The organism is Streptomyces sp. NPDC025618 (assembly GCF_055558795.1).
In genome coordinates this window covers 1-41,273 of the sequence record NZ_JBVHLW010000049.1, presented here as the reverse complement: position 1 = coordinate 41,273, position 41,273 = coordinate 1, and the positions used below count along the sequence as shown (strand labels likewise).

Here is a 41,273-nt window from a genome sequence, read left to right as displayed (position 1 = left end):
GGGGTTGTGGTGGGTGCCGGGGGCGGGTCTTCCGGGCTGAGGACCTGGAACGCGGTGCGCTGCGGGTCTCCCGCACTGAGTGCCCCGAAAACGCACCGCGTTCCAGAACCCCACCCTCCAGCCCCACCCCCTCCCACCGGAGGGCACGTGCGGGACGTGTCCGCTTCAGGTTCGCCTTCAGCCCGTTGGGGGCACCTCTGGGGGCACCCCCGGACGGAGTCTGGGGGAGGTAGCTGGGGGAGCTTGAGGACAACGCGCGAAGCGTGTTGCGGGGTCTGGGGCGCAGCCCCCCACGCGGCGGAGCCGCATATCAGACGCAGCCGGGAAGGGGCGGGGCTGGGGAACAAACAGCCCGTCCGGCCTCTGAGGACGCGGCCGCAGGACGCTCCCGCCGCAGGCGGCAACGACACCCGCACGCCGACGGCTGAGGCACGCCCCCAGCGCAGGCAGAGCAGGGACCACAGCCCCCGCCCCCACCTGACGACTCATCACAGCCCCATCACGATCAGCCACTTGACGCGCGACACGCTATTGCGGGAGCCCCCCACCCGGCGTAGACCTGTCGCACGGGAGACGGGCAAGCCCGGCCGTCTACGGGGAGCTCGTACGGGAGGGGCGGCAATGCGGCGGCGCAGCACACGTACGGCGCGCGGGACGCGCAGGGCACTGGCACTGTTCGCGGTGGGGGCGCTGGGCCTGACCGCCGCCTGCGGGAGCGATGACAAGGGCGACGACAAGCCCTCGGCGAGCACCGACGGCGGGGCGGTCCCGCAGACCGTGCAACTCCCCAAGCTCAGCGGGCAGAAGCTCAAGGTGACCGCCGTCTGGACGGGTGACGAGCAGAAGAACTTCACCAAGGTGCTGGACGAGTTCTCCAAGCGCACGGGCGCCGAGGTGTCGTTCGTGCCCAGCGGTGACGACATGGCGTCCTTCGTCGGTTCGAAGGTCGCGGGCGGCGACCCGCCGGACGTGGCGATGCTCCAACAGCCGGGCGTGCTGAACGAGTTCGCGGAGAAGGGCTGGCTGAAGCCGCTCAGCGGTGAGGTCACCGCGCAGCTGGCCAAGAACTTCGCCAAGGGCTGGCAGGAGCTCGGCTCGCACGGCGGCAAGCAGTACGGCGTCTATTTCAAGGCGGCCGACAAGTCCCTGGTCTGGTACAACACCAAGATCTTCGACGCGGCGGGCGCGAAGGAGCCGAGGACGTGGGCCGACTTCCTGCACACCGCGCAGGTGATCGCCGACTTCGGCGTCTCCCCGGTGTCGGTCGCCGGCGCGGACGGCTGGACGCTCACCGACTGGTTCGAGAACATCTATCTCTCCCAGGCGGGCCAGGAGAAGTACGACCAGCTCACCAAGCACGCCATCAAGTGGACGGACCCGTCCGTGAAGGACGCGCTGACCACGTTCGGGCAGCTCCTGGGCAAGAAGGAGCTGCTGGCGGGCGGCAACGGCGGGGCGATCGGGACGCAGTTCCCCGACTCCGTCACCCAGACCTTCCTCGGCGGTGACAAGGCGAAGGCCGCCATGGTCTTCGAGGGCGACTTCGCGGCCGTGAACATCGCCGGGGCCAAGGCGCGGCTCGGCAAGGACGCCAAGGTCTTCCCGTTCCCGGCCGTCGGCACCAAGCCGCCGGTGGTGACCGGCGGCGACGTCGGCGTGGCCCTGAAGGACGGCCAGGCCGCCCAGGCCCTGCTGACCTTCCTCGCCTCCCCCGACGCGGCCGCGATCTGGGCGCACCAGGGCGGCTTCCTGTCCGCGAACAAGAACCTCGACCCCGCCGCGTACCCCGACGAGGTGTTCCGGGGCATCGCGAAGTCCCTCGTCGCCGCGGGCGACGACTTCCGCTTCGACATGTCCGACCAGGCCCCCGCCTCCTTCGGCGCCAAGCCGGGGCAGGGTGAGTGGAAGGACCTCCAGGACTTCCTGAAGAACCCGGGTGACGTGGCGGGCACCCAGGCGAAGCTGGAGTCCGACGCGGCCAAGGCGTTCAAGAACTGAACGGACGGGAGCCCCATGTCGACCGCGACAGCGGGCGGCGCCGCGGCCCCGGCGGCCGTACCGCCCCCGAAGAAGTCCCGCAGCGTGCTGGGCACCCGGACGTGGGTGGCGGCCTGTTTCCTGCTGCCCGCGCTGGCCCTGCTCGGCGCCCTCGTCCTCTATCCCATCGGCTATTCCGTCTACCGCAGCTTGTTCGACGCCTCGGGCCACGGCTTCGTGGGGGTCGACAACTACCACGAGGTGTTCACGGACGACCGGATCCGTACGGCGCTGAAGAACAACGTCATCTGGGTGATCGTCGCGCCGTCCGTCGCCACCGCGCTCGGGCTGATCTTCGCGGTGCTCACCGAACGGGTGCGCTGGGGAACGGCGTTCAAGCTGGTCGTCTTCATGCCGATGGCGATCTCGATGCTCGCCGCGGGCATCATCTTCCGGCTGGTCTACGAGCAGAACCCGGACCGCGGCGTCGCGAACGCCGTGTGGGTGGGCATCCACGACACGTTCACGAAGCCGGCGCCCTTCCCCGGCGCGCACCCCGTGAACGACAAGCTGCTCACGGCGAGCGGCGGTTCCTTCACCACCCGGTCGGTGGTGAAGGCGGGCACGCCCGCCGCCCTGCCGCTGGTGGGCGTGAAGCCCGGGGACCTGGGCGGCGCGAAGGACGCCATCCCCGCGCGGGGCGTGGCCGGGAAGGTCACCGGCACCGTGTGGATGGACTTCACGCGGGGCGGCGGCGGGACGCCCGGCATGATCGACGCGGGTGAGAAGGCCCTGGGCGGGGTGAAGGTCGAGGCCGTCAAGGACGGCGCGGCCGTCGCCTCGGCCACGACGGAGTCCGACGGCACCTTCACCCTGCCCGCCGCCGCGGACGGCGCGCGGCTGCGGCTGCCCGCCGCCAACTTCGCCTCGCACTACAACGGCATCGACTGGCTCGGCCCGTCCCTCGTCACCCCGTCGATCATCGGGGCGTACGTGTGGATGTGGGCGGGCTTCGCGATGGTGCTCATCGCGGCGGGGCTCGCGAGCGTGCCCCGTGAACTGCTGGAGGCGGCGCGGGTGGACGGCGCGAACGAGTGGCAGGTCTTCCGCCGGGTGACCGTGCCGCTGCTGGCGCCGGTGCTGGCGGTCGTCCTCATCACGCTCATGATCAATGTGCTGAAGATCTTCGACCTCGTCTACATCATCGCGCCGGGCGCGAGCCTCGACAAGGCGAACGTCCTGGCCCTCCAGCTGTATCAGTCGTCGTTCGGCACGGACGTCAACCAGGGGGTGGGCAGCGCCATCGCGGTCTTCCTGCTGGTGCTCGTGCTCCCGGTGATGCTGGTCAATATTCGGCGGATCCGGAAGGAGCGGCAGCGATGACCACGGTGGACACGGCCGTACGGGCCAAGCAGTCGCTGCCCGCGCGGATCGCGGCCCGGCTGGGCGGGGGCGCCATGCGCTTCTTCCTGATCGCCGTCGGGCTGTTCTGGCTGACGCCCACGGTGGGGCTGCTGCTCTCGTCGCTGCGGGACAAGTCCGATATCGCGGGCTCCGGCTGGTGGAAGGTCTTCGCCCACCCGGCGCAGCTCACCACCTCCAGCTACAGCGACCTCTTCCACAACGACACGGTGATGCGGTCCCTGCTGACCACCGCGCTGATCACGGTGCCCGCGACGGCGCTGGTCATCCTGATCGGCGCGCTCGCCGGATACGCCTTCGCCTGGCTCGACTTCCCGGGCCGCGACTGGTGGTTCATGGCAGTGGTGGGACTGCTGGTGGTGCCGGTGCAGGTGGCGCTGATCCCGGTGGCCAAGCTCTTCGACAAGCTGGGCATCTTCGAGAGCACGCCGGGCGTGGTGCTCTTCCACACGGCCTTCGGGCTGCCCTTCGCGGTCTTCCTGCTGCGCAACTTCTTCGCGGAGATCCCCCGCGAGCTGCTGGAGGCGGCGCGGCTGGACGGGGCGGGCGAACTGCGGCTGTTCACCCGGGTCGTGCTGCCGCTGGGCGGGCCGGCCATCGCCTCGCTGGGGATCTTCCAGTTCCTGTGGGTGTGGAACGACATGCTGATCGCCCTGATCTTCGCGGACAGCGGGCACCCGCCGATCACGGTGGCGCTCCAGCAGCAGGTGCGCCAGTTCGGCGACAACATCGACGTGCTCGCGTCGGGCGCGTTCCTGTCGATGGTGGTGCCGCTGGCGGTCTTCTTCGCGTTCCAGCGGCAGTTCGTGAGCGGGGTGATGGCGGGGGCCGTGAAGTAGGGCCTCAGCCGCGGCGTACGTACAGCGACACCGCTCCCCCGCGTACGAAGACCGAGGACCTCTCGGCGCAGAACTCCCGGAGGCCGTCCCACTTGGCGGACTCCGGGCGCTGGGCCCTGAACCACGGCGTGCCCACCGTGGTGGTGTCCGCCACCACCCACACCCGCGCGCCCGGGCGCAGGCGCGCCAGCCGGGTGCGCAGCTCCCCCGCCGGGACCTCCTCGCCGAAGAGCGTGCCGGAGGCGGCGGGCGACCTCTGGAGGGTGAGGTCGTGGAGCCCGGTGAAGTCGCGGGGGTAGGCGAGCGCGACGCGGCGCTCGTGGAGGGGGAGGAAGAGCACCGCGTCTCCCGGCCGGGCCTGACGGCCGACCAGGCGTGCCACGGGGGCCAGTTCGTCGCCGCGGCTGACGGGGAGCCGTTCGCGCTCCTGCTGCGGCAGCTGCCACAGGAAGGCCGCCGCGACGGCGAGGACCCCGGCCGCCGCCACGGCCCGCCGCCACGGGAGCGCCCCGAGGATCCGGTCGGCCCCGGCGGCGGCGAGCAGCGGCACTCCGGCGAGGCAGAACAGCAGATAGCGGTCGAGGAAGAGCGGCTGGAACTGCGCGGCCGCGTAGAGGAGCACGGGCGGGAGGACCGCCAGGGGGAGTGCGACGGCGTTCAGGTGGAGGCGGCCCCCGCGCGGGGCGGGGGCGGCGAGGGCCACGGTCATCAGCAGCAGTGTGGCGAGGAGGACGAGGTCCCGGGGGCCCGCGAAGGAGCGCAGCAGCGCTTCCGCCTCGGCGGGGCCGGGCGTCCTGATCCAGGAGACCTGGGCGCTCTGCCCGCGCGAGAGGACCGCCAGCGGGGCGAGCGCGACGCACGCGGCGGCGGCCGCGCAGCCCCAGGCGCGCCGGATCCGCGCGGGTGTCCGGGAGACGAGGAGGGTCAGCGCGTGCGCGGCGAGGAGCAGGATCGCGAACTCGTGCAGCAGCGCGGTGACCGCGACCACCACGCCGTAGCAGGCCCACCGCCCGCGCCCGCCGTCCTCGACGGCGCGCACGAGCAGCCAGGTCGCGAGCGCGGCCCCGGCGGCGACCAGGGCGTACGAGCGGCCCTCCTGGGCGTAGTGGCTGACGAAGGGGGTGGCGGCGTAGAGCAGCCCGGCCCACAGGCCGACGCGGGGGCGGGCAAGGCGGCTGCCGAGCGCGCCGACGAGCGCGGCGGTGGCCGCCGAGGCGACGACGGAGGGCAGCCGCAGCGCGATCTCGTCGGCGCGCAGGGCGAGCACCCAGTGCATCAGCAGGTAGTAGAGGCCGTGGACGGCGTCCACACTGCCGAGCAGGTGCCACATCTGTGGCACCGAGCGGCGGGCCACCTGGAAGGTGGCGCTCTCGTCCCGCCACATCGTGCCCCGGTCCAGCCCCCACAGGCCGATGCCGAGCATCACGGCCGCGGGGGCGAGCACGGCGGCGCGCCGCCCGCCGCGCCGCGCGGGCTCCGGCCCCGGCACCGGCCCGCGGGCGGCCGGCTCCCCTTCGGCCGCACGGGCCCGCCTCACCAGCACTGTCCGCATCCCGGCCCCTCCGTGTCCCGCCCGGCCACGCCCGGGCCGCGAATATCCCCGTTGGTGACGTTTCGTAGGTAAAAATGGCTTTCGTGGAGGCAGACGACAGCGAGTCCCGGAAACCGCCCGCCGCCCCGCGGGTCTGCGTGATCGTCATCGGCTTCGACGACGCGGCCCACATCGGTGACGCCGTGCGCTCGGCCCTCGCCCAGGGCCCGGCGGTGGCCGAGGTGATCGCCGTGGACGACGCGTCCACCGACGGCACCGGCCCGCTGCTCGACGCGCTGGCCGCCGGGGAGCCCCGCCTGCGGGTCATCCATCGCGCCGTCAACAGCGGCGGCTGCGGCGCCCCGCGCAACGACGGCGTACGGGCCGCGACCGCGCCGTACGTGATGTTCCTGGACAGCGACGACACGCTGCCCGACGGCGCCGTCCAGGCCCTGCTGCGGGCCGCGCTGCGGCACCGGGCGCCGGTCGCGGCCGGCCTGTGCGTACGCCGCGAGCTGCCCCAGGGCCGCGAGACCCGCTGGCAGCCCGGCCTCTACCGGCGGGCCGGCGCCCGCCCGCCCGAGGAGCGCCCCGCGCTCCTGCACGACACCCTCTGCGTCAACAAGCTCTATTCGCGCGCCTTCCTCGCCGAGCACGCCATCGCCTTCCCCGAAGGGCCGTTCATCTACGAGGACTTCGTCTTCACCGCGCGGGTGCTGGCCGCGGCGCCGCGCATCGCGACCGTGCCCGACACCGTCTACATCTGGCACGTGCGCCGCGGCGCCGCCGCGCCCTCGATCTCCCTGGACCGCGAGCGCGTCGCCAACTGGCAGGCCCGCGTCCGCGCCCACCGGCGCAGCGTGGACGTCTTCCGCGACGCGGGCAGCAAACCGCTGGCCCGAGCCGCGCGGGTGAAGTTCCTCGACCACGACCTGCGGATGTACGTCCGCGAACTGCCCGTGCGCGGCCTCGGCTACCGGCACGCGTGGTGGCGGATCACCCGCGGCTATCTCGCCACGTACGAGGAGGCGGAGCTGGTCGCGGCCCGCGCCCCGGCCCGCTGGATCGCCCGCGTGATCCTGGCCTCGGACGCGCCGCGCGACCTCGGCCGCCTCGCCCAGCTCGCCGCCCGCCCGGCCCGGCTGCCGCCGCCCTACGCGGAGCGGGGCGGCGACCCGGTGTGGGCGGCGGACCTCCCCGGCGCGCCCCTGGACGGCCTCACCGACCCGGCGGCCGTGCCCCTCGCGCAGCTCCCCGTGAACGTGGACGCCGAACTGCGGCTCCTGCGCGGCGAACTGCGGCTGAGCGTCCACGATCTGCACGGGCGGCTCGCCGCCGACCCGCCCCGCACCATCGATGTCGAACTGCGCCACCGGAACGGCACGGCGACCCTCCGCCGCACCGTCCCCCTGACCGGCACCCCGGCCGGCACCCTGGCAGGCGGCAGTCCGCTCTGGACCGTGCGGCTGCCGCTCCGCCTCACCCGGCTCGCCCGGCTGGGGATCCGTGACGGCGCGGGCGCGGCCCCGCAGTCCTGGGACATCCGCGTGCGGCCGCACCTGGCGTCGGGCGGCTCCTTCCGCACGTCCGTCCGCGCCACGGGCCGCACACCGCGCCGGACCGCCCTGCCCAGCCGCCGCTTCGGCCTCCTGCTGGCCCGGCCCTACGCCACGGCCACGGGCTCCCTCGCCCTGCGCGTGGCGGCGGGCCCCCGAGCGCTGGCCACTGCCGCGGCCCGGCTGCTCCGGGGCCGGGCATGGACGGGGCCCGCGTTCCTGGCCCTGGACCGCGCTGACGCGCGGTGCCCTCAAGCTCCCCCAGCTACCGCTGGGGGAGCTTGAGGACGCGCCCGCAGGACGCCCCCGCCGCAGGCGGCACAACCACCCCCCACCCATAGCCGCCCCCTACCGGTCGATCTCCGCGAACAGCGCCTCCCAGCGCTCCAGCACGTCCTCCAGCCGCAGTGACGCGACGTGCGCGCGGGCCGCCCGCCCGTACCGGCGGCGCAGGGCCGCGTCGGCCATCAGCTGCCGGAGCGCCTCGGCGAAGGCCGCCGTGTCACCGGGAGGAACGAGCGAGCCCGTGCGGCCGTGGGCGACCAACTCCCGCACGCCGCCGGACAAGTCGAAGCTGACGCACGGCACTCCCACGGCGGACGCCTCCGCCAGTGCCATCGGGCGGCCTTCGCGCTCGCTGGTGAGGGCCACGACCGACAGCTCGCGGTACGCGGCGGCCATGTCGCGCACGCTGCCCCGGAACCGCACCCGGTCCCCGATGCCCAGCCGCTCGGCGCGGGCGCGCAGTTCGGGCTCCAGCGGGCCGTCGCCGAAGCAGTGCAGCTCCCAGCCGGGCTCCGCCGCGCCCGCGACAGCGAACGCGTCCAGCAGCCGGTCCAGCCGCTTGACCTCCTCCAGGCGGCCCACCGCGCCGATCCGCCGGGTGTCCAGGGGCGCGGGCGGGCCGGGGTCGAAGGGCAGCGGGTTGGGCAGGACCGTCGCGTTGGGCAGCCTTCTGCGGCGGAACTCCGCGGCGTCCGCCTCGCTCAGGAACACCGACTTCTCCAGCGCCGGATAGTGCCGCAGGATCAGCTGGAGGTTCTCCGAGGCGCACGCCTGGAGGAAGGACTCGTGATACTGCCCGATGCCCTTGAGGTGGCGCCACGGGACCTCGTCCAGCCAGTCCGCCGCCCAGGGGGAGCCGATGATCACCAGCCCGTCCGGCACCCGCGCGAAGCGGGCGGCCAGGTGCCTGCGGGCCTGGTCCCGCTCCCGCCGCTCGGCGCGGGCGGCGAGCGTCCGGGCGGGGCTCAGCCGCTCGGCGAAGGAGCCGGCCCGCCAGGGGGGCGCCGCCGGTGCGGAGTAGAGGGTGGTGTGCCCGTAGGCGGGGTCGGGCGTATAGACGTGGGGGTCGGGGCTCGGCCGGATCCCGATGAGCTCCACGCGGTGCCCGCGCTCCGCGAAGCCCTGGGCGAGGGTGTGCAGGACCCGCTGGGAGCCGCCCATGGAGTCGACGTCGATGCCGACGAGGAACAGATCGCGCGCCGTCATCGCCCGCCGCCTCCCGCCCGGCCGCCCTCGAAGAACAGCTTGACCACACCCTCGGCGGCCCGGCCGTCCGCATAGGGGTTGAAGCGGGTCCGGAAGCGTTCGTACGCCCCCGCCCACTCCTCCCGGACCGCGTCCAGGTCCGTGAGCGCCGCCGCCAGCTCGTCCGCCGTGCCGAGCAGCGGGCCGGGGGCGATCTCGGCCAGGTCGTAGTACGTGCCGCGCGTCAGGGAGCGGTAGCGGTCGTAGTCGTCGGCGTAGAAGAGGAGGGGCCGCCCCAGGTTCGCGTAGTCGAACATCACCGAGGAGTAGTCCGTGAGCAGGGCGTCGGAGGCGAGCAGCAGGTCGTTCACGTCGAGGAACTCCCGTCCGTCGCGCACCGCGTGGCCCAGCTCGCGGGGCACCGTGAAGCGGTCGTAGTAGTGCGGGCGGACGATGATCATCCACTCCTCGCCGGTGCGCCGCACCAGTCCGTCCAGGTCGACCCGGATCGACTCGCCGCCGCCGCGCGTCCCGTCGCGGAAGGTCGGGGCGTAGAGCAGCACCTTGCGGCCGGGCGGGATCTGGAGCCGCTCGCGGGTGGCGGCGGCGCGCTCGCGCTGCTCGGGTTCGTGCCCGCGCACGAGCGGGTCGTTGCGGGGCAGGCCGGTGCGCAGCAGCTCGCCGGTGTAGCCGTTGGCGCGGACGAAGGTCTTCTCGAACTCTTCACTGGGCGCGATGAGGGCGTCCCAGCGGGCCACCGTCTCGCGGTGCAGGCGCCGCCGCTCGGCACTCGCCAGGCGCAGTTCGGGGACGTCGAAGCCCATGTGCTTGAACGCCTGCCCGTGCCAGGTCTGGAGATAGCGGGTGCCGGGGCGCTTTCCGTAGGGCACGGGGAAGCCGTGCGAATCGACCCAGTAGCGCGCGCGGGCGACGGTGCGGACGTACTCCCAGCTGCCCCGTCTGATCAGGGGGGTGCCCTCGGGGTAGGAGGAGCGGCTGCCCGTGTACGACCAGACGGCGCGCAGCGGGAGGCCGCGGCGCAGGAGTTCCTCGTGGAGATAGCGGGGGCTGTCGGTGTAGCCGCGGCCCTCCATGGCCTCGAAGACGACCAGTTCGTCGTCGATGGGGAGCCTTTGCAGCTCGTGGTAGGTGAGGACCTTGGTGCGGGGGCCGGTGACGCGGCGGGTGAGCCGGTGGAGCCCGCGGTGGACGGTGCGCAGGCGCGGCGCCGCGGCCTCGGCGTGGCCGAGGAATCCCGCGCGCTCCCAGGTCAGTTCGAGCCGCCCGGCGTCCCGCTCCTCGCGGCCGACGCGCAGCCGGTGGCGTGCCAGGTGCAGGGTGAGGGAGGTGAGGTCGCCGGGGACCAGCAGGGGGTCGGTGCGGGTGAGGCCCATCCGGCCGAGGACGACCACGGGGTGGCGGCGGCCCCGGAATCCCTTGACGCCGAGGGGGATGCGCCGGGGGTCGAGGTCGATGGTGGCGGTGCGGGGCGCGGGCAGGCCGTCCGCGCCGGTGCGGGGCGGGTCGTAGCGGAAGGGCACGGTCAGGGGCTCCGCGGTGGTGGCGACGCGCAGCTCGGCGGTGTCGGGGCCCGCGTCGGGGAGGAGGCGGGCGGGGTCGTGGGTGTGCAGGAGGACCCGCAGCAGGGGTCCGGCGGGGCCGATGTGCGCCAGCTCGTGCCGCAGGGGCCCGCCGGTGAACGGCTGCTCGTCCAGGTGCCATCCGGTGATGTCGAGGCCGGCGGCGGCCTCGGGGCCGGCCGGGGGGAGCGGCCCCCAGTACGTCCGCCCGGCCGCGCGGACGACGTGGCGGGGGGCGAGGTGCGGGCGGTCGAGCGTGCGCGCGCACTCGGCGGCCTCGGCGAACCGCCCGGCGCTCAGCAGGTAGTGGCAGATCTGCTGTTCGCGGGGCAGCGCGGCGTGGGCCTCGGGGGCGATGGTGCGCAGGTGGGGCGTGACGACGGCGGCGAACTCCGCGGTCCAGCGGTGGTCGCGGAAGGGCAGGTCGCCCAGATAGAGGCGCAGGTCGTGGCGGAGGAACTTCTCGTCCGCGGCCGCCTTGAGGTCGGCGTTGCCCGTCTCCTCGAGGAAGGCGTCGACGAGCCCGGCCACGGCGACGCGGTCCCGCACGCTCTCGATCCGGTGCCGGCCCGCGGTGATGGAGGGGGTGGCGGGGTCGGCGGCGAGCCACCAGGTGTAGACGGGCCAGGGGACGACGGCGAAGCGGCGCGCGTGGGTGAGGGCCTGGGCGCTGAAGAGGGAGTCCTCGTAGTGCACGCCTTCGGGGAAGCGCAGGCCGTGCCGGGCGAGGAAGTCGGCGCGGTAGAGCTTGTTGGTGGACAGGGCGTCCAGGAAGTACCGGGGCGCGGCGCGGATGCCGTCGAAGACATGGGCGTCGTCGAAGAGTTCGGGATACCACAGGCCGGTGCTGCCGGTCTCCTCGAAGAAGCGGGTGACCTCGCCGGTGACGAGGTCGGCGCCGGTCTCCTCGGCGGTGAGCAGCAGGGATTTGCAGGCGTGGTAGGGCAGTTCGTCGTCGCTGTCGAGGAACATCACGTGGGGCGCGCGGGCCGCCTCGATGCCGGCGTTGCGCGGGGCGCCGCAGCCACCGCTGTTGGCGGGCAACCGCAGGGCGCGCACCCGGGGGTCGGCCTCGGCCAGCTCGCACGCGGCGGCGAAGGTGCCGTCGGCCGAGCAGTCGTCGACGATGATCACTTCGAGGGCGCGCAGCGACTGGCCGAGCACGGACCGCACGGCGCGCGGGAGCCGTTCGGCGTCGTTGTAGGCGATCACCACGACAGTGACGTCAGGGCCCTGGCGGGCGGGCCGTCGCACAGTGCTCACACTTCACCCCGTTTCCGAGCGGTCCAGGTGATCACCGGCTTCGGGATCACTACCGAAAGAGTAGACGCGACCACTGACAGTGACCTCGGGGGCTGGCCCGGCCCGGCCGCGCCAGGTCCGTACGGCCAGGACCGCGGTCACGCCCGTGATCATGACGATGTCGCGGAAGGCGTGCCTCCGCGCCCCGTCCAGATACGGCCAGCGCACCGCGGCGAGCTCCGGGAGCAGCGGGAGCCAGCACCAGGCCGAGCGCGCCGCCGTACCGCGCACCACCGCGGAGGCGGCCAGCGACGGCAGGACGACGAGCATGTAGTGCTGGAATGACGGTCGGGAGATGAGGAACGCCGCGAGCATCAGCAGGGACGCGCACTCCACGAGCCGCGCCCGCTCGTCTCCCCCGGCACGCCAGCGCAGCCGGGCCAGGGCGAGCACGGTCAGCGCCGCCGCCCCGGCGAGCGCGAAGGCCACCGGTGACGGCACCCCGAGCCGTGGCAGCACGGTCGTCCAGGAGGCGTCGAACGGCCGGGCGTACGCGTCCTGTCCGTGCAGCAGGAACGGCAGCGTCCGGGTGAGGAACCGGCCCGGCCGGGGCATCGCCGACGCCGCCGCGAGCGACACCGCGGCGGGCACGCCGACGGCCCAGGCCAGCGCCCGCCACCGGCGGGCGAGGACGAACAGGAGCAGCAGCGGCACGAGCATCGGCTTCAGGGCGATGGCCGCGCCGGTGACCACTGCGGCCGCGCGCCAGCGCCCGCGGAGGGCCAGGAGCAGGGTGGCGGGGAAGGCGATGACGGAGAGGACCGTCCAGTTGCCGAGGCTGACCAGGCCGTGGAACGGTTCGAAGACGCCGAGCCCGGCGACCATCGCCGCCGCGAGCCGGCTGTCGGCCCGCACGCCGAAGAGCCGCAACGAGACGAGCACGCCCCCCAGTGCGAGCAGCGCGGTGGCGACCGGCACCGCGTAGAACAGCGCGCGCTCACCGGCCAGGGTCTGCGGCAGTGCCGCGAAGACCGCGCCCGGCAGATAGAGGAAGCGCTTGTCCGCGTACGGCGAGCCGCCGTCCAGCAGGGTGCGCGCCGCGCGCACCACGACGGCGTTGTCGAGGCCGGTCCGGGTGCCGGACAGCACCCGCGCGACGTCCAGCGCGAGCACCAGCAGCGAGGCGGCGAGCAGCGGCCGGGGCGCGCGCCCGCGCAGCCAGCGGGCGGGGGCGTCGGCGGAGCCGGGCCACCGGGAGTGGACGACGCCGGGCGCGCCCCAAGAGCCGCTCACGGCGCGACCACTTCCGACAGGACGAAGCCGCCGGGCCCGCGCGCCGCCCTCCTGAGCGCGGGGTCGTCCGGCGGCAGGCCCGGCCCGCCGTTCCGCTGGAGCACCCAGCGCGCGCCGAACTCCTTGAGGATGCCGAGCCGTTCGGCCCGGGAGGCGGCCGGGGAGAAGTAGCGGCGGGTGGCGTCCCGGCGGCGCTGTTCGTCGCGGAGGAAGACGTCGGGGTAGGCGGGGGCGACGGTGTACGGGCCGTAGGCGGGGAGGGTGCGCAGCGCGTAGTAGTTGTCGGTCATCACCGTGGCGCCCCGGGGCATCGCGCGCGCCGCCCAGTCGAAGCGCGGCCAGAGCGCGATCGTGTGCACCCGGCGCAGCGGCGGGGGGAGGGCGGCGGGCCGCAGGACGTACGACAGCGCTCCGGCCTGGGTCCACGCGCCCGCCAGCAGGGCGGCCGCCGTCAGGGGCACGAGGGCGGCGCGGAGCCGCCGGTGGGCGCCGCCTGCGATCTCGACGGCGAGGGCGAGCTGGGCGGGCAGGAGCGCGGCGGGCAGGATCCGCCCCCACGCCTGGTGACCGGCGAGCCCGCCCGCCGCGAAGACCAGCAGGCCGAGCCCGCAGAGGAGCACCAGGGGGTCGCGGCGGTCTCGCCACCAGCGTGCCGCGAGGGCCGGCACGCCGAGGGCCGCCAGGCCGAATTTCGTCGCGAGGTGGTCGTAGAGCGGCCGGTGGATGTCGTCGAGGCCGGCCGCGCCGGGCAGCGAGAAGAAGGAGTAGTACGGCCAGCAGGCGAGCACCGCGACGGTCAGCGCGGCCGCGGCGCCCACCCGCAGCCACACCGCGGCGGGGGACCATGGCCGGGTGCCCAGGAGGGCCGCGGCGGCGCCCAGCACGGCGACCGCGCCCGTGAATTGGTGGACGAGCAGGACGCACGCCAGCAGCAGCCCGAGCGCGAGGAAGCGGCCTGGGCCCCGGCCCGCGGCGAGCGCGCCGCGCAGCAGCGCCCACAGGTGGAAGGCGAGGCCGAGGGCGAGGGTGCTGGGGTAGGCGAGGGTGAGCGACAGCGAGACCAGGCCGGGGAAGCCGCTCCACGCGAACAGCCGCACGCCGTGGAGGAAGAGGACGCACAGCAGCGCCAGCGGGACCGCCGCCCACGCGCGCGTGAAGGTGCGGACGAAGGCGGCGATGCCGGTGCCCAGCAGCGCGAGCCCGGCGAGGCCGCCCAGGCGCAGCACGGTGAAGGTGCCCCAGCCGGTCACGGAGGCGGCCAGGGCCAGCAGGAGTGCCCACGGGGAGTAGTAGGGGCTGGAGGTGTCCGCGCGCACCAGGGGGTTGCCTGGGTGGAGCGGGTCGGCGCGCAGCCGTTCCAGGACGGCGGCGTGCATCCCCAGATCGCCGGCCCAGGGCAGGCGTACGACCATGAGCAGCAGCAGGGCGGCGAGCAGCACGACGCAGGCCGCGAGCGCCCGGTGCGGGGCGCGCGGGCCGGGCCCGACGACCCCGGCGGTGCGCGGGGCCGTGCGCTCAGCGGGCGCGGCCGTCGGCGGCACGGGCGGCCCTCGCGCGCAGTCGCCACGGCATGGCCACGGATTCGAGCTGCACGGCCAGGTTCATCTTCGACTCGCCGACGGTGCGGTCCTCGAAGTGGATCGGCACCTCCATGACGATGTGCCCGGCGCGCAGGGCCCGGTATTTCATCTCGACCTGGAAGCTGTATCCGGCGCTGCCGACGGTGGCGAGGTCGATGGCGCGCAGGGCCTGCGCGCTCCAGAGGTTGAAGCCGCTGGTGATGTCGCGGACGCGGGTGCCCAGGATCGTGCTGGCGTAGGCGTTGGCCCAGCGGGAGAGCAGTCTGCGGTGGAGGCCCCAGGCGGCGGAGAGGGTGCCGCCGGGGACGTAGCGGCTGCCGACGACGACGTCCGCCCCGGTGGCGAGGGCGACGCCGAGCAACTCGGGCACTTTGTCGGCCGGATGGCTGCCGTCGGCGTCCATCTGGACGACGTACGCGGCCCCTTCGTCGACGGCGCGGGCCATGCCGGCGGCGTAGGCGCGCCCGAGGCCGTCCTTGGTGGTGCGGTGCAGGACGGACATCCGGGCGCGGTCCGGCCGGTTGTACCGTTCGGCCAAGTCCTCGGCGACCTTGCCGGTGCCGTCGGGGCTGTTGTCGTCGACGACGAGCAGCCGCAGCCCCTCCAGCGGCAGCGCCATGAGCGCCTCGGCCATGGCGGGGAGGTTGTCCGCCTCGTTGTACGTGGGCATCACCACGGTCGTCGCGGTGCGCCCCCACTCCGCGGGGAGCGGGGTCACGGCGGGTGTGCGGATTGCGCTCATGTGCCTGTCCTTGTCGGTGTGGCCGGCGGGGTCCGTTTCAGGCGGCGGAGAAGCGGATGGCGGCGTCGGGGATGGCCGTGCCGCACCAGACGCGGGCACCGTCGCGGAGTTCGTTGTCCGCGCCGATCGTGGCACGGTCGCCGATCACCACGCCGTCGAGCACGGTGCGCGGGCCCACCCGGGCGTCCTGGCCGATCATGCTGGCGCGCACGCGGGCGCCCGCCTCGACGTGCGCGCCGTCCAGGACGACGGAGCCCTCGATGTCGGCGCCCGCCGCGACATACGCCCCCGCGCCGACGACCGTGCCGCCGCCGAGGCGGGCACCGGCCTCGACACGGGCGCCGGGCAGCAGCAGGAACTCCCCCGGTTCACCGGGGACCGCCGGGGAGCGCACGACACCGCGCACGAGGTCGGCCGACGCCTGGACGAAGGAGGCGGGGCGGCCGAGGTCCAGCCAGTACGAGGCGTCGACGACGCCGTGCAGCAGCGCGCCCGAGGCCAGCAGCCCGGGGAAGGTCTCCCGCTCCACGGAGACGGGGCGGCCGGTGGGGATGGTGTCGATGACGTCGCGCCGGAAGACGTAGCAGCCGGCGTTGATCTGGTCGGTGACGATCTCCTCCGGGTGCCGTGGCTTCTCGGTGAAGGCCAGGACGCGCCCGTCCGGGCCGGTGGGCACGAGGCCGAAGGCCCGGGGGTCGGCGACGCGGGTGAGGTTCAGGGTGACCTCGGCCTGGGCCCGCTCATGACGGCGCAGCAGGCCCCTGATGTCGAGGCCGGTGAGGATGTCGCCGTTGAAGACGAGCACGGACGCGTCGGGGCCGCAGGTCAGGGCGCTCGCGGCGCTGCGGATCGCCCCGCCGGTGCCCAGCGGTTCGTCCTCGGTGACATAGGTCAGGCGCAGGCCGTGGGCGGAGCCGTCGCCGAAGTAGGGCTCGAAGACCTCGGCGAGGTAGGAGGTGGCCAGGACGACGTGGCCGACCCCGGCGGCTCTGGCGCGGGCCAGCTGGTGGGCGATGAAGGGCACCCCGGCGGCAGGGACCATCGGCTTCGGCGTGTTGAGGGTCAGCGGCTGGAGCCGGGTCCCCTTGCCGCCGACGAGCAGTACCGCCTCTGTCATGCCACTGTCCTCGCCGTCATCTTCGCACTGTGTCAGTTTTTGCGGCAATTTACACTACAATCAGTTCTCTGTGGCAAATGTCTGCTTTGCGTGGCGAACGTAATGGGAGAGGCCCTTGCGACCCTTGCGACCGAGGAGGTCCGGCACCCCCGGCCCCGGAGCCCCCGGCCCACCGCGCGCGGCGCCCGCCTCCCGCCCGGCACGGCTGCTGGCCCTCGGCCGGGAGTTCGCGAAGTTCGGCACGGTCGGCGGCCTGGGGATCTTCGTCAACCTCGCGGTCTTCAACCTCTGCCGCGCCACCACGGGCCTGCCCGTCGTCCGCTGCAGCGTGCTCGCGACCGTGGTCGCCATCGCCTTCAACTACGTCGGGCTGCGCCACTTCGCCTACCGCGACCGCGACAAGAGCCACCGCAGCCGGGAGATCGCCCTCTTCGCCGCCTTCAGCGCGGTCGGGCTGGTCATCGAGAACGGCGTGCTCTACGTCGCCACCTACGGCTTCGGCTGGGACACGCCCTTCCAGAGCAACCTCTTCAAGTTCCTCGGCATCGGCGCGGCCACCCTCTTCCGCTTCTGGTCCTACCGCGCCTGGGTGTTCCGGGCGCTGCCACGCCGGGCCCGGCCGCCCCGTACGGGCGAGCCCTCCCCTCACGGCGACCCCGCGAACAGCACGAGCAACCCCGCCGCGTACCACCCCGAGACCACCGCACCTCCACCGTAGAGACACACCCGCACCCCAAGCGGAGCACGCGCGAGCGGCCGGGCCACCAACAGCAGCAGAACCGGCAGGAACGGCAGCATGAAGCGTGGCTTGGACAGCGGCGAACCGGGCGTCCCCACCATCAGCACCCACGCGCCCGCCACCAGCGCGACCAGCGGCCACGGCACCTGACGGTCCAGCGCCAGCGCCACCACCCCGATCGCCGTCAGCAGCAACAGCCCCAGCACGACCGTGCCGCGCAGATCACCGGTGTGGCCCGCGTGGTGGTAGAGCAGCATCCCCTTCAGCAGGTGCGCGGTGGCCCGGCCGAAGTCGAACTGCTGGTCCCAGGCGCGCTCCGCCTCGAACCACCCGTCGAGCCGGCCCACCTTGCCGCCCAGGAACAGCCAGCTCCCCAGCAGCCCCGCCGGCGCCACCGCCAGCGCCACCCACGGCCGCCAGCCGTCCCGCCGCTGGATCACCGCCCACCCGGCGGTCAGCATCACCGTGCCGATCAGCACCGAGGCCGTCGGCCGTACGCCACCGGCCAGGACGCACAGCGCGGCCGCCGTCAGCCAGCGGCGCTCCAGCAGGGCCACCAGCGACCACAGGAGCGCGGCGCTGAAGACCGCCTCCGAGTACGGCACCCACAGCGCGAACGCGTACGGCGAACACGCCCACAGCGCCACGCACGCGTACCCCGCGCCCGGCCGGCCCCCCACCGTGCGCACCAGCCGGTACACCCCGGCCGCGGCCACCGCCGCCGCGCACCAGGAGACCGCCACCCCGGCGTACGGGAACGGCAGCCCGGTCAGCAGGTGCACCGCCCGGATCAGGGCGGGCACCAGCGGGAAGAAGGCGATGGTGCTGAACTTCGGGTCCCCGTCGGGGTCGTAGGGGATCTCACCCGGATAGCCGCGCTTGGCGATGTGCAGATAGTGGCCGCTGTCCCAGCGGCGCAGCAGCTGCTCCACGCCGCGCCCGAGGTGATGGTTGATCAGCAGCAGGACGGCGAACCCGGCCGCCGCGACGGCGAGATAGAGGACGGCTGCCAGAGCCGCCTCCCGGCGCGCGGAATGGTCGGGGAGGGCCTTCGGAGGCGCCGGGGCGGGGGCAACTCGTGTGACGACCTTCATTGGACTCTCTTAACACGAATCAACCCGACAAAAAGGGCGGCCCCGGGGATTTCCCCCCGGGGCCGCCCTCTGTTCATCCAGGCGTCAGCTGTGCGTCCGCAGCAGCGTCCGCATCGTCCGCATCGCGACCGACAGGTTGGCCAGGTCGAAGGCGTCCGAGCCGCGGATCTCGTCGAGCGTGGTGCGCGCCCGGCCGAGGATCGCCGCGTTCTTCTCCTCCCACGTCCGGAAGCGCTGCTCCGGCGTGGAGGCGCCGTTGCCCACGGACAGGATGTCCGAGGTGAGCGCCGCGTGGGCCGCGTAGAGGTCCTCACGGATGGAGGCGCGGGCCATGGACTGCCAGCGGTCGGAGCGCGGCAGCTCGATGATCCGGTCCATCAGCTGGGTGATGTGCAGCCGGTCGCCCAGGTCGTAGTAGACCTCGGCCACGTCCAGCGGCTCCTTGCCGCTGCGCTCCGCGATGGCCACGATGTCCAGCGCCGGGAAGGCGGAGGAGAAACCGGCCACCCGGACGGCCAGGTCGTCCGGCACGCCGGACGCGACCAGCTCGTCGCGGATGGACTGCCACCACTCGCTGTCGGCGCCCTTGAGCAGCTTCGGCAGCTGGAACCAGACCGCCGCCACGCCGTCCCGGAAGAACTCGATGGTCTCGGCGAGCTGGAGCGGCTGCGGCCGGTTGTTGAGCAGCCAGCGGGTGCCGCGCTCGACGAGGCGGCGCGAGTGCAGCCGGACGCGGGTCTGCACCTCGGCCGGCACCAGGTTGTCGAGCGCCTCGACGGCGTCCCAGACCTTGCCCAGGCCGAAGATCTCCCGGGCCGCGGTCTGCGCCCGGACGATCTCCTCCAGCGACGCCCCGGTCTCCTCCCGCAGACGGTGCAGGAAGGTGGAACCACCGCTGTTGACCGTGTCGTTGACCAGGACCGTCGTGATGATCTCCCGGCGCAGCGCGTGCCCGTCGATCTGCTCGCCGAAGGAGGAGCGCAGCGCCTGCGGGAAGTAGGCGTACAGCAGCCGCTCCAGATACGGGTCGTCCGGCAGGTCGGTGGCCAGCAGCTCCTCGGACGTCGTGATCTTGATGTAGGCGAGCAGGACCGCCAGCTCCGGCTGGGTGAGCCCGCGGCCCGCCGAGAGGCGCTCGCGGATCTGCCGGTCGGTGGGCAGGAACTCCAGCGCGCGGTCCAGGTGGCCGTCACGGGTCAGCCGGCGCATGATCCGCTGGTGGGCGTGGAGCAGGCTGGGCGCCTGGGCGACGGCGTTGGCCAGGGCCACGTTCTGCGCGTAGTTGTTGCGCAGGACCAGCTCGCCGACCTCGTCGGTCATCTCCGCCAGCAGCTTGTTGCGCTGCTTGACGGTCATGTCGCCGTCGATGACCAGCGCGTTCAGCAGGATCTTGATGTTCACCTCGTGGTCGGAGGTGTCCACACCGGCGCTGTTGTCGATGGCGTCCGTGTTCACCCGGCCGCCGGTGCCCTCCGGCCCGCCGGCGCGCGCGAACTCGATGCGGCCCAGCTGCGTCAGACCGAGGTTGCCGCCCTCGCCGACGACCTTCACCCGCAGGTCCTGGCCGTCGACGCGGATCGCGTCGTTGGCCTTGTCACCGACGTCGGCGTGCGACTCGGTGGACGCCTTCACATACGTGCCGATGCCGCCGTTCCACAGCAGGTCGACCGGCGAGCGCAGGATCGCCTTCATCAGCTCGGCGGGGGTCATCTTGGTGACGCCCGCCTCGATGCCGAGGGCGGCCCGGACGTGCGCGTTGACCGGGATCGACTTGGCCGTGCGCGGGTGGATGCCACCGCCCTGCGACAGCAGGCTCGTGTCGTAGTCCGCCCAGGAGGAGCGGGGCAGCTCGAACAGACGGCGGCGCTCGGCGTAGGAGACGGCCGCGTCCGGGGTGGGGTCGAGGAAGATGTGGCGGTGGTCGAAGGCGGCCACCAGCCGGATGTGCTCCGACAGCAGCATGCCGTTGCCGAACACGTCACCGGACATGTCACCGACGCCGACGACCGTGAAGTCCTCGGTCTGGGTGTTGTGGCCCAGCTCCCGGAAGTGCCGCTTGACGGACTCCCAGGCACCGCGGGCGGTGATGCCCATGCCCTTGTGGTCGTAGCCCGCGGAGCCGCCGGACGCGAAGGCGTCACCGAGCCAGAAGCCGTACGACTCGGCGACCTCGTTGGCGATGTCGGAGAAGGTCGCGGTGCCCTTGTCAGCGGCGACGACCAGATAGGTGTCGTCGCCGTCGTGCCGCACGACGTCCTTCGGGGGCACGACCTCGCCGCCGACCATGTTGTCGGTGATGTCGAGCAGACCCGAGATGAAGGTCTTGTACGAGGCGATGCCCTCGGCCAGCCACGCGTCGCGGTCCAGGGACGGGTCCGGCAGCCGCTTGCCGACGAAGCCGCCCTTGGCGCCCACCGGCACGATGACGGTGTTCTTCACCATCTGAGCCTTGACCAGGCCGAGCACCTCGGTGCGGAAGTCCTCACGCCGGTCGGACCAGCGCAGACCACCGCGCGCGACCTTGCCGAAGCGCAGGTGCACACCCTCGACGCGCGGGCTGTAGACCCAGATCTCGTACGCCGGGCGGGGCGCCGGGAGGTCGGGGATGGCCTGCGGGTCGAGCTTGATGGACAGATAGGCGTGCGGCAGACCGGCGCTGGTGCGCTGGAAGTGGTTGGTGCGCAGGGTGGCCTTGATGACCGTGAGGAAGGCCCGCAGGATGCGGTCCTCGTCCAGGCTCGCGACCTGGTCGAGGGCGCCGTCCAGCTCCTCCAGCAGCCCGTCGATCAGCTCGCGGCCGGCACGCTGGAGCGCCGGGGACATCCGGGCCTCGAAGAGGTTGATCAGCAGGCGCGTGGTGTGGACGTTGTTGCTGAGGGTGTCCTCCATGTACGCCTGGCTGAAGGTCGACCCGGCCTGCCGGAGGTACTTCGCGTAGGCCCGCAGCACCATCGCCTGGCGCCAGTCGACACCGGCCTCCAGCACCAGCTTGTTGAAGTTGTCGTTCTCCGCGGCGCCCGTCCACACGGCCGCGAAGGCCTCCTGGAAGCGGGTGCGCGCGTCGTCGCCCTCGATCCGCTCGGGCATCCGCAGCCCGAAGTCGTAGATCCAGGCGGTCGTCCGGTCCGAGCAGCGCAGCTCGTACGGGCGCTCGTCGACGACCTCGACGCCGAGGCGCTGGAGCACCGGCAGGACGGCGGAGAGGGAGACCGGCTCACCGGTGCGGTAGATCTTGAAGCGGCGCTCGCCGGGGCCCGCGCCGACCGGCTCGTAGAGGCTGAGCTCGAAGTCGCGGTCGCCGCCGGCCGTGGTCAGCTTCTCCAGGTGACCGAGGTCGGAGACGGCGCTGCGCGGGTTGTGGTCGGCCTTGTAGCCCTCGGGGAACGCCTGGCCGTAGCGGCGCAGCAGCTCGGCGGCGCGCTCCTCGCCCACCTCGGCGGTGAGCGTCTCGGCGAAGCCGTCCGCCCAGGAGCGGGCGGCCTCGACCAGGCGGGCCTCGATGCGCTCGACGTCGGCGTCGGTGAGGTCGGGCAGGGTGGCGCCCGGCTCGACGCGGACGACGAAGTGCAGCCGGGAGAGGACCGACTCGGTGTTCCACGCGGTGAAGTCGACGCTGGTGCCGCCGAGCTCCTCCTTGAGGATGTCGATCAGCCGCAGCCGGACGGCCGTCGTGTAGCGGTCGCGCGGCAGGTAGACGAGGGCGGAGTAGTAGCGCCCGTAGGTCTCCTGGCGGAGGTAGAGCCGCAGGCGGCGGCGCTCCTGGAGGTAGAGGACGCTGGTGGCGACGGTGCGCAGCTGGTCGGCCGGCGTCTGGAAGAGCTCGTCGCGCGGGTAGGTCTCCAGGATCTGGAGCAGGTCGCGGCCGTCGTGGCTGTCGGGCGTGAACCCGGCGTCGGCCAGCACCTGGGCGACCTTGCGGCGGACGACGGGGACCCGGCGCACGGACTCGGTGTACGCGGCGGAGGAGAACAGGCCCAGGAAGCGGCGCTCGCCGATGACGTTGCCGTCGGCGTCGAACTTCTTCACCCCGACGTAGTCGAGATAGGAGGGGCGGTGCACGGTGGCGCGGCTGTTGGCCTTGGTCAACACGAGCAGCTTGTGCTCGCGGGCCTTGGCGCGGGCGTCCGCCGGGAGCCGGTTGAAGGACGGGGACGCCGGGCGGGCCAGGTGGGAGCCGAGGGGGCCGGCGTGGTGGCCCTCGTCGTGGTGCGTGGGATCCGAGCGCAGGATGCCGAGGCCGGTGCCGGGGACAGCGCTGAGCACGTCCTCCTCGCCGCCGTCGGTGGAGATCTTCGCCAGCTCGTACTCGCGGAAGCCGAGGAAGGTGAAGTGGTCGGCGGACAGCCAGCGCAGCAGCTCGCGGGCCTCGCTCACCTCGGACTCGGGCACATCGGGGGCGGAGGGCTCGGAGGGCAGCTCCTCGGCGATGCGCAGCGCGGCGTCGCGCATCTTCTCCCAGTCTTCGACGGCCTCGCGGACGTCGGACAGGACGCGCAGCAGGTCGGAGGTGATCTGCTTGAGGTCACCGCGGTCGGTCTCGCGGTCGATCTCGACGTGGATCCACGACTCGGTGAGGGCGTCGTGCGGCAGGACGGCGTCCTTGCCGTCGCCGTGCGCGTCGCAGTTGGAGCCGAGGACCTCCAGGAGGCGGCCGGTGAGGTCACGGCGCACGACGACCTGGGGGTGGATCACGACGTGGATGCCGCGGCCCTGGCGGGAGAGCTCATTGGTGACGGAGTCGACCAGGAAGGGCATGTCGTCGGTGACGACCTCGACGACGGAGTGGCTGCACGTCCAGCCGTTCTCCTCGACCGTCGGTGTGTGCACCCTCACATTGGCGGTGCCCTGCGGCCGGTTCTCCGCGAGCCGGTAGTGCGAGAGCGCGGCGCCGAAGACGTCGACCGGATCCCGGCCGCTGAGGTCCTCGGGCGCGGTGTGCAGGTAGTAGCGCTGGAGAAAGGCGGTCAACATCTCCGGGTCGAGACTGCCCTCACCCTTCGGCCCAGTCGGTTGTTGCCCCCCGGCCGGGCTGTTCTCAGCGACGCGGGCCGCCCGTTCGAGCAACTCGGCCTTGGCTTCGTCCAGCTTGGTCTGCATGTCCTCTGGCTCCTGTCGCGCGCCGTTGCGTGACATAGACGGTGAAGGCATCACGCCGCGACACGGGGTATCCGGTCGTCCTCGACGTTATGCCGGAATGAGAGGTGACCGGGCCTTTCTTGACGAGATTCGTCAGAGGTGCCCAGGTGCGGGGACCAGCGGCGGCCCGGGTGCGGTGGCACTCCGGGCGCAGGACAGGGGCGTCGTCACCCCTGCTGGATATCGCGCTGATCACCTGGTAAGGCTATCGCTCTTCCCCGGGGAAGCGTCATGAGCCGTTTGTGTACAAAACCCGGGCCCGAACTTTGACGGTCTGGACAGCGACGCGGCGCCTCCCTCCGCTCAACTCTCCCTCAAGCGCCACTTGCCCCCCTTTGTCCCCGACCGGTGTCGCCGGCCGGGTCCGTGCGCGGCCGACTCCCCCGTGCCTCAGCGGGCGGCGCCGACGAGCCGCTCCGCCTCGGCGACGGCCTCCGCCAGGCTGTCGACCACCGTCACACCCGCCTCGCCGAGGCTGTCCCGGCTGTGCGACCCCCCGGTGTAGAGCACCGCGTGGGCACCCACGTGGGCCGCCGCGACCGCGTCGTCGACGGCATCGCCGATCACCACGGCGCGCCGAGGGGGTATGCCGTCGAGCCCGGCGACATGGCGGGCCATGTGCTCGGCCTTGCTGCCGCCCGAGGGGCCGGTGCGCCCGTCGACGCGGACGAATCTGCACTCGATGCCGAAGCCGCGGACGAGGGGCACGAGCTCGTCGTGCCCGAACATCGACAGGATCGACTGGGTGCCGCCCGCCCCCTGCCAGCTCTCCAGCAGGCCCTCGGCGCCGTCGGCGAGGCCGCAGCGCGGGGAGTGGTCGCGGTAGTGCCGCTGGAAGACCAGGTCCATGTGGTCCCACTCGGCCGGGGTGGGGAGGCGGCCCATCAGCCGCTCGTAGAACCGCGGGATCGGGACGCAGTACAACTCGCGGTACCGCTCCAGCGTGATCGGCTCCAGGCCGATCTCGGCGAAGGCGGCGTTCGTCGCCGCCATCACCGCGTCGGTGTCGTGGAACAGCGTGCCGTTCCAGTCCCAGATGATGTGCGCCCCGTGATTCCCCATGCTCACGACGGTACCGACCGGGACTGACAACGCCGCCCGACGCCCCCGGGCACCCGCCCCCACCAGGGCGTTCCTCAGATGAGGCCGGCGATCTCCTGGACGCCGAACCACATCAGGTCGTGGTCCTCCGCGCCGTCCACGGTGAACTGCGCGTCGTCGTCGCCCTGGTCGGCGGCGCCCAGCGCGGCCGCCGCGGCCGCGACATCCGCCTCGGCGTCACCGGAGTCGAGGTGCACGGCCGCCGCCTTCGCCAGCGGCACGGCGGAGGCCAGCCGCACCCGGCCCAGCGTGGACTGCTCCAGGCCCTGGTCGGGGTCGGTGGTCGCGGCACCCTCGGGCACGTCGACGGCGACGACGACGCGCCGGCGGGCGGCGTCCGGGGCACCGGCGAGCATCCGCAGCGACGCCGCGGCGGCCCGGCCGAGGGCCGCGTACTCCAGCTCCTCGACGTCGTCGGAGAGATACCACTCGCGCAGCGCGGGGGTGACGGCGAAGGCGTCCAGCGGGGCGGGCCCCAGCTGGCCGGTCCGGTGCGCCTCGGCGAGACCGGGGAGGGTCAGGGGGACGTAGACGCGCATGACCGCTGCTTTCCTGAAGATCCTGAAGCCTGAAAGAACGCGCTGCCAGCATACGGCGGGAGTCCCCCTTCGGAGTGCCGGGAGGCCCGGTGGAGGCGCTTCTCCCCCGCTCCCCGCCCCCGGGGGCGCTTCCCGCCCCGCCAGGCCGCCGAAACACTCTCCTGCGCCCCTTGGGCCCCGACAGGCCCCGAGAGCCCCCGAGAGGCCCCGGCAAGCCCCTGATAGGGGAAACCGGTCTGCCGCCCGGCCCGCGCCCACGCGTCCTTGCCGCCCTCCGCGGACCGCCGGTAGAAGATCCACAAAGACCACGAAGAGCGGCCACCGCCCGGCATCGGCACCGGGCCCGGCATCGCGGGGGCGATCGGCATGCAGCGCACCATCACCGGATCCACCGGACCGGCCAGGCCCGCACGGGCGGCCAGGACCGGCCCGCCGCGGCGCGGCGACAGCAGGCGCCCGCACCCCGACGCGGCGGCCCGCCGCCGCGAGCGCGAGGGCCTGCCGCGCTACTGGTTCGCCAACCGGCTGCTGCTCACCCTCAGCGGCCAGCGCCCGGTGCACTGGATGCTCGGGCACACCGTGGGCGACGCCTACGAACAGCTCGCCGCGCTGGCCCCGCGGGCGCCGCTGCGGCCCCCGCCGCCGGGCCGTACGCCGTTCGTCCGGCACTGCGACGAGTTCCGGCCCCGGCCCGGGGTGATCGAGGCGTTCGCCCGGATCGTCTCCGGCGACCGGCTCCAGGCACTCGCCTTCCGCCTGGAGCACGGCACGGACCAGCGGTGGCGGTGCGCGGCCGTCGAGCTCGGCGGGGCGCGCGCCTAGCGCGCGAGGCGGGGGCGGAGCACCGTGTGCCCCGCCCCCGCCTCGTGTCACCGCCCGCCGGAATTACTTCTTGCGGCGGCGGCCACCGCTGTTCTTCTGGGCCTTGCGCCGCTCGGCGCGGGTCATGCCGTCCGCCGGGGAGCGCGTCGGGCCCTCGTCGCCGACGAAGTCGCCCTCGACGACACCGCCCTCACCGTCGACCGTGGGGGCCGAGAAGTGCAGCCGGTCCGGCCGCTGCGGGGCGTCGAGGCCCTTGGCGCGGATCTCCGGACGGGCACCGGCGACGACGGCGTCCTGGGGCTCCTTCGCCAGGGACGGGCGCTCGCCGCGGTCCTGGACGGGGACCTCCTCCAGCTGCTGGTCGACCTGGACCTCCAGGTTGAACAGATAGCCGACGGACTCCTCCTTGATGCCCTCCATCATGGCCTGGAACATGTCGAAGCCCTCGCGCTGGTATTCCACCAGGGGGTCCTTCTGGGCCATGGCACGCAGGCCGATGCCCTCCTGGAGGTAGTCCATCTCGTAGAGGTGCTCACGCCACTTGCGGTCCAGGACGGACAGCACCACGCGCCGCTCCAGCTCACGCATGATGTCCGAGCCGAGCTGCTCCTCGCGGGCGGCGTACTGCTCGTGGATGTCGTCCTTGATGGACTCCGCGATGAACTCCGCCGTGATGCCCGCGCGGTCGCCCGCGGCGTCCTCCAGCTCCTCGATGGTGACCTTCACGGGGTAGAGCTGCTTGAAGGCGCCCCACAGCCGCTCCAGGTCCCACTCCTCGGCGAAACCCTCGACGGTCTCCTGGCGGATGTAGTCGTCGATGGTGTCGTCCATGAAGTGCTTGATCTGCTCGTGCAGATCCTCGCCCTCCAGGACGCGGCGGCGCTCGCCGTAGATGACCTCGCGCTGGCGGTTGAGCACCTCGTCGTACTTCAGGACGTTCTTACGCGTCTCGAAGTTCTGCTGCTCGACCTGCGACTGGGCGGAGGCGATGGCCCGGGTGACCATCTTGTTCTCGATCGGCACGTCGTCGGGGACGTTGGCCATGGCCATCACGCGCTCGACCATCTGGGCCTTGAACAGGCGCATCAGGTCGTCACCCAGCGAGAGGTAGAACCGGGACTCGCCCGGGTCGCCCTGACGGCCGGAACGGCCGCGCAGCTGGTTGTCGATGCGGCGGGACTCGTGGCGCTCGGTGCCCAGCACATAGAGCCCGCCGAGCGCCTTGACCTCCTCGAACTCCGCCTTCACCGCGGCCTCGGCACGCTCCAGGGCGTCCGGCAGGGCGGCCGCCCACTCCTCGACGTGCTCCACCGGGTCCAGGCCGCGCTGGCGCAGCTCGGCCTCGGCGAGGTCGTCGGGGTTGCCGCCGAGCTTGATGTCGGTGCCACGGCCGGCCATGTTGGTGGCGACGGTGACGGCGCCCTTGCGGCCGGCCTGGGCGACGATCGTCGCCTCCCGGTCGTGCTGCTTGGCGTTGAGCACCTCGTGCTGGATGCCGCGCTTGGCGAGCTGCTGCGAGAGGTACTCCGACTTCTCGACGGAGGTCGTGCCGACCAGGATCGGCTGGCCCTTCTCGTGCTTCTCCGCGATGTCCTCGACCACGGCGTCGAACTTGGCGACCTCGGTGCGGTAGATGAGGTCGGACTGGTCCTTGCGGACCATCGGCCGGTTGGTCGGGATCGGCACCACGCCGAGCTTGTAGATCTGGTGGAACTCGGCGGCCTCGGTCATCGCCGTACCGGTCATGCCGGAGAGCTTGCTGTAGAGGCGGAAGAAGTTCTGGAGGGTGATGGTGGCCAGGGTCTGGTTCTCGTCCTTGATGTCCACCCCTTCCTTCGCCTCGATCGCCTGGTGCATGCCCTCGTTGTAGCGGCGGCCGGCGAGGATACGGCCGGTGTGCTCGTCGACGATCATGACTTCGCCGTCCATGACGACGTAGTCCTTGTCCTTCTTGAACAGTTCCTTCGCCTTGATGGCGTTGTTCAGATAGCCGACGAGGGGGGTGTTGACCGACTCGTAGAGATTGTCGATACCCAGCCAGTCCTCGACGCGGGAGACGCCGGACTCGTGGATGGCGACGGTGCGCTTCTTCTCGTCGACCTCGTAGTCGCCGGTCTCCTCGATGCCCTTCTGCGGGTTGGCCGGCTCACCCTTCTTCAGACGGGTGACCAGCTTGGCGAAGTCGCCGTACCACTTGGTGGCCTGGTCGGCCGGGCCGGAGATGATCAGCGGCGTACGGGCCTCGTCGACGAGGATGGAGTCGACCTCGTCGACCACCGCGAAGTTGTGCCCGCGCTGCACCAGCTCATCCTGCGACCAGGCCATGTTGTCGCGCAGATAGTCGAAGCCGAACTCGTTGTTCGTGCCGTACGTGATGTCGCAGTTGTACATCTCGCGGCGCTGCGCGGGCGTCATGTTGGCGAGGATGCAGCCGACGGACAGACCGAGGAACTTGTGCACCCGGCCCATCAGCTCGGAGTCGCGCTCCGCCAGATAGTCATTGACGGTGATCAGGTGGACGCCCTTGCCCGACAGGGCGTTCAGATACGTCGGGAGGGTGCCGACCAGGGTCTTGCCCTCACCGGTCTTCATCTCCGCGACATAGCCCAGGTGCAGGGCGGCACCGCCCATCAGCTGGACGTCGTAGTGCCGCTGGCCGAGCACGCGCTTGGCGGCCTCACGGACGGTCGCGAACGCCTCGGGGAGCAGGTCGTCCAGGGACTCCCCGTCGGCCAGCCGCTGCTTGTACTCGTCGGTCAGCGCGCGCAGCTCGGCGTCGGAGAGGCTGAGGAAGTCCTCTTCGATGGAATTGACCTGGTCCGCGATGCGGTGCAGCTTGCGCAGGATCTTGCCTTCTCCTGCACGCATGATCTTGCCGAAGACGGACACGTAGGCTGACTCCTTGCCGGTCGGGCCTGGCACTGGGGCTGCCCCCGCCGCAGGCAGGGGGAGGGTGCGCGGGCACGACGGGACAGTCCCCGCCGCAACGGCCATCGTAAGCGAGGACCCCGCCGCGCCGGGAGGTCCGTCAGGTCCTGGGCCGGGTGTCACCCGCACGATGAACGAACGGCACCGCCCGAAGGTGCCGGGTCTGTGACATTTCTCCGCGATCGACGTCAACGGGGAAAATCACTCGCCCGGGACCGCGGCCGACGACCACACTCCCCGCATGGAACCCCTCTCCCTCGCCACTCCGCGCCTGACGCTGCGCCCCTTCGCCCCGTCCGACGTGGACGCCGTGCACGCGGCCTGCCAGGACCCGGACATCCCGCGCTACACCGGCGTCCCCTCCCCCTACACCCGCGAGGACGCGCGGACCTTCCTGGAGGAGACCTGCCCGGCGGGGTGGCGCGACGACTCGATGTACACCTGGGGCCTGTTCACCCGCGACGAGGGCCAACTGGTCGGGTCGATGTGCCTGGTGCGGCTCGCCCAGCTGCGCTCCCCCGAGCGCCAGGCCGAGCTCGGCTACTGGACCGCCAAGGAGCGGCGCGGCCGGGGCTACACCACGGAGGGCGCCCGCGAGGTGGCCCGCTGGGGATTCGAGGAGCTCGGCGTGGAGCGGCTGGAGTGGTACGCGGAGGCCGGGAACACCGGTTCCCGCGCGGTCGCCCTGAAGGTGGGCTTCCGCATGGAGGGCACCCAGCGCGCGAAGATCCCGTACGCCGGTACGCGCCGCGACGCCTGGGTCGGCTCGCTGCTCCCCTCGGACCTGGGACTGCCGACCGGGGCCCCCTACCTGCCGTTCCCCGAACGGGCCTGACCGAGCGGGCCTGACCGGCCGGGGCCTGACCGAACGGGCCCGGCCGGCCCGGGCGTTGTCAGTGCCGGGATCTACGCTGGCGTCATGGTCTCCAGCATGACAACTGCCGCCGCTGCCAAGGGTCCACGCGCCGAGCACCGGCTCTCCGCCGACGAGGCGCGGCGCATCGCGCTGCGGGCCCAGGGGCTGCTGGGCGCCCCCGACCGGCGGGCCGGGGTGCGCGGGGTGCTGCGGCGGCTGGGCGCGGTGCAGCTGGACACGATCTCGGTGCTGGCCCGCTCGCACGAGCTGGTGCCGTACGCACGGCTGGGCGCGGTCGGGCGCGCCGCGGTCGAGTCCGCCTACTGGACGCCGCGCACGGCCGCCGAGCCGCCGCACAGCTTCGAATACTGGTCGCACGCCGCGTGTCTCCTGCCCATCGAGGAGTGGCCGCTCTTCGCCTTCCGGCGGCGGGCGTTCCAGGCGCGCGGGCACCGCTGGCACGTGATGAAGGAGCCGGAGCGCTCCTGCGCCGCCGTCCGCGACCGGATCACAACGGAGGGCCCGCTGACGGCCACGGAGTTGGGCGGAGCCAAGAACGGCGGCCCCTGGTGGGACTGGTCCGAGACGAAGATCGCGGTGGAGTGGCTGCTCGACACGGGCGAGGTCGTGTGCACCGAGCGGCGCGGCTGGAAGCGGGTGTACGACCTGGCGGAGCGCGCCGTCCCGGACGCCCTCTTCCACGACGACCTGGACGACCTGGAGTGCGTACGGCGCCTGGTCACCCAGGCGGGCGCGGCGATGGGCGTCGTGACCCGGGCCGACCTCGCGGACTACCACCGCCTCAAGGGCGAGCAGGTGGACGCGGTGATCGAGGCCACGGGGCTGGTGCCGGTCGAGGTCGCCGGGTGGTCCAAGCGGGCGTGGGCGGATCCGCGGGCGCTGGCCGACGAGGGGCGCGGCCGGCACCGTACGACGCTGCTCTCACCGTTCGACTCGCTGATCTGGGACCGGCCGCGCACGGAGCGGATCTTCGGCTTCACGCACCGGCTGGAGGCGTATGTGCCCAAGCCGAAGCGGGTGCACGGCTATTTCGCGATGCCGCTGCTGACGGGCGGACGGCTGGCCGGGCGGGTCGACCCGGCCCGCGAGGGAAGCACGCTGGTGGCCCGCCAGGTCTCCCTCGACGGGCCCGGGGCCGTGGCCCCCATGGCGCAGGCGCTGCGCGAGGCGGCCGAGTGGGTGGGCTGCGACTCCGTGCGCATAGAGCGCTGCGACGACGCGAAGCTGGCCGCGGCCCTGGTCACCGCCCTCGGCTGACCGGCGCGCCCGCCCTCAGCGGATCTCCAAGATCTTCTCCCGCATCGCGTAGACCACGGCCTCCATCCTGGAGTGCAACTGAAGCTTCTCCAGGATGTTCCGCACGTGGTTCTTCACGGTGTTCTCGCTGATGAACAACTCCTTGGCGATGTCGCGGTTGTTCATCCCGGTGGCGACGAGCTTGAGCACCTCCAGCTCACGGTCGGTGAGCCGGGGCGCGGGCACCAGCCGGCGCTCGTCCGTGCGCTGGATCATCGACTTGAACTCGGTGAGCAGCTTGGAGGCCATGGACGGGCTGATCTGCGACTGGCCGTCGGCGACCGCCCGGATCGCGGTGGCCACCTCGTCGGTGGAGATCTCCTTGAGGAGATAGCCGGTCGCCCCCGCCTTGATGGCGTCGTAGAGATCGGCTTCCTCGTCGCTGATCGTCAGCATGATGATCTTGGCGCTGGGGGCCACCTCCTTGATGGAGGTGCACGCCTCGATGCCGCCGCGCTTGGGCATCCGCACATCCATCAGCACGATGTCCGGCAGCAGGTCGGCGGCCTTGTCGACGGCCTCCGCGCCGTCCCCGGCCTCGCCGACGACCTGGATGTCCTCCTCCTGCGCGAGGACGATCTCCAGCCCCCGGCGGAAGAGCGCGTGGTCGTCCACCACCAGGACCCTGATGGGCTCCGCGCGCGTGCCGCCCCGGTCCGCGCAGGCACTCTCGTCGTCGTCCTCGCCGGGCACGAGCACCGGCCCGAACCTGTCCGCCATCGTTCCTCCCCCTGAAGACCCCTGAAGGCCCAGAGCCCCTCGCGGTTGCACAGTGCACCGCCGCCCCAACCGGTTTCGGCGGGCCGGTGGTTGGCCGAGCGTCATGATTTCATGCCGCGCGACCGGGCGGTGCTCCCGCCGTCGCACAGGGTGCCCAGGGAGCGCCGGAGCGCTCCGAGGGCACCATCGGATGGATGTCTACGACGCGGGCCGCGAGAGGCTTCGGCCGCCTGCCGGGCCTCCCGGCTCAGCCGCCGAGCGCTCCGCCCGCCCCGCCGGGCTCCGCTTCGAACAGCGGGTCGGCGTTGAGACGGATGACGCCGTAGTCGTAGGCGTGCCGCCGGTAGACGACACTGGGCAGCTTGGTCTCGGAGTCGACGAACAGATAGAAGTCGTGGCCGACCAACTCCATTTCGTAGAGCGCCTGGTCGAGCGTCATCGGAGCGGCGGTGTGGGTCTTCTCCCGGACCACCAGGGGGCCTTCGCCCTGAACCTCGAGCGGTCCCATGCGGGTGACCGGGACTCCGTCCATCGCCTGCTCCACGGTGAGTTCACCGCTGTCGTTGAGCTCCGCGGCACCGATGACGGTCGACGCGGCATCGCTCGCGGGAATGCGTCCGTTGCCCCTGCGGCTGTGACGCTTGTCGTTCTGCTTGCGCAGCCGCGCTTCCAGCTTGCTGGTGGCGAGGTCCAGCGCGGCGTACGGATCGGCTGCCGCCGCCTCCGCCCGGATCACCGGTCCACGCGAACGCACCGTGATCTCCACCCGGTCGGAGCGGTCGGCCTGCCTGGGGTTGGGCTCCTTGGACACCTCGACGTCGAGGCTGATCACCTTGCCGTCGAGCTTCTGGATCTTGTCCAGCTTCAGCTTCTCGGCCACGTGCTTGCGAAAGCGCTCGGGCACCTCGGTCTTGCGGCCTTTGACGACGATGTCCACGCAGAACTCCGTTCCCGGATCGCCCCGCTGAAGATGCGGAGCGCATCCCTCTTGCAACAAGCCCCGGGGGCACCCCGGAGCCACCGACTCGGCGGTTTCACCTCCTCCTCCCCCATCGACAAGATCTACACCCCATCGACTTCAAGCTTCTTCGAAAGCACAGGAAAAGCGCCATTCGGAGATATGAGGCATAGCTCTTGCCATTCCTCACAACCGAACATATCTCGCCCGGACGCCTGTCGGTAGCCCCTACCGGGGCGTACCCCCATTCAGGTGTTTTCCCGCCGTTTCCCTCGTCAACGAGTGGCGTTCGCCGAGGGTTCCGTTTATGCGCGGCGCCGGCTCGACAGGCGTACGCTCGACAGTGGCGACCACGGCCGCCCCCAGGAGCCGGCCTCCGGCCAGGGACACGGCCCGCGCCGCCTCGCTCAGCGACGCTCCCGTCGTCATCAGGTCATCCACCAGCACCACCGGGCCCTTCTGACACAACAGCCCCTCTGCCCCCTCGAGTACCCCCAATGCGTCGGACACATTCGCCCGCCGCTGCCGGGCGTCCAGCCCAGCCTGATCCGCGACGGCCCTGCGCTGCCGCAGCACCGCCGCCGTCCGCGCGGGAAGCCCGGCCCGCCGCAGCACACCTGCGGCCGCGAGAGCGATCCGCCGCCCCGGATCGTGCCCCCGGGCGGCGACGGCATGCCGCGCGGAGGGGACAGGAACGAGCAGCAGGGGGCCTCCCCCGCCCCTCCCCACCTCCCCCTCGCCCCCGTCCGCCCCCTCCACCACCGCACGCACCGCCCCCGCCAGCGCGGCCCCCAGCGGGCCCGCCAGCGCCAGCGCGCCGCGTTCCTTGTGCGCGAGCAGCACCGAGCGCACCCTGTCGCCGTACCGCGCCGCGGCGTGCACGGGCGGCAGCCCCACCGGCACCGGGTCCGGCCACACACGGCGGGCCGGGGACCCGCTCAGCGCCGCGCGGCACTCCTCGCACAGCACCGTCCGCCACCGGCCGCACCCCGCGCAGTCGACCGGCAGCACCAGGCCGGTGATCTCCTGCCACCACCTGCGCATGGCTCTACTGTCCCGCGGCGGGGCAACCCCTGCCACCCCTGTGGATAACTCCCGGTCACCACCTCAGGAGAACCATTGGTCACACGCGGAAGCACCACTGACCGCAAGGGACACAGCACGCATCGAGCGGCCCTGCTGAAATCGAGCGGCCCTGCTGAAGCAGCGCGCCCTCAAATGAGGCAGCGCACCCCGGACTTCCCGAGGGCGCGAGCGCCCCTTACCCCGGGTAGACCGGCGCCGAGCCTTCCTTCGTCAACAGCTTCCAGTTGGTGTCCTGGAGCAGCCGTACGATCCCGCCGTCGCGCTCGGCGACCAGCGTCGGAGCCTTGGCCGCGTTCTCCGCGGCGGCGATCCCGCGCACCCCGGTGATGCCGGGCAGCGCCGAGGCGTTCGACAGCGAGCCGTCGGTCTCGACGTACAGCAGCTGCTGCAGGCCGTTCTGCTCGCTGCCCGCCACCAGCAGGCGGCTGCCGCCCGCCCAGGACACCGCGTCGACCTGCTCCAACCTCGGCGCCACGGAACGCAGTTCCTGCACCGAGAGCGTCATCCGCCCGACTCCGCCGTGCCGCTCCACGCGCCCCAGCTTCAGCGTCGTCCGGTCGCCCTTCGTCACCAGCAGCGCGACGCGCACACCGTCCGCGGCCACCCGCAGCCCGGTGATCCGCCCGCCGTCGAGCCGGGGCACCTGAACCTCCTCCGGCGCACCCGTACCGCCCGGCAGGCGCAGCAGGCGCGGCCGGTCCGGGTCCTGGTCCGCGACCCACAGGTCGCCCAGCCCGTCCCAACTCGGCGCCGTCAGACCCGCCTTGGCCCCCGCGCCCCGCACCGTCAGCCGCGGCTCGCCCAGCGTCGCCCCCGGCTCCAGCCCGGCGACGTACAGCGACTGCCCGTTGGCCGTCACCCCCGCGGCCCGCTTCTCGTCACGGGAAACCGCGACCGAGCGCAGCTGCACCGGGGCGTCCGCGCCGAACGGACCCGGGACCCGCCGCGGCTCCTCCTCGCCGTCCGCGATGCTCACCATCCGGTGCTGCGCGTCGACGAAATACTGCCGGTCCGGATGACCCGCCGTCTGGTCCGGTGCGTACCACCGCGCCTGGTCCCGCTGCAGCACACACATCTGGGAGCCGTTCTCGCGCTGCAGCGTCACCTGGCTGACCTTGGCCGACTGGTCCTGCACCGTGTAGAGGACCTGCGCGGCCATCCGCAGGCACTGCTCCTCACTCGTGCCGTTCGCCCGGTCGTTGAGCCGCACCTTCAGGGCGTTGGAGTCGTCCAGGGACAGCCGCTGGTCGACCACCCGGGTGCCCTCGCGGAAGGCCGTCGTCGCGACCGGATCGAGCCACGTCGTCGGCCCGTCCAGCAGCGCCTTCACCGAGGACGTCACCGGATCTATGCGCTTGCGCAGATAGACGGGGTCGGCGACGAGCACATTGCGGCCCTGCCCCACGCCGCTCGCCCCCAGCTCGGCGAAGTAATACTTGTTGACCGAACGATAGATGCGCTGGAAGTCCGCGAGCCCGAGCACCAGTCCCGGCGGCAGCGCGTCGATGCGCCACTCACCGTCCTCCAGCGCCACCCGGATCCGCGTGCTGTAGTCCCGCTCGTCCGGCTTGTACGCGTGCTTGTCGTCGACCCTGGCGACCTGCTTGCCGTGCAGCGTGATCGTGAAGTCCTGATACCGCTCACCCGTGCGCGAGACGTCCACCTTCGGCGGCTCGGAGAGCACCGTCGTCACCTCGGACGGATTCCACTTCCGCTTCACATTCTTCGACAGGTACATCCGGGCCGTGGCGTAGTCCGGGTCGTCGCTGGTCGTGGCCTCCAGGAAGCCCGTCACCAAGTCCTGCGGCTGCTCGCCCTTGTGCGGCGCCACGCCGTAGACCCGCACCTGCGAGTCGGCGTCCGCGCGCTGCGAGGAGTCCACCGACGTGACCTCGCCGCTGTCCGGCATCGACGCGCAGCCGGCCAGCAGCGCGCCGCTCAGCGCCAGCGCGGCGAGACCTGCGAGCCGGTTGCGGCGTCCGCGTTCAGCGCCCACGCGCCTGCCCCTCACGTCCCGTACCGGCCCCGGCCTCGCCGTCGGCGCCCTTCAGCTCTCCGTCCGAGGTGCCCGCGCCCTTGTCGTACGGCGCCGCACCGCCCTGCCGGGCCACCACGCGCGCCCCGCTGCCCGGCAGCGCCGCCGGGTCGACGGCGGGCGTGCTCCGCGTCTGCGCCGGTACGGGCGCGGGCCCGGGGCCCTGCGGCCCGGGCTGCGCCGGCACGGACCTACCACGGCCGGAGACGCCGAGCGGCACCCCGGCCTCGTTCAGTCCGCGATTGCGCCGCGAATCCTCGGGCTCCAGCGGGATCGGGGAGCCGCGCAGCGTGTCCCCGGCCGTGCTCGGCAGCGTCAGCCGGAACTGCGAACCGCCGCCCGGCTCGCCCCACGCCTGGAGCCAGCCGCCGTGCAGCCGGGCGTCCTCCACCGCGATCGACAGGCCGAGGCCGGTGCCACCGGTCGTACGGGCCCGGGCCGGGTCGGCCCGCCAGAAGCGGTTGAAGACGCGCGTCGCCTCGCCCGGCTTGAGCCCCACGCCGTAGTCGCGCACCGCGACCGCGACCGCGCCGCCTGCCGCCGCGAGGCGTATCACCACGTCCCGGCCCTCGCCGTGCTCGACGGCGTTGACCACGAGGTTCCGCAGCACGCGCTCCACGCGCCGCGCGTCGGACTCCGCAATCACCGGCTGTTCGTCGCCCCGTACGAGCAGCTTGCTGCCCTTGCGCTCCGCCAGCGGCAGGGCGCCGTCGACCACGCGGTTCACGACGTCCCGCAGGTCGATGGGCTCGGCCTCCAGCGCCGCCGCGCCCGCGTCGAACCGGCTGATCTCCAGCAGGTCCGACAGCAGCGACTCGAAGCGGTCGACCTGCCCGAAGAGCAGCTCCGCCGAGCGCGCGGTCACCGGGTCGAAGTCGTCACGCGCCTCGTGGATGACCTCCGCCGCCATGCGCACCGTCGTCAGCGGCGTACGCAGCTCGTGGGAGACGTCGGACACGAAGCGGCGCTGCATCCGGGACAGCTGCTCCAGCTGCTGGATCTTGACCTGGAGGTTCTGTGCCATCTTGTTGAAGGCCTCACCCAGACGGGCGATGTCGTCCTCGCCGGTGACCTTCATCCGCTCCTGGAGGACACCCGCCGCGAGCCGCTCGGAGATCCCGGCCGCCATCCGTACGGGCGTGACGATCTGCCGCACCACCAGCCACGCGATGGCGCCCAGCAGCACCACCACGAACACCCCGGCGGTCGCCAGCGTGGTCTTGACCAGGGTCAGCGACTTCTCCTCCTGGGTGTACGGGAAGAGGTAGTAGAGCTGGTACGGCTTGTTGTTGTTGTCGTACAGCCGCTTGCCGACCACCAGCGCCGGCTCGCCCTCGTCCGAGGCGCTGTGCTTGATCGACGCGGACCGCTCCAGCGCTCCCGTCTGGGTGTTCAGCTGTTTCCGCAGGTCGGCGGGGACGCTGTGCTCGGGGTCGATGTCCCCGGAGGCACGCGGGCCGCGGGCGCCCACGGCGGCGTCACTGGTGTCCGCGCTGAGGGCCACCACGTGATAGACGCCCTGGCCACCGCTGGAGAGCTGCTGCACCAAGGTCGTCAGCCAGGTGCCGGAGTCCATGCCCCGGACGCCGGACTGCGAGGTGTCCTGCCCACGGTTGTCGGTGCCGTCCGCGAAGTCCCGGGCGGCCTTGAAGCCGCCCTCCGCCTGGCTCTGCGAGGCGTGCCGCTTGGCCTCCAGCAGGCCGTTGCGCACCTGCCCGATGACGACGAGCCCGAGCAGCAGCACCACGCCCACCGACATCAGCAGGGTGGTGGCCACCACCCGCAGCTGGATGTTCCGCCGCCACAGCCGCATCGCGGGCAGCAGCGGACGCCTCACCCAGCGCACGTACAGCCGCAGCACCGGATGCACCGGCCCGGCGGCCGCGCCGTCGGGCAGCAGCCGTCCGGCGCGCCACAGCCGCCGGAAGAGAGATATGCCGCCCGCCGTCTCGACGGGCCGCCCCGCGCCCCACTCCGGAGCGGCACCGTTGCCCGACATGTCAGCTCGGCCCGGCCTTGTAGCCCACGCCGCGGACGGTCACCACGATCTCCGGGCGCTCCGGGTCCTTCTCGACCTTGGAGCGCAGCCGCTGCACATGCACGTTCACCAGGCGCGTGTCCGCCGCGTGGCGGTAGCCCCAGACCTGCTCCAGGAGCACCTCGCGGGTGAACACCTGCCAGGGCTTGCGGGCCAGCGCCACGAGCAGGTCGAACTCCAGCGGGGTCAGCGCGATGGACTGCCCCTCGCGCTTGACCGAGTGCCCGGCCACGTCGATGACCAGATCGCCGATCGTCAGCTGCTCCGGCGCCGGCTCCTCGGACCTGCGCAGGCGGGCCCGGATGCGGGCCACCAGCTCCTTCGGCTTGAACGGCTTGACGATGTAGTCGTCGGCGCCGGACTCCAGCCCGACCACCACATCGACCGTGTCGCTCTTCGCCGTCAGCATCACGATCGGCACCCCGGACTCGGCCCGGATGAGCCTGCACACCTCGATGCCGTCCCGTCCGGGCAGCATGAGATCGAGCAGGACAAGATCTGGTTTTACCTCACGAAAAGCAGCAAGTGCCTTGTCGCCGTCCGCTACGAACGACGGCTCGAAACCCTCACCACGCAGCACAATGCCGAGCATCTCGGCCAGTGCGGTGTCGTCGTCGACGACAAGGACGCGTCCCTTCATATCGACATCATCCCATTTTCGCATCCGGTCCATAGAGCCGGGTGACTCAGCTCACCTGTGGTGAATGGCATTCTTCGGTGTGTCCCGTTGACCTCGGAGATCATCCGCCCCCTTCGGCGGCCGGGGACATCATGCCGGGAATTCGGCCCCGCCCGCGTCCTTTCCCTTTCCCCGCCCGGCACACAGCTCGGCCAGCCCGGCCCGGGTGACCGGCGAGACCACCCCGTTCTCCGTGACGAGGGCGGTCACCAGCTCGGGCGGTGTGACGTCGAAGGCGGGGTTGTACGCCTGGGTGCCCAGCGGCGCCGCGGGCACTCCCGCGCCCGGTTCCGCTGTCATGCCCGCCACCGCGGGCGCGGAGAACTCCGTCACCTCGTGCCCCGGCCGCTGCTCCACCTCGATCGCGGCACCCTCCGGCGTTCCCAGGTCCACCGTCGTGGTCGGTGCCACGACGACGAACGGCACATGGTGATAGCGGGCCAGCACCGCCAGCGGATAGCTGCCCACCTTGTTCGCCACCGAACCGTCGGCGGCGATCCGGTCCGCGCCGATCAGCACGGCGTCCACCTCGCCCGCCGCGAAGAGCGAACCCGCGGCGTTGTCGGTGAGCAGGGTGTACGCCATGCCGGCGCGCGCCGCCTCGTACGCCGTGAGCCGCGCGCCCTGCAACAGCGGACGGGTCTCATCCACCCACAGGCGCCTCAACTGCCCCACACCATGGGCGGCGGAGGCCACCGCGAAGGCGGTACCGCCGCCTCCGGAGACCAGCGCGCCCGTGTTGCAGTGGGTGAGGAGACGATAACCACCGCCCGGCAGCAGCTCCTCCAGCAGCGTCAGGCCGTGGGCCGCCATGCGCGCGCTGGCCTCGGCGTCCTCCTGGTGCAGGACGCGGGCCTCGGCGAGCGCGGCCGCGGCGGCCTGCCGCCCGTCCGCACCCCCCTTGAGCGCCTCCTCGTACGCACGGGCCGCCCGCCGCACCCCGTACGCGAGATTGACGGCCGTCGGGCGCGCGTGGGCCAGCAGCTCGGCGGCGTCGTCCACGTCGAAGCCCCGCGCCGCGGCCAGGGCCACGCCGTAGGCGCCCGCGACGCCCAGCAGCGGCGCGCCCCGCACCGCGAGCGTGCGTATCGCCTCCACCAGCGCGGGCACGTCCGTACACAGCAGCTCCACCTCCTCGGCCGGCAGCCGCCGTTGGTCGAGGAGCACGACCACGGGCCCTTCCGGCAGCTCGTCCCACCGCAGGGCGGGCGAGAGAGGACATCCGACGAGATCCACGCGTGCCGCGAAGTGATCAGCCATCCGTCCAGTCTGCCCGGCGGGAGGCGACTATTGAAGGTCCCCTTTCCATTCCTCCCCCGTACGAGCCCCTCCCCGGCCCGGCCGCGAGCACCGCCGGTCGTCCGGGCAGCGTGACACGATTGCTGGCAATGGCCCGGAGCCGCACCGGCGGACGGGTACCGAGAAGGAGCGACAGACAGATGAACGACACTCCGGGCCGGAACTCGCCCGGACCCTCCCCTTCCGAGGAGCTGCCCCCGGCCGCTCCGGAGGAGCCCACCCCCGCGGACGGGGCGCCCAGCACCGGCGAGGACGCACGCTCCTCGCAGTGGGCCGACGAGCAGCCGCCCGCCGGCCAGTGGTCCACGCCCTCCGCGGTCCCTCCGCAGACGCGCCGCACCACCCGGGAGCGCGCCCGTTCCCACCCCGGGCCGCAGCAGCCCGGCGGGGGCCGGCGGCCGCAGGCGACCGCCGGTGGCGGCTGGGGGAACTGGACGCCTCCGGCGCAGGCCCCCCAGCCCGGCGTGATCCCCCTGCGGCCACTCGCCGTCGGCGAGATCATCGACGCCGCCATCCGGACGGTGCGCGTCCAGTGGCGTACGGCCCTGGGGATCTCGTTCGCCCTCGCGGTGGGCACCCAGGCGGTGGCGACCGTGGTCACCGGCCTGTGGTTCCGGCACACACCGGACCTCCAGTCGCTCGCCGATTCCGAGACCGTGTCCCCCCGGGAACTCCTGGATGCCATAGGCAGCAGCCTGGGCGGCGTGGGCATCGCCTGGGCGATCGGCCTGATCGGCTCGATCATCGCCACGGGCATGCTGATGGTCATGGTCAGCCACGCGATCCTGGGGCGTACGACCTCGACCGGCGAGGCATGGCGGAGCGCACGGCCCCAACTGGGCCGGATGTGCGGCCTGTTGGTGCTGCTGCCGCTGATGGTCTGCGGTGTCCTCGCCGTCGGGCTCGGCATCGGCATGCTGGTCGCCGCGGCGGGCGCGGAGTCGGCGGGCGCCGCGCTCGCGCTGCTGGGCGGCCTGGGATCGGTGGTGGCCGGTGCCTGGCTGTGGATCCGCTACAGCCTGGCGGTGCCGGCGCTGATGCTGGAGAAGCAGGGCGTCATCGCGAGCATGCGCCGCTCGGCGAAGCTGGTGCGCGGGTCCTGGTGGCGCGTCTTCGGCGTCCAGCTCCTCGCCGTGGCCCTCACCTTCGTGGTTTCCATGATCGCGCAGATGCCGGTGGGTGTCGTCGAGTCGATCGTGTCGGGCGGCTCCGACAGTGACGTGACCAGCTGGCCCACGCTCATCGTCGCCGGCGTCGGCGCGGTCATCAGCTCCACCCTCGCTTTCCCGGTCACTGCCGCGGTCACCGCGCTGCTCTACACCGACCAGCGCATCCGCCGTGAATCCCTCGACCTGGAACTCGCACGTGCCGCGGGTGCGGGCAAGTAATTCATCGAAATACGTCGGGCCCGGGATCGGAGGATCGATCCCGGGCCCGTCGCTTTTCCTGTTTCCTGAATTGTCCTTGGACGCATCGGCCTTGAACGCAAAAATGCCTCAGGCCCCGGGTCTATGACCCGGGGCCTGAGGCTAAAATTTGTTCGGCGGCGTCCTACTCTCCCACACGGTCCCCCATGC

At 72.6% G+C, this 41,273-nt stretch carries 28 protein-coding genes; 9 read left to right on the top strand and 19 right to left on the bottom strand.

Translation table 11 applies throughout. The annotated features are described in order from the left end of the window. The first annotated feature begins 621 nt into the window (after nucleotides 1–621). Genes ACZ4A5_RS27935 through ACZ4A5_RS27925 form a run of 3 tightly spaced genes read left to right on the top strand, consistent with a single transcriptional unit; the run spans nucleotide 622 to nucleotide 4,238 of the window. Nucleotides 622–1,998, top strand: coding sequence for an ABC transporter substrate-binding protein (locus ACZ4A5_RS27935; protein ID WP_467590050.1), 1,377 nt, complete (start codon nucleotides 622–624; stop codon nucleotides 1,996–1,998). 15 nt (nucleotides 1,999–2,013) lie between these two features. Next, on the top strand, nucleotides 2,014–3,360 hold the full coding sequence (locus tag ACZ4A5_RS27930) for a carbohydrate ABC transporter permease (RefSeq protein ID WP_467590047.1): 1,347 nt from the start codon (nucleotides 2,014–2,016) through the stop codon (nucleotides 3,358–3,360). Next, nucleotides 3,357–4,238, top strand: coding sequence for a carbohydrate ABC transporter permease (locus tag ACZ4A5_RS27925; protein WP_467590044.1), 882 nt, complete (start codon nucleotides 3,357–3,359; stop codon nucleotides 4,236–4,238). The genes ACZ4A5_RS27930 and ACZ4A5_RS27925 overlap by 4 nt, the downstream gene beginning before the upstream one ends. Before the next feature lie 4 nt (nucleotides 4,239–4,242). Here ACZ4A5_RS27925 and ACZ4A5_RS27920 read toward each other — a convergent pair whose 3' ends face one another. Then, on the bottom strand, nucleotides 4,243–5,790 hold the full coding sequence (locus ACZ4A5_RS27920) for a glycosyltransferase family 39 protein (RefSeq protein ID WP_467590042.1): 1,548 nt from the start codon (nucleotides 5,788–5,790) through the stop codon (nucleotides 4,243–4,245). Between the two features lie 74 nt (nucleotides 5,791–5,864). Between ACZ4A5_RS27920 and ACZ4A5_RS27915 the strand changes: the two genes are divergently transcribed. Further along, nucleotides 5,865–7,610, top strand: a complete 1,746-nt coding sequence (locus ACZ4A5_RS27915; RefSeq protein WP_467590039.1) for a glycosyltransferase family 2 protein — start codon at nucleotides 5,865–5,867, stop codon at nucleotides 7,608–7,610. Nucleotides 7,611–7,673: 63 nt separating this feature from the next. On the opposite strand, the gene ACZ4A5_RS27910 is transcribed toward ACZ4A5_RS27915, so the two are convergent. From ACZ4A5_RS27910 to manB, 6 genes are read right to left on the bottom strand one after another with little or no spacing between them, the layout of a single operon-like run. Continuing rightward, nucleotides 7,674–8,816: a glycosyltransferase gene (locus ACZ4A5_RS27910; protein ID WP_467590036.1), complete on the bottom strand. Its 1,143-nt coding sequence runs from the start codon at nucleotides 8,814–8,816 to the stop codon at nucleotides 7,674–7,676. Then, a complete protein-coding gene (locus ACZ4A5_RS27905) occupies nucleotides 8,813–11,638 on the bottom strand; it encodes a bifunctional glycosyltransferase/CDP-glycerol:glycerophosphate glycerophosphotransferase (protein WP_467590033.1) in 2,826 nt (941 codons plus the stop codon). Before ACZ4A5_RS27905 ends, ACZ4A5_RS27910 begins: the two co-directional genes overlap by 4 nt. Nucleotides 11,639–11,641: 3 nt before the next feature. Further along, on the bottom strand, nucleotides 11,642–12,910 hold the full coding sequence (locus ACZ4A5_RS27900; RefSeq protein ID WP_467590030.1) for a glycosyltransferase family 87 protein: 1,269 nt from the start codon (nucleotides 12,908–12,910) through the stop codon (nucleotides 11,642–11,644). Further along, nucleotides 12,907–14,451 carry a hypothetical protein gene (locus ACZ4A5_RS27895; protein ID WP_467590027.1) on the bottom strand — a complete coding sequence of 515 codons (1,545 nt, stop codon included), beginning with the start codon at nucleotides 14,449–14,451 and terminating at the stop codon, nucleotides 12,907–12,909. The genes ACZ4A5_RS27900 and ACZ4A5_RS27895 overlap by 4 nt, the downstream gene beginning before the upstream one ends. Next, nucleotides 14,426–15,232 carry a polyprenol monophosphomannose synthase gene (locus ACZ4A5_RS27890; protein ID WP_467590024.1) on the bottom strand — a complete coding sequence of 269 codons (807 nt, stop codon included), beginning with the start codon at nucleotides 15,230–15,232 and terminating at the stop codon, nucleotides 14,426–14,428. Before ACZ4A5_RS27890 ends, ACZ4A5_RS27895 begins: the two co-directional genes overlap by 26 nt. A gap of 37 nt (nucleotides 15,233–15,269) precedes the next feature. Next, a complete protein-coding gene (manB, locus tag ACZ4A5_RS27885; protein ID WP_467590021.1) occupies nucleotides 15,270–16,349 on the bottom strand; it encodes a mannose-1-phosphate guanylyltransferase in 1,080 nt (359 codons plus the stop codon). Between the two features lie 208 nt (nucleotides 16,350–16,557). Between manB and ACZ4A5_RS27880 the strand changes: the two genes are divergently transcribed. Beyond that, on the top strand, nucleotides 16,558–17,067 hold the full coding sequence (locus ACZ4A5_RS27880) for a GtrA family protein (protein WP_467590053.1): 510 nt from the start codon (nucleotides 16,558–16,560) through the stop codon (nucleotides 17,065–17,067). Here ACZ4A5_RS27880 and ACZ4A5_RS27875 read toward each other — a convergent pair. From ACZ4A5_RS27875 to ACZ4A5_RS27860, 4 genes are all read right to left on the bottom strand, one after another. Further along, entirely contained in the window at nucleotides 16,995–18,182 is a 1,188-nt protein-coding gene (locus tag ACZ4A5_RS27875) for a hypothetical protein (RefSeq protein WP_467590018.1), read from the bottom strand. The two genes, ACZ4A5_RS27880 and ACZ4A5_RS27875, sit on opposite strands and share 73 nt — an antisense overlap. 84 nt (nucleotides 18,183–18,266) lie before the next feature. Then, nucleotides 18,267–23,279, bottom strand: coding sequence for an NAD-glutamate dehydrogenase (locus ACZ4A5_RS27870; protein ID WP_467590016.1), 5,013 nt, complete (start codon nucleotides 23,277–23,279; stop codon nucleotides 18,267–18,269). A 429-nt stretch (nucleotides 23,280–23,708) separates the two neighbouring features. Continuing rightward, nucleotides 23,709–24,380: an HAD family hydrolase gene (locus ACZ4A5_RS27865; protein ID WP_467590013.1), complete on the bottom strand. Its 672-nt coding sequence runs from the start codon at nucleotides 24,378–24,380 to the stop codon at nucleotides 23,709–23,711. Between the two features lie 74 nt (nucleotides 24,381–24,454). Beyond that, the gene (locus tag ACZ4A5_RS27860; RefSeq protein ID WP_467590011.1) at nucleotides 24,455–24,958 is read right to left on the bottom strand and encodes a DUF6912 family protein; all 504 of its coding nucleotides are present in this window, start codon (nucleotides 24,956–24,958) and stop codon (nucleotides 24,455–24,457) included. 366 nt (nucleotides 24,959–25,324) lie between these two features. Between ACZ4A5_RS27860 and ACZ4A5_RS27855 the strand changes: the two genes are divergently transcribed. After that, nucleotides 25,325–25,780, top strand: coding sequence for an Rv3235 family protein (locus ACZ4A5_RS27855; RefSeq protein WP_467590009.1), 456 nt, complete (start codon nucleotides 25,325–25,327; stop codon nucleotides 25,778–25,780). A gap of 63 nt (nucleotides 25,781–25,843) precedes the next feature. Here the strand turns inward: ACZ4A5_RS27855 and secA are convergent, their stop codons facing one another. Continuing rightward, complete coding sequence (gene secA / locus ACZ4A5_RS27850) at nucleotides 25,844–28,669, bottom strand: preprotein translocase subunit SecA (protein ID WP_467590006.1); 2,826 nt, start codon at nucleotides 28,667–28,669, stop codon at nucleotides 25,844–25,846. A 280-nt stretch (nucleotides 28,670–28,949) separates the two neighbouring features. Between secA and ACZ4A5_RS27845 the strand changes: the two genes are divergently transcribed. Both ACZ4A5_RS27845 and ACZ4A5_RS27840 read left to right on the top strand, forming a co-directional pair. Beyond that, nucleotides 28,950–29,543: a GNAT family N-acetyltransferase gene (locus ACZ4A5_RS27845; RefSeq protein WP_467590003.1), complete on the top strand. Its 594-nt coding sequence runs from the start codon at nucleotides 28,950–28,952 to the stop codon at nucleotides 29,541–29,543. A gap of 84 nt (nucleotides 29,544–29,627) precedes the next feature. After that, complete coding sequence (locus ACZ4A5_RS27840; protein ID WP_467590001.1) at nucleotides 29,628–30,842, top strand: winged helix-turn-helix domain-containing protein; 1,215 nt, start codon at nucleotides 29,628–29,630, stop codon at nucleotides 30,840–30,842. A gap of 15 nt (nucleotides 30,843–30,857) precedes the next feature. Here ACZ4A5_RS27840 and ACZ4A5_RS27835 read toward each other — a convergent pair whose 3' ends face one another. The 7 genes from ACZ4A5_RS27835 to mtnA form a co-directional block, all read right to left on the bottom strand. Then, complete coding sequence (locus ACZ4A5_RS27835) at nucleotides 30,858–31,601, bottom strand: response regulator (protein ID WP_467589998.1); 744 nt, start codon at nucleotides 31,599–31,601, stop codon at nucleotides 30,858–30,860. Between the two features lie 247 nt (nucleotides 31,602–31,848). Then, nucleotides 31,849–32,538: a ribosome hibernation-promoting factor, HPF/YfiA family gene (gene hpf, locus ACZ4A5_RS27830; protein WP_398874476.1), complete on the bottom strand. Its 690-nt coding sequence runs from the start codon at nucleotides 32,536–32,538 to the stop codon at nucleotides 31,849–31,851. A gap of 249 nt (nucleotides 32,539–32,787) precedes the next feature. After that, nucleotides 32,788–33,603: a ComF family protein gene (locus ACZ4A5_RS27825; protein ID WP_467589994.1), complete on the bottom strand. Its 816-nt coding sequence runs from the start codon at nucleotides 33,601–33,603 to the stop codon at nucleotides 32,788–32,790. A gap of 217 nt (nucleotides 33,604–33,820) precedes the next feature. Continuing rightward, complete coding sequence (locus ACZ4A5_RS27820) at nucleotides 33,821–35,641, bottom strand: LpqB family beta-propeller domain-containing protein (protein ID WP_467589991.1); 1,821 nt, start codon at nucleotides 35,639–35,641, stop codon at nucleotides 33,821–33,823. Then, nucleotides 35,631–37,679: an MtrAB system histidine kinase MtrB gene (gene mtrB / locus ACZ4A5_RS27815; protein ID WP_467589988.1), complete on the bottom strand. Its 2,049-nt coding sequence runs from the start codon at nucleotides 37,677–37,679 to the stop codon at nucleotides 35,631–35,633. The genes ACZ4A5_RS27820 and mtrB overlap by 11 nt, the downstream gene beginning before the upstream one ends. A gap of 1 nt (nucleotide 37,680) precedes the next feature. Then, a complete protein-coding gene (gene mtrA, locus ACZ4A5_RS27810) occupies nucleotides 37,681–38,358 on the bottom strand; it encodes a two-component system response regulator MtrA (protein ID WP_361525340.1) in 678 nt (225 codons plus the stop codon). Nucleotides 38,359–38,487: 129 nt separating this feature from the next. Continuing rightward, nucleotides 38,488–39,657 carry an S-methyl-5-thioribose-1-phosphate isomerase gene (gene mtnA, locus ACZ4A5_RS27805; RefSeq protein WP_467589984.1) on the bottom strand — a complete coding sequence of 390 codons (1,170 nt, stop codon included), beginning with the start codon at nucleotides 39,655–39,657 and terminating at the stop codon, nucleotides 38,488–38,490. A gap of 179 nt (nucleotides 39,658–39,836) precedes the next feature. On the opposite strand from mtnA, the gene ACZ4A5_RS27800 reads away from it, so the two are divergent. Beyond that, nucleotides 39,837–41,084 (top strand): DUF7847 domain-containing protein, encoded by a 1,248-nt coding sequence (locus tag ACZ4A5_RS27800; protein WP_467589981.1) that lies wholly within the window; start codon nucleotides 39,837–39,839, stop codon nucleotides 41,082–41,084. The last annotated feature ends 189 nt before the right edge of the window (nucleotides 41,085–41,273 follow it).

Bases quoted from the DNA above. Each gene is read 5' to 3' on its own strand.
- ACZ4A5_RS27935 (WP_467590050.1), top strand. From the start codon at position 622: ATGCGGCGGCGCAGCACACGTACGGCGCGCGGGACGCGCAGGGCACTG.
- ACZ4A5_RS27930 (WP_467590047.1), top strand. From the start codon at position 2,014: ATGTCGACCGCGACAGCGGGCGGCGCCGCGGCCCCGGCGGCCGTACCG.
- ACZ4A5_RS27925 (WP_467590044.1), top strand. From the start codon at position 3,357: ATGACCACGGTGGACACGGCCGTACGGGCCAAGCAGTCGCTGCCCGCG.
- ACZ4A5_RS27920 (WP_467590042.1), bottom strand. From the start codon at position 5,790: ATGCGGACAGTGCTGGTGAGGCGGGCCCGTGCGGCCGAAGGGGAGCCG.
- ACZ4A5_RS27915 (WP_467590039.1), top strand. From the start codon at position 5,865: ATGGCTTTCGTGGAGGCAGACGACAGCGAGTCCCGGAAACCGCCCGCC.
- ACZ4A5_RS27910 (WP_467590036.1), bottom strand. From the start codon at position 8,816: ATGACGGCGCGCGATCTGTTCCTCGTCGGCATCGACGTCGACTCCATG.
- ACZ4A5_RS27890 (WP_467590024.1), bottom strand. From the start codon at position 15,232: ATGAGCGCAATCCGCACACCCGCCGTGACCCCGCTCCCCGCGGAGTGG.
- manB (WP_467590021.1), bottom strand. From the start codon at position 16,349: ATGACAGAGGCGGTACTGCTCGTCGGCGGCAAGGGGACCCGGCTCCAG.
- ACZ4A5_RS27875 (WP_467590018.1), bottom strand. From the start codon at position 18,182: ATGAAGGTCGTCACACGAGTTGCCCCCGCCCCGGCGCCTCCGAAGGCC.
- ACZ4A5_RS27870 (WP_467590016.1), bottom strand. From the start codon at position 23,279: ATGCAGACCAAGCTGGACGAAGCCAAGGCCGAGTTGCTCGAACGGGCG.
- ACZ4A5_RS27865 (WP_467590013.1), bottom strand. From the start codon at position 24,380: ATGGGGAATCACGGGGCGCACATCATCTGGGACTGGAACGGCACGCTG.
- ACZ4A5_RS27860 (WP_467590011.1), bottom strand. From the start codon at position 24,958: ATGCGCGTCTACGTCCCCCTGACCCTCCCCGGTCTCGCCGAGGCGCAC.
- ACZ4A5_RS27855 (WP_467590009.1), top strand. From the start codon at position 25,325: ATGCAGCGCACCATCACCGGATCCACCGGACCGGCCAGGCCCGCACGG.
- ACZ4A5_RS27845 (WP_467590003.1), top strand. From the start codon at position 28,950: ATGGAACCCCTCTCCCTCGCCACTCCGCGCCTGACGCTGCGCCCCTTC.
- ACZ4A5_RS27840 (WP_467590001.1), top strand. From the start codon at position 29,628: ATGGTCTCCAGCATGACAACTGCCGCCGCTGCCAAGGGTCCACGCGCC.
- ACZ4A5_RS27835 (WP_467589998.1), bottom strand. From the start codon at position 31,601: ATGGCGGACAGGTTCGGGCCGGTGCTCGTGCCCGGCGAGGACGACGAC.
- ACZ4A5_RS27825 (WP_467589994.1), bottom strand. From the start codon at position 33,603: ATGCGCAGGTGGTGGCAGGAGATCACCGGCCTGGTGCTGCCGGTCGAC.
- mtrB (WP_467589988.1), bottom strand. From the start codon at position 37,679: ATGTCGGGCAACGGTGCCGCTCCGGAGTGGGGCGCGGGGCGGCCCGTC.
- mtrA (WP_361525340.1), bottom strand. From the start codon at position 38,358: ATGAAGGGACGCGTCCTTGTCGTCGACGACGACACCGCACTGGCCGAG.
- mtnA (WP_467589984.1), bottom strand. From the start codon at position 39,657: ATGGCTGATCACTTCGCGGCACGCGTGGATCTCGTCGGATGTCCTCTC.
- ACZ4A5_RS27800 (WP_467589981.1), top strand. From the start codon at position 39,837: ATGAACGACACTCCGGGCCGGAACTCGCCCGGACCCTCCCCTTCCGAG.